The following is a 57,432-nucleotide window of genomic DNA, read 5'->3' as shown; positions in this document are numbered from 1 at the left end:
CACCGGCCGCCGAGGCCGCGCCCGAACATGGAGCCCCGGAGCCGGACGCACCCGCGCAGACTGAGGACCCCTGGCGCGACCAGGCCGCGGAGCAGGCGGCGACGCCGGAGCGCTCCGCGACTCCGGAGCATTCCGCGACGCCGGACCACTCCGCGAGTCCGCAGCATTCCGCGACGCCCCAGCAGCCCGCCGTCCAGCCGGAAACCGCCGCGCCGGCGGCATCCGCACCGGCAGCGTCCGCCCCCGGCATCGAGGCCGAGGACATCCGCCGCGCCTGGCCCGCGATCCGGGAGGCCGTGCGTAAGCGGACCCGCACTGTCGAGGTCATGCTCGCCGGGGCCACCGTCGCCGGTGTCGACGGCGGTGTGATCCATCTGGTGCACGACTACGCACCGCTGGCCAAGCGCCTCGCGCAGCCGCACAACGCCACCGCCATCACCGATTCGATCACGGAGGTCGTGGGCGGGCAGTGGAGCATCCGCTGCACCTCGGGCGGCGCGCCCGTCTCCGGTGGTGCACCCGCTCCCGCGGAGGGCGGGCCGGCCGCACCCGCTCCCGGTGCGCCCGCCGGGCAGGGCGGCGGACAGAGCGCGCCGCAGCAGGCCGAGCCGCGCGGCTGGGAGCGGCGCCTGCGCAACGCCGACGCCGGCCAGGGGCAGGGCGACCGCTCCGGCGGCGCCGGGGGAGGGGGTTACGACGACATCCCGCCCCCGCCCGAGGAGCCCGAGCCGGAACCGGGCGAACCCGACGCCCCGCCCCCTCCGCCGATCAGCGAAGACGAGATGGTCGACGAGGCCCGCAGCGGCCCCCAGAACCTCGACCACCGCACCGGCGAGGACATCGCGTTGGCCCTGCTCAAGGAGCACCTCGGGGCGCGCCCGCTCGAGCGCTGACCCACCCGGCCCGCCGCGCGGCGGGGCGCGGTGTCGGGGCGGACGGTTACGCTGGATGACGACCGACCGGGGCCGGCCCAGCAGGACAGGCACGCACCCCGTACACCGCCGAAAGGACCCCGCCATGCAGCCCGGACCCGACATGAACGCCCTGCTCCAGCAGGCCCAGCAGATGCAGGCCCAGCTCGCCCAGGCGCAGCAGGAGATCGCCGCGAGCACCGTCGACGGTCAGGCGGGCGGCGGGCTCGTCACCGTCTCCATGCGCGGCACCGGCGAGGTCACCGGCGTGACCATCGACCCCAAGGTCGTCGACCCGGAGGACGTCGAGACCCTGCAGGACCTGCTCGTCGGCGCCTTCGGTGACGCCCACACCAAGGTCCAGGACCTCGCCGAGTCCCGCCTCGGCCCCCTCGCCTCCGGTGGCGGCCTCGGCGACATGATGGGCGGCCTGGGCATGTGAGCCCGCGGGACCCGGCACACCCCGGGTCCCGCCCCACGGGCCCGGTACACCCGGGCCCGTCACCCCGCGGCGCAGTCGTCGTCGGGCCAGCAAGAGCACGGGAAAGCGCGATGTACGAGGGACCGGTCCAGAACCTGATCGACGAGTTCGGCAAGCTGCCGGGCATCGGGCCGAAGTCCGCGCAGCGCTTGGCCTTCCACCTGCTGCAGGCCGAGCCCGAGTCGGTCGAACGTCTGCGCTCCGCACTACAGGCCGTGGTGGAGGGTGTCACCTACTGCGAGGTCTGCGGCACCGTCGCGGCCGCGGAACGCTGCCGCATCTGCTCGGACCCGCGCCGGGACCCCACACTCATCTGCGTGGTCGAGGAACCCAAGGACATCGAGGCCATCGAACGCACCCGTGAGTTCCGCGGGCTGTACCACGTCCTCGGCGGCGCCCTCGACCCCATCAACGGGATCGGCCCCAACGAACTTCGCATCGCCGGCCTCATGCGGCGCGTCGGGGCGGAGGTCGAGGGGGAGGAGATCGCCGAGATCATCATCGCCACCGATCCCAACACCACCGGCGAGGCCACCAGCACCTACCTGGCCAGGCTCCTGCGGCCGTTCCCCGACCTCGTCGTCAGCCGACTGGCCTCGGGCCTGCCCATGGGAGCCGACCTCGAGTTCGCCGACGAGCTCACCCTCGGCAGTGCCCTGTCGGGGAGGCGCATCCTCTCCGGCGGTCCCGCGCAGGCCCCGCGTTCCGGCGGTGTCCTGCGGCCCGAACAGGTCGATCCCGCGCAGCCGGCCGTGCCCGCGCCCGCCGACACCACGCCGCACCGGGTGCCGGGGGCCGAACCGGCGGATCAGGACGCCGGGGCTCGTCACCACCAGCCGTACTGACGCCTCCGCGCCTCTCACGCAGGGCGACACGGCGCGGATCCGCGCCGGGGCGGGGCCCACACCGCCACGGCCCGTGCGAGATTGCCCGTTACCTCCCCATTCGCCCGGCGATGTTCGGATACTGCACACAGACGTGCAGCACGAGAGTTCCCCGATCTCACCGAGCCGTGGAGGCGACATGCCGGATCTGACCGAGTTCTACATCGACGGGCAGTGGGTGGATCCCGTTGAGCCCACCTTCATCGACGTCATCAACCCGGCCACGGAGGAGCCGTCCGGCACGGTGGCGATCGGCAGCGCCGCCGACGTCGATGCCGCGGTCGCCGCCGCGCGTCGGGCGTTCGCCACCTGGGGCAGCACGACCGTCGAGGAACGACTCGAGGTCCTCAACCGGGTCATCGCCGAGTACCAGAACCGGATGGGTGACCTCGCCGCCGCGGTGACCGAGGAGATGGGCGCACCGGCGGGACTGGCCAACGCCGTGCAGGTCCCCATCGGTCTCGGGCATCTGATGACCGCCGCCGCACAGCTTCCCGGGTACGCCTTCTCCGAGGATCGCGGCACGTCCCGCATCGTCAAGGAACCTATCGGTGTCTGCGGGTTCATCACCCCGTGGAACTGGCCGCTCAACCAGGTCATGTGCAAGGTGGCCCCCGCCCTGGCGACGGGGTGCACGATGATCCTCAAGCCGTCGGAACTCGCCCCCTACTCGGCGGCGATCGTCGCTGAGATCTTCGACGCCGCAGGCGTTCCCGCGGGCGTGTTCAACCTCGTCAACGGGGACGGCCCCGGCGTCGGCGCGGCGATGTCGGCGCACGACGGCATCGACATGATCTCGTTCACCGGATCCACCCGGGCCGGGATCGAGGTCGCCAAGAGCGCGGCACCCACCGTGAAGCGGGTCGCCCAGGAGCTCGGCGGGAAGAGCCCGAACATCATCCTCGACGACGAGGACTTCGCCGCGAACGTCGCGGGCGGTATCGCCACGATGATGATGAACTCGGGCCAGTCGTGCAACGCCCCCAGCCGGATGCTCGTCCCTTCCGGGCGCGAGTCCGAGATCGCCGAGATCGCGAAGGGGGTCGTGGCCGAACTGACGGTCGGAGATCCGACCACGGACGTGAAGCTCGGCCCGGTCGTCTCGAAGGCGCAGTTCGACAAGATACAGGGCTTGATCGAGCGCGCGCTGGCCGACGGCGCCACCGCGGTCGTCGGCGGGGCCGGACGCCCCGAGGGCCTCGAGACCGGTTATTACGTCAAGCCGACCGTGTTCACCGGCGTCACCAACGACATGGAGATCGCGCGCACGGAGGTGTTCGGTCCGGTGCTCGTGGTGATCGGGTACGACTCGATCGACGAGGCGATCGAGGTGGCCAACGACACCGAATACGGGCTGGCGGGATACGTCTCGGGCAAGGACACCGAGGAGGTCCGGCGACTCGGGTCACGGATCCGCGCCGGGTCGATCTCGCTCAACGGGGCTCAGCTCGACCCGAGCGCACCGTTCGGCGGTTACAAGAAGAGCGGCAACGGACGCGAGTGGAGCGACTACGCGTTCGACGAGTTCCTCGAGGTGAAGTCCCTCCTCGGCTTCGGAGCATGAGGTACGGGCCCGGACGGTGATCAGAGGCGGAAGAGCCGGGCGGCGTTTCCGTGCCACACCGCCCGGAGCCAGTCCTCGCCCAGCCCGAGCCCTGCCAGGGCCTCGAGCTGATGGGCGTACGGGTACGGGATGTTCGGGAAATCCGTCCCCAACAGCACCTTGTGGCCGAGATCGGCCAGCCGTCCGCGCTCGCCGGACGGGAACGGCGTGGACTCCTCGACGAAGTCGGTGAACGCCATCGTCGTGTCGAGGTAGACGTTCTCGTACCGCTCGGCCAGGTCGAGGAACTCCGAGTACTCGCCCATCCCCATATGCGCGACGATCAGCGGCAGGTCGGGGAAGCGTTCGAGCACGGCGGCGACCGGCTCGGGCCCGGTGAACTCGCCCGCCACCGGCCCGGACCCACAGTGGATGACCGTCGGCACCTGCGCCTCCGCGAGCGCACCCCACACCGGGTCGAGCAGCGGGTCCCGCGGGTCGTACTCGCCCACCTGGATGTGCGACTTGAACACCCGGGCCCCGGCGTCGACGGCGTCGCGGACGTACTCGCCCGCCGTCGGCTCGGGGAAGAACGTCGCCGTGTGCAGACAGTCGGGGTGGCGCGAGGCGAACTCCGCGGACCACGCGTTGAGCCAGGCGCCCATGTCGGGCTTGTGCGGGTACAACATCGACGAGAACGCCAGCACCCCGTAGGAGCGCAGCCGCTCGACGCGCTCGTCCTCGGCCTCCCGGTACGTGATGGGCCAGGGGCGGCCGATCTTCGGCCCGGCGGCGTCGAAGTAGTCCCACACCTTCGCCATCACCCGGGGCGGCATGAAATGCGTGTGCACGTCGATGATGCCCGGCAGCCCGAGCGGCTCCCACAGGCCGCGGACCTGCGCCGCCTCGACGGCGGGATCGGGAGGGGTCACGGACCCGGTGAGGGTGGCGGTGCCGTGGTGTTCACACATGCGTCTGAGGGTATGTCAGCGAACTCTGCCCGCCCGGGATTCGCGGCGCTGACTCTCGGGCCACCCCCGAGGCGCGAGCCTGCCGAGAGCCGGCGGACGTTGTCCACGGGCCGCGGCGCGTTCACTCAGACCAGCATCGCCACCTCAACCCGCAACGCTGCCCATCACATGCCGCTACGCCCAGCGGGCCCCATGGGTGGCGCGCAATCCGATAGGCGGCGCAAGCGCTCAGCGCCGGGCGGCGGCGATGCGCTCGCGGCGCAGCCGCTCCACCGCGGGCACCTCCACCGGCGGGAGCGAGTCCACGCCCAGCGCGCGGCACAGCAGCAGGTCCGCCAGCTCGGGATTGCGGGCCAGCACCGGGCCGTGCATGTAGGTGGCGACGATCGAGCCCTGGACCACGCCCTCGACCAGTCCGCCTGCCGGCACGGACTGGCCGGCCGGCACGCCGTTACCCACACCGGAGGTGACGCTGCCGAGGGGCGCGGCGTCCGGGCCCAGCACGGTGGCGCCCATGTGGTTCTCGAAACCGGTGAGCGGCTGCGTCAGCCCGGCGACCTGCGGCGCGACCACCAGTTCGCCGATCGACCGCGTGGCCTGCGGCGAGGTGGTGACGTCCAGCAGGCCGAGCCCGGGCGCGCGCGAGCCGTCCGAGACGACGAACCACTCGCCGAACACCTGCATCCCCGCGCAGATCGCCAGCACCGGCGCCCCGCGCCCGACCGCCCGCTGCAGCCCGGGCGACGCCGAGAGATGCCGGGAGGCGAGCTTCTGCGCCGCGTCCTCACCGCCGCCGACGGTGTAGAGATCACACGAGTCGGGGACCGCGTCCTCGAGGGTGATCCGCACGATCTCGGCGTCGTAGCCGCGCCACCGCAGCCGCTGGCGCAGGACCAGGGAGTTGCCGTCGTCGCCGTAGGTCCCCATGACGTCCGGCAGGACCAGGCCGATCCGGACCGTCGACTCGGTGGGGCGCGCCGAGTCGGGCGCGACCGTGTCGAGCGGGGACGCCGAGGCCCCCTCGCGCCGCGCGCCCGCGTCGCGGGGATCCGGGTTGCCCTCGCCGGTGTGCTGCTCGCTCATCGTCACTGCTCCTTCCGGGTGGCCGCGGAACCGGACGCCGTGTCGACGGGACGGTGCCCGGCGGCCGCGACCGCCCGCCCCAGGTCCCGGAACGCCGTGTAGTTGGCCAGCACCTCGACCCGCCCCGGGGGGCAGCGTCGGATCGCCGCGAGTGGATCGGGCTCGAGCTCGTGGCGGACTCCGGCGTAGGTCAGGCGCACCGACAGGTCGGCGGCCCGCTCGCCCGAGGCGTAGACCGTGACGCCCTCGAAGCTCTCGAACCGCACGTCCCACAGCCACGACAGGTCCACACCGTCGGCGACCTGCCCGTTCACCGCGATCACCAGGCCGTCGGCGGAGGTGTCGATCATGCCGAGCGCCTCCTGCCAGCCCGCCGGGTTCTTGGCCAGCAGCAGGTGCGCGGACCGCCCGTCCACGTCGACCGTCGAATAGCGGCCCGCCACGTCATCGACCTGCTCGACCGCCCGGACCGCGGCGGCGGGATCGGCGCCCATCGCGACCGCCGCGGCCACCGCCTGCGCCGCGTTGCCGCGATTGGCCCGGCCGGGGATCGCCAGAGACAGAGGGGCGGTGAACCCGTCGGGGCCGTGGATCGCCTCGTCGTCGACCCACCAGTCCGGCTCGGGGCGTGCGAACTCGCGACCGTCGGGCAGTACACCCTCCGAGCGCCACCGCACCGCGCCCGTGGAGTCGACCGACCGCGAGATCGGCTCGCCGGTCCGCGGGCAGCTCACCGAGTCACCCGCCCACGCCGACCCGGCGGCCACCCACACGACCCGCGGATTGTCGTAGGCCACCGAGGTGATCATCACGTCGTCGCAGTTCGCCACCACCGTCGCCTGCGGCTGCGCCGCCACGCCCGCGCGCAGCCGACGCTCGATCGCGTTGATCTCGCCGACCCGGTCCAGCTGGTCCCGACTGAGGTTGAGCAGCACGATCACCTCCGGGGAGGTGTTCTCCCCGACGGCCGGCGTGTGCAGCTCATCCACCTCGATGGCCGCCAACCCGGCCACACTGTCGGCCACGAGCGCGGACACGATCCCGGCGTCCATGTTGTCGCCACCGGTGTTCGAGGCGACCCGGCCCACCGTCGACAGCGCGGACGCGACCATCCTCGTCGTCGTCGACTTCCCGTTGGTCCCCGTCACCAGCACCGTCCGCCGGCCCGCCGCGAGCTGGCGCATGAGCCCCGGGTCGAGCTTCAGTGCCACCAGGCCACCGATCATCCCGCCCGATCCGCGACCCGACACCCGCGACGCCCAGGTCGCCAGTCGGGACACGGCCACGGCCACCCGGCCGCGGGGGGTGAGTGCGGTGATCGCGCGGGAGGTCATGCGACGAGTCTAGGCAGCGCCCCTCTCAGAACCGCGCCGCACCGCCGAGTGCCGACACCACGTCGTGGCCGAGGTCGGCCATCACCTCGTCGGGACCGGCGAACATGCCGGCCGCGGTGCCGATCACCGCGATCGCGTACCGGCCCGAGGCGGTGTTGACCACGGCGATGTCGTGCGACTCGGTATCGGTCTCGCCGGTCTTGTTGGCGACGGTCCCCGCGGGCAGACGGTCGGGCAGCTTCCACCGCCGCTCCTGCCGCAGCATGGTGTCCAGCACGGTGCGGGCCACGGCGGGCGAGGTCAGGGCCTCACCCCGGGGCGCCCGACCGTCGGCAGCCCGCACCAGTTCGGTGAGGTACCCGACGCTGCCGCGGGCGCTGACCCTGCTCCAGTCGCCGGTCCACTCGAAGCGGAACGCGCCGCCGGCGTGGAACTGCTCGGCCAGGCCCACCCTGTCGGCGATGGCGTTGAGGGCGGTCACCGGATCGTCGGTGGGCGGCGCGTCGGGACCGGTGACGGACAGGTCGTAGAGGACGTTGGCGGCGTCGTTGTCCGAGACGGTGACGGCCGCCTCGAGCAGGTCGCCGAGCCTGCCGTACGGGGTCCGCGCGTCGAGGTCGCCCTCCCACGCCTCGAGCGCGCCCACGGCGAAGGCCACCTTGATCACCGACGCGGCGTAGCGCGGTTGGTCGTCCCCGGCGCACACCACCCGTTCGTCGGGAGCGTCGATCGCCCGCACGCACGCCGCGAGCTCGTGCCCCTCGGCCGCGGCGTCGGCGACCGCACGGTCGAGCAGCGGGCGCACCTCGGCCCACCGCGCCGGGAGCGGGCGCTCCACGCGGCCCGGGTCCCCGACGCGGCCGTCCGCGGCGCGCGCCGCGGGTGGGGAGCCGGCGTCTCCGTCCGCGGCGTCCCGCGAGACCGCGGCGTGGGATTCGGCGCCGGGGTCGAGCCGCCCGCCGGTATCGGCCCCGGGGGCGGTGACGGCGAGCGCCACGACCACGGCGACCCCCAGCGCGAGGTACGACCCCGCCGCGATCCGGACCCGACGGCGGGCACGGCGGCGGGCGCGGACGGCCGCGTCACGCGACCTCGCCGCGGGGGTGTCGGACCGGTACCGCCGCACGGGACCTCCTCCGGTGTGCCGGACCGTCACATCCGGCGCGGATCGAATGGGGTAGACCCTAACGCGCCGGTCCGACATCGACGTGTCGGCGGTGTGAACGCCGTGACCGGCGGCAGTGGCGACCGGGATGTCGGAGGGGTCTGAGACCATGTGGGCATGTCGGGTTGGGTCGTGGTGGACGTCGAGACGTCGGGGATGACGCCGGCGGTCGACCGGGTGTTGTCGGTGGCCGCGGTGGTGATCGGGGACGACGGCGAGGTGGTCGAGGACTTCACGACCCTGCTCAACCCGGGGGTCGACCCCGGACCGGTCCACGTGCACGGGCTCACACCGGCCCTCCTCGCGGGCAAACCACGCTTCTCGGACGTGGCGGCGGAGTTGGGCCGGGTGCTCGACGGGAGGACCGTCGTCGCCCACAACGCGGCCTTCGACGCGTCGTTCCTCGCCGCGGAGGCCAGGCGGGCCGGGCTCGCGCCGCCGCTCGAGCGGTTCGTGTGCACCCTCGACTTCGCCGGTCGGCTCCACCTGTCGACCGCCGATCTCAAGCTCTCCACGCTCGCCGCGCACTTCGGGGTCCAGCAGCGGGCCGCGCACGACGCGCACGACGACGCCCTGGTGCTGGCCGGCGTCTTCGCCGGGCTGCTCGAGGTGGCCGCTGCCAAGGACGTGCGGCCCTCGGTGCGGGAGCTCGACGCCATGATCGCCCACCCGGAGACGGGCTACCTGGTGTCCACAGTGTGGGCGGAGGCCCTCGCCGCGCCCCGGCTGTGGCGACCGGCCGGGAGGCTGAAGCGCGGCGGCGGGCTGGTGCAGGGGATGGAGGTGGTCTTCACGCAGGACGTGGATCGCGACCCGGAGGAGATCGCCCCCCTGGTCGTCGACGCCGGTCTCTACGTGGCCGACCGCATCTCGTCCCGTACCTCCCTCGCGGTGTGCGACGCACCCTCCGCGGTGCGCGGGCGCACCGCGTTCGCGCGCAAGAAGGGGCTCGAACTGGTGCCGTTCGCCCGGTTCGAGCAGATGCTCGCCGACGTCGCGCCCGGGCGGCCGGTCGCCGGGGCGCAGGCCGTGGACAGTGCGCAGGAGGCGCTCTTCTAGCCCGGCGCACGGGGCGCGCGTCCGCCGGGGGCCTACGACGAGACCCGGTCCAGGGTCCCGATCGCCGGCGCCGGCTGACGCGAGCAGGCCGACAGCACCAGGAGAGCGAGGACGGCGACCATCACAGCGCCGACGTGCCGGGTCCGAGAAGTCATGTGGTCCACCTTTTCCGAGCAGGGGCGCGAGGAGGGGCGAGCGGGGCCACCGGGCGTGCCCGCACGGGCCCGCTCATGTCTATGTGATCGCACGACGGACCGCCCAGTGCAGCGCCCACAGGGCCACGCCCACCACCAGCAACACGCCCGCGATCCGGTAATCCTGACCCGCCCGCCCGGACAGCGGCGAGACCAGGAACGCGCAGCACAACGCGCCCAGGACCGGGATCACCGTGGGCGCCCGGAAGTGGCGGTGCTCGGCAGCGTCCCGCCGCAGCACCAGGACCGCCACATTGGTCACCGTGAACACCGCGAGCAGGAGCAGCGACGTGGTCCCGCCCAGAGTGGCGAGATCCGCGAACGCGATGAGCCCGAACGCGATCACCGTGGTGAACAGGATCGACACCCACGGGGTCCGGCGTTCGCGCAGCACGCGGCCGAGGGCCGGGGGCAACACCTGCTCATGCGCCATCCCGTACAACAGACGCGACGCCATGAGCATGTTGATCAGCGCCGAGTTGGCCACCGCGAACATGGTGATGAACGCGAAGATCCACACCGGGAAGGCCGGGGCGCCCGCCGCGACCACCTTGAGCAGCGGCGTCTCACCCTCCCCGAGCTCCTCCGGGGCGACCAGGGTCACCGAGGCGATCGCCACGAGGACGTAGATGACGCCGGTGATCACCAGTCCCGTGAGCATGATCTTCGGGAAGATCTTCACCGGGTCCCGGGTCTCCTCCGCCATGTTCACCGAGTCCTCGAACCCGACCAGGGCGAAGAACGCCAACGCGGTGGCGGCGGTGACCGCGCGGAACGGGCTCTCTCCCTCGCCGACGGCGAGCTGACCCGCGCGCGAGAAGTCACCCTGGCCCTGACTGATAGCCCACGCGCCGATCGCGATGATGATGAGCAGACCGGACAGCTCCACGCAGGTCAGCACCACGTTGAGGCGCACCGACTCGGCCACACCCCGGAGATTGACCACCGCCAGGGCGGTCATGAACAGCAGCGCGATGCCGACCAGCGGCCACGTCCCGGAGCCCAGCTCCAGGCCGAACGCCTCGTCGAGGTTCCCCGCGAACGCGATGGCCGCCGACGAGGCCGACGTGAGGCCCGAGGCCATCACCGCGAAGGTGATGAGGAAGGTGAGGAAATGGACCCGGAACGCGCGGTGCGTGTACACGGCCGCCCCGCCGGCCCGCGGGTACTTGGTGACCAGCTCGAGGTAGCTGGCCGCGGTGAGCATCGCCACGGCGAAGGCGACCAGGAACGGTAACCAGACCGCCCCGCCCACCTCGCCGGCCACCTTCCCGGTGAGGGCGTAGATGCCGGTGCCGAGGATGTCCCCGACGATGAAGAGGAGCAGGAGGCCCGGGCCGAGGACGCGCTTGAGCGGGGGCTGACCGGTGCTGCGCTCGGGGCCGGTGACCACCGGCACACCCGAGGGCGCCGCCCGCCGGGGCCGCGCGGACTCGGACGAGGTGCTCATGACGTGCCCCCTTCGCCTTGAAGTGCGATGCGCATCACGTGGAACTCGAGCATTCCACCGCGCGGGCCGGAGGGGAAGAGCGGAGGTGGGGCGACCGGGCACGACGCGCCCATTCCGCATCGTGGATCGCTCGTCCGGACGTCACCCGCGAAGCTGACATGATGGGCCGCGGACAACGCCGTCGACAACAGGAGTACGCCCCGTGCCCGCACCCCAGAACGCCGAAGCCCGTGAGGTCTACGAGAAGGAACGCGCCCACGTCCTGACCCCGTGGTCGGCGTGGGGCTCGGTCGACCCGATGGTCGTCACCGCCGCCGAGGGCTGCTACCTCACCGACGGCGACGGCAACCGGCTCCTCGACTTCACGTCCCAGTTGGTCAACACCAACATCGGCCACCAGCACCCCGTGGTGGTCAAGGCGATCCAGGACCAGGCCGCCGAGCTGTGCACCATCAACCCCGCGCACGCCAACGCCGCCCGCGCCGAGGCCGCACGCCTCGTCGCCGAGGTCGCACCCGCCGGGATGAACCGGGTCTTCTTCACCAACGCCGGCACCGAGGCCGTCGAGCACGCCGTCCGCATGGCCCGCCGCCACACCGGGCGCCACAAGACCCTGTCGGCGTTCCGCAGCTACCACGGCGCCACCACGACCGCGATGAACCTCACCGGCGACACCCGCCGCTGGGCCAACGACATGGGCAACACCGGGGCCGTCCACTTCCACGCCCCGTTCCTGTACCGCTCGCAGTTCTACGCCGAGAACGACAAGCAGGAATGCGACCGCGCGCTCGAGCACCTCGACTCGCTCATCGGCCTCGAGGGGCCCGACCACTTCGCGGCCCTCATCATCGAGTCCGTCCCGGGCACCGTCGGGATCATGGTGCCGCCCGCCGACTACCTGCGCGGAGTCCGCGAGATCTGCGACAAGTACGGCATCGTAATGATCTGTGACGAGGTCATGTCCGGCTTCGGCCGCACCGGCGAATGGCTCGCGCTGGACAACTTCCGGTCCGGCGACGGCGACTGGGCGCCCGACCTCATCACCTTCGCCAAGGGCTCCAACTCCGGGTACGTCCCGCTCGGCGGCGTGATCCTCCACGACCGGATCGCCGCGTCGTTCGAGACCACCCCGTACACCGGGGGGCTCACCTACGCCGGGCATCCCCTGGCGTGCGCGTCCGTCGTCGCGACCATCAACCTCATGCGGGACGAGAAGATCGTCGAGAACGCCAAGATGATCGGCGAGGACGTCATCGGCCCGCGTCTACGCGAGCTCGCCGAGAAGCACCCGTCGATCGGCGAGGTCCGCGGCCTCGGCGTGTTCTGGGCGGTGGAGATGGTGGCCGACCGCGAGACACGCGAGCCCCTGGCCCCCTACGGTGGATCCTCGGAGGCCATGGCCCGCACGTTCGCCACGGCGAAGCAGGACGGGCTGCTGCTGTTCATGAACTACAACCGTTTCCACGTGGTGCCGCCGTGCATCATCACCCCCGACGAGGCCAACGAGGGTCTCGACATCTTCGACCGCGCGCTCGACGTGGCCGATGAGTATGTGAGGAGCTGAGTTCTTCGATGGCGCTGGTACTGCGGCTGATCGTCAACGCCGTCGCCCTGTGGGTGGCGACGCTGATCGTGCCGGGGATCGCCCTGCACGACACCACCGGCATCTCCGCGCCCGTCGCCGGCGCCATCGAGAACGAGGTGAACGTTCCCACCATCACCGCACTGCTCATCGTCGCGGTGGTGTTCACGCTGGTCAACGCGGTCGTCAAGCCGATCGTGCAACTGCTGTCGCTGCCGCTGACCATCCTCACTCTGGGGCTGTTCCTGCTGGTGGTCAACGCCCTGATGCTCATGCTTACCGGCTGGATCACCACGACGTTCCAGCCGTTCGGCGCCGAGTACGTGGTCAGCGGGTTCTGGGCGGCGTTCTTCGGGGCGATCGTGATCGGACTCGTGAACTGGGTGCTCGGGATGCTCCTGCCCACCCGCGCGCACGACTGACCGGGCGCCGGGCGGCCGGCGTCGCGCCTGTGGCGCCGGGCACCGCGCACCGTGCGCGCGACCCGGTCGGGTGGCGCGCCCGGTGCGGGACCGACTCAGGAGCCGAAGGCCGCCGACGAGATCGCGGTGGGCGCCCAGCCCCTGGCCGCCTGGTCCCGGATGAACTGCATCTGCGGGTAGAAGGAGTTGCCCGGGCAGGCCGTGCCGCCCCAGTCGCGGTGGCCGGAGACGGCCATCATCGGCCGCGTCGCCCCGCCCTGCGGGTTGCGGTACGTGATCCCTGCGCGGGGGTTGATGCCCGTGGCGTTGCACAGGGCGCGGACGCAGTCGATGGTCGCGCCCACCGCGGCGGCGGTCGGCGGGGCGCCGGTGAAGTCGCCCAGCAGGCTGATGCCGATGTTGCCGTTGTTGAAGCCGCCCACGTGACCGGCGGTGACCACCGGGGGAGCGATGCCCGCGACCGGCGGGAATTGGAAGACCGGGTTCCCCACGGGCGTCCCGCCGCGGCCCTGGTAGATCCGGCCCTCCGGGTCGATGATGAGGTGGTAGCCGACGTCGCCCCAGCCCAGGGTGTTGGCGTGGTAGTTGTAGATCGCCCGTACGCTCGCGGCGCGGTCCGGACCGGGCACGACCGCGGTGTGGTGGATCGTGATCGACTGCGGCGGGAAGTAGGTCGGGGCCCAGCGGAAGCCCGCCACGTCACCGGCGCCCCATGCGGCGCGCGGGATGACCGGCAGGCCGGCCAGGCCGATGCTGCCGAGGCTGTAGTTGCGCGGCGCGCCGCGGCCGTCGTCGAACACCGTCGCCTCCGAGCCGGCGGGGGCGTCGACCTCGTAACCCACGGCCCCGTCGGGCGCGGCGACGAGCTCGGCGGCGGGCGTGCTCCCGGCGTCGGGGGCGGAGTCCATGGCCTCGAGCGGGAGCCAGTCGCCCACGGAGCCGTCGGGGAACGCGAAGCGGATGCGCCCGGCGATCTCCTCCGGGCTGGGGAAGGTGACGCCCACAAAGCCGAGGGGCCCGTTGGGCTGGATCATCCCGCTGCCGGTGGAGATCGACTGCATGAGGTCCTGGGCCACGCCGAGTGAGCCGGTGGTGAAGGGGTTGGCCCCGGCTACGGGGCCGCGGACGGAGGAGGCGACGGCGGCGCCCACGCCGACCGATGCGGCTGCGAGGAATCCACGGCGGGTCACGGACATAAGGGCTCCAGACTGAGGTGTGCGGAGGGCGGACGCCTTACCTATCGGCGCGGCCCGCCGCCACATTACGCGCTTGTCGTGACCGAATCGAGACCATCGTTGCAGAAGTGAAATATGTGAAGAATGAGGCTGTAGGGAAGCCGCTGCAACCGGGTTCAACGAAAAAGCGTTCCGCACACCCCCTCTCAGGGACGCACGGAACGCTTTCCCGATGCGGCTGTACCCGGCGACTCAGCCCGTCACGGCGCCCAGGTGCGCGCGCCCTCGACCGATCCGACCGCCTCGTTGCCCTCGGCCTCGTCCGCGTAGGCCCGGTTCACGGCGGACACCACGGCCCGCAGGGAGGCGGTGGTGATGGAACCGGCCCGGCCGACACCCCAGAAGACCCGGTTGCCGAACTGCACCTCCACGTACGCGGCCGCCGTCGCGTCATCCCCGGCGGTCATCGCGTGCTCGGTGTAGTCGAGGATGCGTACCTCGTCGTCGAACATCTCGTTCAGCGCGGCGACGAACGCGGCGAGGGGACCGTTCCCGGACCCCGTCAGCTCACGGGTCTCGCCCTTCCACTTGATGACGGCCTCGATCGAGTCCTCGCCGTCGTCGGTCTCGGCGGGCACCAGGTGCTGCGACATGCGCTCCATGGGGGAGACGCGGTCCAGGTACTCGAGCGAGAAGATGTCCCACATCGCCTTGGGCGTGACCTCGCCGCCCTCGGAGTCGGTGACGCTCTGGACGATCTGGGAGAACTCCATCTGCAGGCGCCGCGGCAGCTGCAGGCCGTAGTCGCTCTTCATGATGTACGCGACGCCGCCCTTGCCGGACTGCGAGTTCACGCGGATGACGGCCTCGTACGTGCGGCCCTCGTCCTTGGGGTCGACGGGCAGGTAGGGCACCTCCCACGTGATGTCGGTGATGTCCTCGCCGCGGGCGTCGGCCTCGGCCTGCAGGGCGTCGAAGCCCTTGTTGATGGCGTCCTGGTGGGAGCCGGAGAAGGCGGTGAAGACCAGGTCGCCGCCGTAGGGGTGACGCTCGGGCACCGGCAGCTGGTTGGCGTACTCGACCGTGCGGCGGATCTCGTCCATGTCGGAGAAGTTGATCTGCGGGTCCACGCCGCGGGTGAGCATGTTCATGCCCAGCGTCACCAGGCAGACGTTGCCGGTGCGCTCGCCGTTGCCGAACAGGCAGCCCTCGATGCGGTCGGCGCCGGCCTGGAACGCCAGCTCGGCGGCGGCCACACCGGTGCCGCGGTCGTTGTGCGGGTGCAGCGACAGGATCGTGGAGTCGCGGTGCGCCAGGTTGCGGTGCATCCATTCGATCTGGTCGGCGTAGACGTTGGGCGTGGCCATCTCGACGGTCGCCGGCAGGTTGATGATGATCGGGTTCTGCGGGGTGGCGCCCACGACCTCGGTGACGGCGTCGCAGACCTCCTTGGAGAACGCCAGCTCGGTGCCGGTGAACGACTCGGGCGAGTACTCCCAACGCCAGTTGGTGTCGGGGTAGTCCTTCGCGATGGCCGTGACGAGCTCGGCGGCGTCGGTGGCGATCTTCTTGATGGCGTCGCGGTCCTTACGGAACACGACCTTGCGCTGGAGGATCGACGTGGAGTTGTAGAAGTGCACGATCACGTCGGACGCGCCCTCGCACGCCTCGAAGGTGCGGCGGATCAGGTCCTCGCGGCACTGGACCAGGACCTGGATGGTGACGTCGTCGGGGATCGCGTCGTCCTCGATGATCTCGCGGACGAAGTCGTAGTCCGTCTGTGAGGCGGACGGGAAGCCCACCTCGATCTCCTTGTAGCCCATGCGCACCAGCAGGTCGAACATGCGGCGCTTGCGGGCGGGGCTCATGGGGTCGATGAGCGCCTGGTTTCCGTCGCGCAGGTCCACCGCGCACCACTGGGGGGCGTGGGTGATGACCTTGTCGGGCCAGGTGCGGTCGGGCAGGGAGACGTCCTCGACCTCTTCGGCGAACGGCCGGTAGCGGTGCCACGGCATGGAGGAGCCGCGCTGCTTGTTCCACGACGGCTGGTCGGGGCGGCCGGGCTTGGAGGGGGGAGTGAGGGTCGACGACGACGAGACGAAGGCGTCAGCGGGATTCATTGCAGGGGCTCAACTTCCGTGGAGTGCGATCTTCAGGGATCGGACCGGCGCGACGAGATCCCGCGACGGGGAGCCGGTCCGCCTCAGCGGGCCCCGCCGCGGCACCCAAGAAGGAGCACGCGCTGCATGCGGGCCACCATACACCTTCCCGCCGAGCGTCACGGAATCGGAATGACGAATGTGGTGGGCTCTGCGGTGATGTCCCGGGGGGTGTGGAGGGGCGAGTCGGGGCCGAGCGCCTCCACGTCGGTGTGGTGCATCGATCCCCACACGCGGCGGCACCCGGCCTCCTCCGCCACGGAGACGGCTTTCTCCACCAGGCGGTGCGCGATGCCCTGGTGCCGCAGGTCCTCGCGGACGCGGATGCCGTAGACGAAGAGGTCCGGGCTGGCGCCCAGGTGGCCGGTCTCCACGGCGACGAGCATCGCCACGGGTACCTCGTCGTGCAGGCCCAGCAGGAGCAGGTTGGAACCGCGGTCGAGGAAGTCCTGGGTCCACTCGGCGGTGGGCGGCGAGTCGAACAGGTCGGCTGCGGACAGCACGAGGTCCAGGTCTGCGCGCGAGGCGCGACGGATCACGAGCTCCGGCGTGGTCATTGGTCCAGTGTGGCAAATCGCGTGGCGGTTCGGCACTGTCACGTGGCTCGGCTCGGGGCGGCGGGTCGGTCGGCGCATCGTTCGGGGGTCACCGGTCGGCGGTCACCGGTGGGCGATCATCCAGTCGATCCAGCCGTTCTGGGCGGGGATCGATTCGTAGCGGGCGGGGTTGGTCCCGTCCGGCCGGCGGCGGTCGTGGTCGGAGCCGGAGTGGATACCGACCAGGCGGTCGCCGTGGAAGACGGGTCCGCCGGAGTCGCCGAGTCCGTAGCCGCCCTGGATGGTGTGGGAGCGGCCGATCCACGAGCCCGCGCGCGGTTCCATGCGCTCCAGGCGGGTGAGCCCGGTGCGCAGGTCGGCGGAGCGCAGGCCGCGGGGGGTCGTCTCGCCGAAGCCGTGGAACCGCAGGACGGTGCCCGGGGCGGGGTCGGCGCCGGCGCGCAGGACGGCGGGGGACGGGGCGGGGTGGCGGAGCTTGATGAGCATGACGTCCCCGGCGGGGGCCTTGTAGACGGCCTCGGGGGTGTGGCGGCCGAAGCTGCCGGTGTCGAGGGAGCCGAACGCGCCGACGACCTGCGGGGTGGCGAGCGAGGCGGTGGTGGCGAAGCCGCCCGGGACGGTGGCCCAGTTGCCGAATCCGAGGGTGTAGGCGTTGGGGTTGGTCGGGCCGCAGTGCGCGGCGGTGGCGACCCAGCGTGGGTGGATGACCACGCCGGAGCAGGGCGATCCGAGGACGTTGCCGAAGGTGGTGATCTGTACGGCCCACGGCGCGGGGCCGGAGGGGGTGCCGCCCACGACGGCGCCGGCGGTGGGGGTCGCGACGGCGAGGGTGGCGGCGACCGTGCCGACGGCCGCGCCGACCGCCGCGACGAGCCGGCCCATGTGACGTGTGAGGCGCATGTGACTCAGCTTAGGGGATCGGGCGGCGGTGCCGGGGCGCTCGGCGGGAGTGCTCATGGCAGTGAGATCGGGGCGGTCGGCGCCCGCGTTACCGCGAGGGTGGCTCCGCGCGCGTGTCGGGGGACGGGGGAGTCGCTGTCGCGGAAGGGGTGTCACCGGACGCCGCCGCCGGGTCCACCGCGTCCTCGCCCGGCCCCGAGTCGACCTCCTTGTGGGCGAGCCGGACCGTCGCCACGACCATGACTCCCAGCGTGGCGGCGAGGATCGCCAGTTCGGCGCCGTCGACCGCGAACCACTCGCCGAGCACGACCACGCCCAGCGCGAGCGAGACGACCGGGGTGGTGACGGTCGACGCGGGCACGGCCTGGTGGACGGCGCCCGCGGAGAAGGACATCTGCTGCAGGGTCAGCGCCACGACGGCGGCCGCGACCAGTCCGTAGACCTCGCCCGTGGTGGCCACGAGCAGCGGTCCGCCCTCGTAGAACCGGTCGGCGACGCCCTTGGTGAGCAGCGCGACGTAGGCGAACGCGGTGCCGCCGGCCACGCCCAGCAGGAGGGCACGGTTACCGCCGGAGCGGAGCGCGCGGGAGAGACGGAGGAGGACGACGACGACGAGGATCCCGGCCGCACAGGCCAGTGCCCACTGCCACCAGGGCGGATGTGTCTCGCCACCCGTGGGCCGGCCGTAGATCACCAGCACGACCACGCATCCGGCCAGGACGTGCCCCCAGAACAGTTCCGTCTTGGTGACCCGCCGCCCGGTGACCCAGGCGCCCAACGGGAGCGCGAAGGTGAGCGAGAGGACGGTGATGGTCTGGACCAGGATGAGCGATCCGTAGGCCAGTGCCAGTCCCTGGAACACGAATCCGGCGAGGCTGATGCCCATGCCGGTCCACCAGTACCGGCTGGTGAGGATATGGAAAGGCCCCTCGTGTCGGCCCTTCGCGCGGCGTGGGGAACGGTGCCGCATAACGGTTCCGAAGGCCTGGCTGAGGGCGGACGCGAGGGCGAGCAGTACCGCCACCCAGGTTTCCGTCATCCCTGACGAGTAAACACCTCCCGTAAAGTGGGTCTGCGTTAAGCCGATCAACACCGGAAGGGTGTGACCGCGTGGCACTCGTAGTGCAGAAGTACGGCGGCTCCTCCGTGGAGTCCGCAGAACGTATCCGTCGGGTGGCCGAACGGATCGTGGAGACCAAGAAGGCGGGCAACGACGTGGTGGTCGTCGCCTCGGCCATGGGCGACACGACCGACGAGCTGCTGGATCTGGCCGACCAGGTGTGCCCGTCTCCGCCGCAGCGCGAGATGGACATGCTCCTGACCTCCGGCGAGCGCATCTCCAACGCGCTGCTGGCGATGGCGATCAGTTCCTTCGGGATGGAGGCCTACTCCTTCACGGGGTCGCAGGCCGGGATCATCACCACGACCAGGCACGGCAACAGCCGCATCATCGACATCACCCCGGGGCGCGTCCGTGAGGCACTGGACGAGGGCAAGATCGCCCTCGTCGCGGGCTTCCAGGGCGTGTCGCGCGAGACCCGCGACGTCACGACCCTGGGTCGCGGCGGGTCCGACACCACGGCGGTCGCGATGGCCTCGGCCTTGGGTGCGGACGTGTGCGAGATCTACTCGGACGTGGACGGCATCTACACCGCCGACCCGCGGATCGTGTCCGATGCCCGCAAGCTCGACTCCATCTCGTACGAGGAGATGCTGGAGATGGCGGCGGTCGGGTCCAAGATCCTCAACCTGCGCAGTGTGGAGTTCGCCCGCCGCTACCACGTGCCGCTGCGCGTCCGCTCGTCGTATTCGAACAACCCGGGCACGCTCGTGGCCGGAAAAGTGGAGGACATCCCCGTGGAAGACGCAGTCCTGACCGGAGTCGCTCACGACGCCTCGGAGGCCAAGATCACGGTGGTCGGCATCCCCGACCAGCCGGGGTACGCGGCCAAGATCTTCCGCGTCGTCGCCGATGCCGAGATCAACATCGACATGGTCCTGCAGAACGTCTCCAAGGCGGAGGGCAAGACTGACATCACCTTCACCTGTCCCCGCGAGGTCGGCGCCAAGGCCGTCGAGGTGCTGTCCAAGGCCAAGGAGGACCTCGGGATCGACCAGGTGCTCTACGACGACAACGTCGGCAAGGTCTCCCTCGTCGGCGCGGGCATGAAGTCGCACCCGGGCGTCACGGCCACGTTCTGTGAGTCGCTCTCGGAGGCGGGCATCAACATCGAGCTCATCTCCACCTCGGAGATCCGCATCTCGGCCCTCGTGCGCGAGGAGGAGCTCCCGGAGAGCGTCCGCGCCCTGCACGCGGCGTTCGAGCTGGGCGGCGAGGAGGAGGCGCAGGTCTACGCCGGAACCGGCCGCTGACCCACCCGGCCCGAGCCCCGGCCCGCCCGGCCCGAGCCCCGGCCCGCCCGGCCCGCCCCACCCGGCCCCGCCCGAGCCCGCCCGGCCCGCCCCACCCATTCCGCGAGCCGTCGCTTGTGTACGTTTTCCTGCCAAACGTCTTGGGGAAACGCTGACGCAAGCGACGGCTCGCGGTGTGCCGGCGGCCGAGTAGCCGATATGGCAGCCGCCCTGTTCGGCCCGGGCCCGGCCCAAGCCCAAAGTCCGGGCCCGGCCCCAGCCCAGGCCCAGGGCCGAGCCCGGAAGCGGCGCGCGTGGCCGTCAAGCCCGATCACGGAACGCGAGGGTGATCTGGGTCGCGAGTTCCGCGGGAGTGCGGAAGAGCTGGCGCTTCGTCACGACGATCACTGTCCACCCGAGCGCTGCCAGTCGATTCCGCCTCTCGACGTCCCGCGTGTGCTGGTCCGAGAACCCGTGATGTTCCCCGTCATATTCGATCGCGATCCGGCGGGCCGGGTCGGCGAGATCCAGCCTGTACGGGGTGCCGGGAACCCGGTACTGGACAACCAGGTGGTCGAACCCGAGGTCGTGAGCGAAGAGCCGCAGACGGGTCTCCATCGGCGACTCGGAGAGCGGGGCGCAGAGCGCGGCGTGCCGCAGTGCGGTCGCCCGTCGGCTGGCCTCGGGATTGCGGTCGGCCATCGCGGGCACCGAAGCGCGGGCGTCGATCCCGAGGCGGCCAGCACCGTCCAGTGCGACGACGGCCTGGTCGCGGGGCAGATAGCGCGCGAGGTCGAACAGCGCGCGGTCGAGCGTGGCGACGTGGATCGGGTGCCCGTGGGGGCCCAGGAATTCCTCGTACTGCGACTCGGGGATCGTGAACTGCCTGGACAACACCCGGGGACGCCGAACCCGCCGGCTGCCGGTGGCGACCTCGAGGGCGGGATCGGGCGGTGGCCACGGGTGGCCGTGAAACGCCGCGGCGGTCCACCCGGTTGCGACGGCGTCCGGCCGGACGACGGTCAACGCCTCGAGTTGGAGGGCCACGGACTCCCGTGAGTCGTTCGGGACCCAGACGCCGCGCTGCACTCTTCGTCGTCCGTTGGTCGCGCGCCGGCGTCCGCGGGTCCGCGAGAGTTCGCTGAACGTGAGGGGCTCTGGCGATCTGCTCATGGTCTCGAGGTTCGTCAACGGCTCGGCCCCCATCCCCGCGATCTCGGGCCCGGTCGTGCCCGTCTGTGGACACGGGCGGGATCTGTGGAGGCCACGACGTCGTGGTCGCCGGTGCAGCGCCCGGCAGAACGGACGATCATCACCGCCGGACGCCGAGGAGCAGCTGGCCGGTTGGCGGCCTCGCGCCCGCCCTCTTCCATCAGCCGTCACTTCGGTCAGCGTTTCCCCAGGGCGGGATCGGCCAAAGCGTGCATATGCGACGGCTAGCTGCGGATCGATGCCCCCGCCCGCCGCGCAGGCCCACGCGAGGCTGGGTGGGCCGCCCGCCGAGCAACCCCCGCGGGAGGGCGGGATACTGCGGCGGCGGGACGGGCCGACTGCGGCGGCTGGGCCGCGTGTGACGTGGGCCGCTGACCATCGCCGCCGGTCTCGGTAGACTGGGCCGACACACCGGTCGGTCGAGCGCAGGGCGGAGAACCCGTCCGCGGCGGGCCGGGTCGCCACGACTTCCAGGAGTTGACCTCACAGATGACCACTGTCGCCGTAGTCGGAGCCACGGGCCAGGTGGGGCGCGTCATGCGTGCCCTGCTGGAGGAGCGGGACTTCCCGGCCGACAAGGTCCGTTTCTTCGCGTCCGCCCGCTCAGCCGGGACCACGCTGCAGTTCCGTGGCGAGGACATCGTCGTGGAGGACACCGCCGCCACCACCGACGAGGAGCTCAAGGGCATCGATATCGCCCTCTTCTCCGCGGGGGGCACGATGTCCAAGGAGCAGGCGCCCAGGTTCGCGGCCGCGGGCGCCGTCGTCGTCGACAACTCCAGCGCGTGGCGCAAGGACCCCGACGTCCCCCTCGTGGTCTCCGAGGTCAATCCCGACGCGGCGAAGAACCCGCCCAAGGGCATCATCGCCAACCCCAACTGCACCACGATGGCCGCCATGCCGGTCCTCAAGGTCCTCCACGACGCGGCCGGCCTCAAGCGGCTCGTCGTCTCCACCTATCAGGCGGTCTCCGGATCCGGCCTGGCCGGCGTGGACACCCTCAACGACCAGATCACCGGCAACGTCGGCGCGGGCCACGAGCTGGTGCACGACGGCTCGGCCCTCAAGGTCGACGAGACGGGGCCGTACGTCGCGCCGATCGCGTTCAACGTGCTGCCGATGGCGGGCGCGCTGGTCGACGACGGGTCCGAGGAGACGGACGAGGAGCAGAAGCTGCGCAACGAGTCGCGCAAGATCCTCGGCCTGCCCGAGCTGCGCGTGGCCGGCACCTGCGTGCGCGTGCCCGTGTTCACCGGCCACACGCTGAGCATCAACGCCGAGTTCGAGAAGGACATCACCCCGGACCGGGCCCGCGAGCTGCTGGGCGTGGCGGCCGGCGTCAGGGTCGTCGACGTGCCGACCCCGCTCGAGGCCGCGGGTATCGACGAGTCGCTGGTGGGCCGCATCCGCCAGGACCAGTCGATCGAGGGCAACAAGGGCCTCAACCTCATGGTGGCGGGCGACAACCTGCGCAAGGGCGCGGCGCTCAACACCATCCAGATCGCGGAGCTGCTGGTCAAGTAGCGCGCCTGCTGGTCAGGTGGGCGGCCGCGGGGTACGCCGTCGGGAGTACGACGACGACGAGGTCCGCAGTCGCGCCACGAGATCCGCCGCTCGGTGTTCGCGCCGGGCGGCAACTCTCGTCGTCCCGGGAGTCCGTGCGGACCACACCCATATCGGTCCCACCTCACACCGGTCGTGCCGGAGCCTGCCCGGTGCCATAGTGGGAGCCGGAACGGCCATTGTGTCCGGAACCACAGTCGGGCAGATGGCGACACCGCACGACCGTGCAGGTCACGGGCCTGCACCGACGAGAGGATCGCAGATGGCTATCAACGACGACGACATGACCACTTCCGCGGGCCAGGGCGAGGGGATCGCCGACGGCGGTTCGAACCCGGGCGGTCACGACGGCGGCGCGGACGGCTCCGCCCACCACACCAAGGGCGAGGGTGAGGGCCTGGCTGATGGCGGTTCGAACCCGGGTGGTCACGACGGCGGGGCCGACGGGTCCGCCGACGCCGGGGAGGGGCCCGCTGACGGGGGCTCGAACCCGGACGGCGCCGACGGTGGCGCTGACGGCACCCAGTAATCACCGGTGCTCGAACGGTGCGTCGCATGCGGGCGGGATGAGTTCGCGTCGCGTTTCTGGGGCCGGCGGCCCCTGCTGAGCCGGGCCGCGCAGCTGCCGCGCGACTTCTCGGACCTGCTCGGACCCGGGATGGTCGACGAGATCATCACCGAACGCGGGGTGCGTACGCCCTTCGTGCGGATGGCGCGGGAGGGCACGCTCGTCGACCGGGCGTGCTTCACCCGTGCCGCGGGCTTCGGTGCGCAGATCACCGATCAGATCGACCCCGACGGCGTCCTCACGCAGTTCGCCGCCGGGGCGACGATCGTGTTGCAGGGGCTGCACCGCTTCTGGCCGCCGATCATCGACTTCGTGCGGGGCATGGTGGCGGAGGTCGGCCATCCGGCGCAGACCAACGCCTACATCACGCCGCCCGCGAACCGGGGGTTCGATCCGCACTACGACGTGCACGACGTGTTCGTCCTGCAGGTGTCCGGCACCAAGCGGTGGCGCGTGCACGAGCCGGTTCACCACCACCCGCTCGCCGATCAGCCGTGGACCGATCACCGTCGGGCGATCGCCGCCCGCGCGGCGGACGAGCCGGTGATCGACGAGGTGCTCGAGCCGGGGGACTGCCTCTACCTACCGCGTGGGTGGGTCCACTCGGCGGAGGCGCAGGGCGAGACCTCCATCCACCTGACCGTGGGTGTGGCTCCGCTGACCGGGCATGACGTGGCCAAAGCTCTGCTCGAGGCCCTGGCCGCCGACGAGCGGGTGCGCGAGTCCCTGCCTCTCGGCCTCGCCCCGGTGGACGCCGCGCGGGCCGGGGAGCCCACGCAGGAGATGGTCGAACACATCGCCCGGTTGGTGACCGAAAAGCAGGACGAGCTCGCCGGGAAGGCCGCCGGCGAGCTCGCCGAGAGGTACCTGGACCTCACCCGCCCGGCCGCGGTCCGGCCCCTCGCCACGTTGGACGCCATGGACTCGCTCGACGCGGACACCCCGGTGCGGTGGCGCGACGGCCTGCACGGTTCGCTCGGCCCCGCGTCCGCGTCCGGCAAGGTCGCTCTGCGCCTGCCCACCAAGACGATCACCTTCCCGGCGGAGTGCGAACCCGCGCTGCGGGAGATGCTCGGAGGCGACCCGGTCAGCGCCGGCGCGCTCCCGGGACTCGATGCGGCGGACGGTGTGGTGGTGCTGCGACGACTGCTCCGCGAGGGCGTGGTGGTGGCGCGGTGAGCAGGCCCGCGGACTGGGAGCCGTGCAGCGACTCGTCACTGCGCCGCGGCGATCCCCTGGAGGGGTCGGGTTCGCGGGGCTTGAGGTGGTTGATGGTCGAGCTGTCCGGGCCGTGGGGGTACTCGGCGTTGCTCGACTCACCGGCCCTCCTCCCGCCCGAGCTGGGCCGCGAGATCGCCGGACGAGCCCAGGAGGCCGATGTGAGGGTGGCCGCGATCCGCAGGCCGGGTCGTCGTCGTCATGCCGGCGGGCAACGCTGGCGGTGGGCGCTGGCCGACGCCCGCCCCGGGCACGAGGCGCTGCGCTGGGGCGAGGTGGACGGACCGGTCGGGTACGCGGAGATCCCCCTCGACGGCACCGCCGGTGTGCCGACGGACGAGCCGCTGGTCGCGGTGTGCGCGCACGGCAAGCACGATCAGTGCTGCGCGGTGCGGGGGCGCGCGGCGGCCGCGCGGATCGCCGAGCGGTACCCGGAGGAGACCTGGGAGTGTTCCCACCTGGGCGGGGACCGCTTCGCCGCGACGATGCTCGTCCTGCCGCACGGGCTCTTCTACGGGCGCGTGGACCAGGCCGAGGACCCGGCCGACATCGTCACCCGCTACACCGACGGCCGCGTCGACGAGCGCTACCTGCGCGGGCGAAGCAGCCACTCGGCGGTCGTGCAGAGCGCCCAGCACTACGCCAGGGCGGTGGTGCTCGACGACCGGATCGACGCCTTTGCCCCCGTGAGCGTGGTCGAGCGCGACGAGCACGTCGAGGTGACGCTCGCCGGCCCGCGCGGTCCGGTCGAGGTGTGGCTGCGGGAGACCTACTCCGAGCCGATCTTCACGATGTGCCGGGCCCACGCCCCCGGGCCGGTGAGGCAGTGGGAGCTCGTGGAGATCAGGGCGGGTGGCTAAGGCCGGACGGCATGGTGAGGTGGAGCGAGGATGGTCGAACCACGTGGTGCTACGCGGAGGCGCACCCGACCGCGGCTTCTCGCCGGCACGCCACGTGAGAGGGAAGGGGCGTCGATGCGGCCGTTGATCCGCGCTGCGAGCCTGCGCGGGTTCGGGGCGCTCGTCACCGAACTCGGCGGGGATCCGGATCGGCTGCTCGCGCGGTTCGGCATCGAGCCCGAGACGTTGGCGGACGAGGACGGGCTGCTGTCGATCACCGACCACGACCGGATGCTCGATGTGGCGGCAGCCCACCTGCGCTGCCCGGACCTCGGTCTGCGGCTGGCCGAACGGCAGGACGTGACGATTCTCGGCCCCATCGCGCGGGCGATCGGATCGTCGCAGACCCCCGCGGAGGCACTGGAGTGCGCGGCTCGGTTCATGTTCGTGCACAGCCCCGCGCTGAGGATCGAGGTCGCCGACGACCCGTGGGGCCGGCGCGGCGTGATCGCCCTGATTTACCGCAAGGAGTTGACCGAGTCGCCGTACTCGCCGCAGGCCGCCGAGCTGGGGCTGGGGGTGTTCTACCGGGTGGCCGTGCATCTGGTCGGGCAGTCCACCGGGTTGCGGTCGGTGGAGGTGCCGCACGGACCACTCTCGCCGGTCGGCCGGTATCTGGGCTTCTTCGGCGTCGACGTGAAGTTCGACCGGCCCGCGGCCGCGCTGTGCGTCGACCGTCGGATGTTGGATGCCACGTTCGCCTCCGCGGATGAGGATCTCCGTCGCGCGGCCCTCGATCACCTGACGGGCTCGTACTCCGACCCGTCGGACTCGGTGGCTCACCAGGTGCGCCGCCTCGTGGGGGAGCGCCTTCCCGGTCGTGTCCCCACGCTCGCCGAGGTGGCCGGGGCGCTCCTGCTCCACCCGCGGACGCTGCAACGTCGCCTCGCCGCCGTCGACACCACCTACGGCCGGGTCGTCGACGACCTGCGTCGGGATCGCGCGCACCGGTTCATCACGACCAGCGACCTGTCCTTCACCCAGATCGCCGACCTGGTCGGTTTCGCCGAGCAGGCCACGCTCAGCCACGCGGCGCGCCGGTGGTTCGGTATGTCCCCCGGGGAGCTGAGGCGGACCACCAACCTGTCGCCCTGACACAAGTTTCCCGCCGCTGGACACCGGATGCTGGTGTCGACCGCGGGAACGACCGGCGCCCCCCGGGCGGCCACCCCATCGGCGAGGAGGAGCGAACGATGCTGCGCGAAGATCCACCGCGTTCGGACCAGGTGTCCGGACCCATGCTCGAGCAGATCGGCGCGCGGCCGATCCCCGAATTCGACGGCGTCCACGACGTGTGGCCGCGGGGCGAGCGGCTGAGGGCGGTGCGCTCGGCGGCCGCCGAGTACAAGAAGCGGTTCGTGCAGCAGGGGCAGGTGCGGGCGGTGCGGTCAGTCGACGTGGCCGGGGCGCCGTACCCGGTCAAGTACGCCTTCGACAACGCGGTGTCGGTGCCCAGCCTGCCGTTGGTCACCATGATCAACCGCATGGTGGTGGTCCAGTACGACGACTGGAACGGTCGGCCCCGCACCCTGGTGTTCGAGCCGACCGTCCCCGCCGGTTCCGCCAAGGCGCCGTTCTACGCCAATCTGGAGAGGCTGGTCGACGCCGTCCCCGGCGGCCGCCTGGCCAGCAAGGCGATCCTCAAGTACTTCAACGAGCCCGGCGAGGCCCTGGCCAAGGTGGGGCTGCGGTCGGAGGACGTGGACTTCCTCACGTTCGACCACCTGCACGTGCAGGACCCCCGGATGATTCTCGGCTCGAGCGAGGTGATCGCGGGCGAGCCGACGCCGCGCACCGCCCTGTTCGGCGACGCGCAGCTGCTCGTGCACCGCCGCGAACTGGCCACCCTGGAGGACCTGCACCCCATGCAATGGGCCTGGTACGTCGAGGACGGACTCGACGGCGTCCACCGGGACAGGTTCGCCGTGTTCGACGGCGACATCGAGCTCGGCCCCGGCATCGCCCTGCTGTGGACGCCCGGCCACACGGACGGCAACCACTCGCTGGTCATCAACACCCCGGACGGCGTGTGGGTGTCCTCCGAGAACGGCATCTCCCTGGACAACTGGCAGCCGGAGCTGTCGAAGATCCCCGGCGTGCGCCGCTACCACCGCGAGTACGGCCGTGAGATCTGCCCCAACGCCAACACCCTCGAGGACGCGCTGGACCAGTACGACTCCATGATCAAGGAGAAGACCCTCGCCGACCCGTGCCCTGCCGACCCGCGCTGGCTGCAGATCCTGCCCTCCACCGAACTGGCGCCGTGGAAGCGTTTCTGGCCTGTGGTGCCGACGTACTGCCACGGTGGGATCTCCTACGGCGAGATCCGCGCCGGACTGAGGGACGGGAAGTGACGACGACGACGAGGATCCGCAGCGCGCTCGTGACCGGGGCCGGTCGCGGCCTGGGCCGAGATATCGCGGGCCTGCTGGCCGACCGCGGGTATCGCGTCATGATCACCGATCTGGACGAGCAGTCGTCCCGGACGGCGGCCGCGGAGATCGGGCGGGGTGCGCTCTGGGCCGCTGTCGACGTCCGCGATCGGAGGCAGGTCGACGAGGCCCGGGACCGGCTGGTCGCGGAGACCGGGGGCGTGGACGTGTGGGTCAACAACGCCGGTGTCCTGCTCACCGGCCCGGCGTGGGAGCAGACCGACGACCAGCGGCGGCTCATGCTGGACGTCAACGCGCTGGGGACGATCAACGGCACGGTCGCCGCGATCGAGGCCATGCGCGCCCGCAGCGCTGGTATCCCGGGCACCGGCGCGACCGGCAGTGGCGGGCACATCGTCAACATCGTCTCGCTGGCGGGGATCTCCGCGGTCCCGGGTGAGGCCGTCTACGCGGCGTCCAAACACGCGGTGATGGGCTTCAGTTCCAGCACGGCCGCCGACCTGCGGCTGGCCGGGGTGGACGATATCGACATCTCGTGCATCTGCCCGGACGGCATCTGGACCCCGATGCTCTTCGACAAACTCGAGGACCCGCAGGCGGCGCTGTCGTTCTCGGGTGTCCTCCTGCAGTCGGAGGACGTGGTGCGCGCGGTGGGCAGGGTGCTGGAGTCGCGGCGCCCGGTTACGGCCGTCCCGGCTAGGCGCGGGGCGCTGGCCAGGCTGGGTGCCGCGTTCCCCCGCCTGGCGTCCGCCCTCCTGCCGCTGATGGCCGCCAAGGGTCGCCGGAAGCAGCGCACTCTCCTACGAACGCAAGGATCGTCCCGCTCTTGACCACTCGGACAGACCCCTCCGTGACCATCCATCGTGAGGTCGACCTCCAGTCCCGGTTGCTCTACTGGGCCGGGCGGGCGACGCTCCGTCAGGTGTACCGCTTCTGGCCCATGACCGGCGCCGGGATCCGGGGGCTGGCCGCAGTCGAGCGCGGGTTCTCGCGACTGGCGGGCCCCGCCGGGGTGCGTGTGGAACGGACCGTGCTCGGCGGCACCGCGGCCGAGACGTCGACCCCCGATTCCGTCGGCCCGGACGCACTGGCCGACGTGACCGTGCTCTACCTCCACGGCGGCGCGTTCGTCTTCTGCGGCCCCGGCACCCACCGTGGGCTCTGCGGCCGGCTGGCGATGGACCTCGGCGTGACCGTGCACTCGCTGGACTACCGGATGCTGCCGGAGGTCGACCTGGCGACCGTGGTCGCGGATGCTTACGCCGGGTATCGCGCTCTGTCCGAGCAACTGCCCGCGGATCACCGGATCGTGGTGGCCGGGGACTCGGCGGGCGGGTACCTGGCCGCCGCGATTTGCGAGTTGGCCGCCCGCGACGGCGTCCCCCAGCCCGCCGCGATGGTGGGTTACTCGCCCCTGCTCGACGTCGATGGCGAGGTGCGTGAGGGGCCGTGGGCCACGCGCGACTCCTACCAACCGGCCGTCACGGTGCAGCGGTTCCAGAGGCTGTGGCAGCACCACGCCGACGGGCTGGAGAGCAGCCGCTCGATGCTCACCTGCGATCCGGAGGTGTTCCCGCCGACGCTGATCACCCTGGCTGCGGGCGAACTCGTGGAACCGGCCGCGCTCCAGCTGACCGAACGCCTCCACGCGGCCGGGCGGCCCGTCGAGACCCATCGGTGGTATTCGGCAGTCCACGCGTTCCCGGTGCTCGCCGGCCTGACCCCGCACAGCCGCCACGCCGGCGGGATCACGGCCGAGTTCTTGCGCCGGACGATGACGGCACCGGTCTCACAGCACCCTCTCTCAAGACATGCACGAGATGGGTCTTGACCGTGCCTTCGGACAGGTGCAGCGACTCGGCGGGCTGCCGGTTGCTCGAGCCCCCTCGGTCACGGAGCGAAGGACCTCGGACTCCCGGTCCGTGAGCACCGGCCGAGGACCACGCATCCGGCTCAGTAGCCGGGCGGCGACCGCTTCGCCGCGACGATGCTCGTCCTGCCGCACGGCCTCTTCTACGGCCGCGTCGACCAGGCGGAGGACCCGGCAGACATCGCCACGGCCTACACCGAGGAGCGGGTCGACGAGCGGTACCTGCGTGGACGCAGTAGCCACTCGGCGGCCGTGCAGAGCGCCCAGCACCATGCCCGCGCGGTGGTGGGAGCTGATCGAGGTCAGGGGCGCGTAGGAAGCGTCAGTGCGTCAGACGGTCTCCACCACGGGCTCGGACAGGGAGTCGGCGACGGCCTCGGCGGCGGGCTCCTCGAGCGGGATGGTGCAGGCCAGGGGCTCGCTGCCGGACCAGTCGTGGCCCCAGTAGCTGTCGGCGGTGATGTTCTGCGGCAGGTACTGGTCCTCGTCCACCATGAGGCCGTCGTAGCCGTACTCGATGTCCCAGCCGCCGGGGGCGCGCAGGTAGTAGGACACCATCTTGTCGTTGGTGTGGCGGCCGAGGGTGGAGGAGATGCCGAAGCCGTGCTCGGTGGTGCGCTCCATGGCCTGGGCGACCATGTCCATCTCGGCCACCTCGAGCATGATGTGGACGATCCCGGGGCCCATGTGCGGGGCGGGCATCACGGCGAAGCTGTGGTGGCGGGGGTTGACGCCCATGAACTGGATCCGCAGCGGCGGCATGCCGGGCGCGGAGGGGAAGGGGAACGCGCCGCGGGTGTGGAAGCCCAGCACGTCGCGGTAGAAGCCGATGGTGGCGTCGTAGTCGGTGGTGGGGACCACGAGGTGGCCCAGGCCCAGCTCGTCGGTGACGAACTCGGTGCGGTACTTGGTGGAGACCTTGGAGTGGTCGAGCTCGGCGCCGTGGAAGATCTCCAGGCGCTGGCCGCAGGGGTCCTCGAGGGTGATGGCGCCGTCGACCTTGATGGCCTGCGCCTCGTCGTGGGTGAGGTCGCGGTAGGCGATGCCGTGCTCGGTGAGGGTGGCGCGGACGCGGTCGAGGGCGATCTCGTCGCGCACCTCCCAGCCCACGGCGTCGAGGTTGTCCTTCTCGGCGCGGCGCAGGGTGATGCGGCGGGCGCGCTCGTCGAGGCGCAGGTGGAGGGTGTCGTCGTCGCCGCCGGCGCCCACGCCCAGGTCGAGGACGTCGTGGGCGAGGGTGCGCCAGCGGTCGAGGTCGGTGGTGTCGATTCTGAGGTAGCCGAGGGCCCGGATGTCGCCCATGGAGTGTCCTTTCGCCAGTGAGGGTCCCGGCGTGCCGGGAGTGCCGCCGCGTCGCGTCGCGCGCGCCCGGGGGCGGGATGGGACCACTCTGGTCGCGCTGTGGCGTGCATCACCGGTCGATTCCGCTGGGCGGGAAAGGTGCAGGTGGGAAGGTGGGTGTCAGGGCGACGACGACGACGAGGGCCGCGGTCCCGGACGGTGGGCGGGCGCCGCCGCGGCCCTCGGGCCTCAGCCCACCCGGCGGTGGATCGACTTGTAGGCGACGTACTGGGACAGCCCCTCGATGCCGTACTCGACGCCGAGGCCGGAGTCGTGGCGTCCGCCGAAGGGCGCGTTGTGGTTGGAGCCGAAGAAGTTGATGCCCACCGAGCCGGTGTCCATGCGCTCGGCGGTGGCCAGGCCCGCGGTCTCGTCGGCGGTGAACACCACCCCGCCGAGCCCGAACTCGGTGTTGTTGACGATTCCCACGGCCTCGTCGACGGTCTCGTAGCGCAGGATCGACACCACCGGACCGAAGACCTCCTCGCGCGCGATCCGCATGTCGGGGGTGACGTCGGCGAAGACGGTGGGCTGGATGAACCAGCCGGGGCCGTCGACGCGCGCGCCGCCGGTGGTGGCGCGGGCGCCCTCGGCGTGGGCGGAGTCGAGGAACTCTCCGACGCTGCGGAACTGCGCCTCGGACGCGACGGGGCCGAACACGGTGGCCTCGTCGAACGGGTCGCCCTGCGGCGCGGCGGCGACGGTGCGGGTGACCGTGTCGACCACCTCGTCGTAGCGCTGCGAGGGGGCGAGGATCCGGGTGGCGATGTAGCAGGTCTGACCGGTGTTGCGCATGCAGGTGCGGACCAGGCGCTGCGACATGAGGTCGAGGTCGGCGTCGGGCAGCACCAGCGCGGAGGACTTGCCGCCGAGTTCGAGGGTCACGGGTCGCAGCAGCTCGCCGCAGGCCGCGCCGATCCGCCGGCCCACGGGCGTGGAGCCGGTGAACGCCACCTTGGCGGCGAGCGGGTGCCGGACCAGGCGGTCGCCGACCTCCCCGTCGCCGGTCACCATGTTGACCACGCCGTCGGGCACGCCGGCGGCCCGGCACGCCTCGACGATGAACCGGATGGACAGCGAGGTGCCCGGGGCCGGCTTGAGCACGACGGTGCAGCCGGCGAGCAGGGCCGGCGCGAGCTTGATCACCATGAGGTTGATGGGGAAGTTCCACGGCGCGATCAGCACACACGGCCCGACGGGGTCCTTGCGCACCACCGATTCGGCGCCACCGGCGGGGAAGGGGCGCACGTCGTCGTCGTCGAGCCACCACGCCAGGGACGCGACGTGCCGCAGGATCCCCGCGGCGTTAGCCGCCGCGCCGGCCGTCTCCGCGACGGGGGAGCCGTTCTCCATGGTGTTGGTGGTGGACAGGTCGGCCGCGCGGGCCTCGACCTCGTCGGCGATCCGCTCGAGCAGGGCGGCCCGCTCGGCCACGGAGGTCGCGGGCCACGGCCCGGTGCGGAACGCGCGGTCGGCGGCGGACATGGCCGCGTCGACGTCCTCGGCCGAGCAGTCCGGCACCGAGCCCCACCGCTCCCCGGTGGCGGGGAAGTGCAGGCCGATCGTGCGCGAGGAGGTGGACGTGCGCCAGGTGCCGTCGACGAAGTAGTCGGTCTCGTGGGTCCACGGCAGGGTGCGGGCCGGGGTGATCGACGGGGTCATCGCAGGACCTCCGTCTTGAGCAGCGCGCGGGAGCGCTCGAGGTCGGCGCGCGCGATCTCCACGGCGGCGGAGGTGATGAGCTCGGGGATGATCTCGGTCTCGAGCCGGTCGGTGTAGTGCGCCGGGTCCATGGAGAACCAGCCCGAGGCCAGGGCGATGCCGGCGTGGTCGAAGCGCCACAGGCGGTCGGCGTCGCGGACCAGGGCGTCCTCGAGGGAGTGGGCGACGGGCCGGGTGTCGTGGCCGTCGATGATCGCGCACACGGCCTCGACGAACTCCGGCGGGTAGCCCTCGGCGGGCAGGACCTCGCGGGCGACGTTGCAACCCTGGACCTCGTGCTCGAAACGGATGCGGGATTTGCGCCAGTCGCCCCGGAAGCCCTCGGAGATGATGCGCTCGGTGTCGACGCGGGCCCAGCCGGTGTCGTGGAGCTGGATCGCGACGCGCACGAGCAGGCGGTCGGCCTCGGGGTGGGCGTCGCACAGCCGCTCGGCGTAGGCCAGGGAGATCGGCAGGTGGATGTCGTTGCCGCGGGCGCGGCTCTCGGGGACGACCCGGGACCAGACGGGGTCGAGGTCGGTGCCCGCGGCGGGGGTGAGGGTGATGGGCGAGGTGTCGACCGGGCCGTTCGACGGGATGGGCCGCTCCGCGGGCAGCGCGGCGGTCAGCGAGGTGGTCATGGGGGCTCCTCAGACGGTGATCGACTTGAGGCGGACGGCGGGGTCGGCGGCCTCGTCGAAGGGGATGTGGGCTCCGGTGGCGAGGGCGTTGCGCACGGCCATGAAGTCCAGCGGGTGGTTGATGCAGTCGGCGGCGATGACGCGGTCCCCGCGGTAGTACAGGACCGAGCGTTTGCCGCGCTCGGGCTCGGCGCGCACGAGGGTGCGGTCGTGGCCGGCGGACAGGCCGGCGATCTGCAGCTTGATCGCGCCCTGGTTGGACCAGAACCACGGGATGCCGGCGTAGTCCTCGCGGCGGCCCATGATCGCGTACGCGGCGACCTTGGCCTGCTCGATCGCGTTGTTGACGCTCTCGAACCGGACGCGGTCGCCCTCGGGCGAACCGGGCACGGGGTTGGGCAGGTTGGCGCAGTCGCCCACGGCCACGGTGACCCCGTCGGAGGCGATCGCGGTGGCGTCGACGCGCACCCCGTCGGAGCACTCGAGGCCGATCGACTCGGCGAGCTCGGTGTTGGGGATGACGCCCACGCCCACCAGGACGAGGTCGGCGTCGATGGTGCGGCCGTCGGCCAGTTCCACCCCGGCCACCCGGTCGCCGCGGGCGAGGATCCGGGAGACGGTGGTGCCGAGCTCGATGTGGATCCCCTGGGACCGGTGGTGGTCGAGGAGGTGGGCGGAGGTGTCCTCGCCGACGGCGCGGGGGACCAGGCGCGGCGCGGCCTCGACGAGGGTCACCGTCTTGCCCATGGTGTGGAGCGATGCGGCGGCCTCGAGGCCGATGAACCCCCCGCCGACGACGACGACGCGCTCGACGTCCGGGACACGGGCCTTGAGCTCGAGCGCGTCATCGGCGTTGCGGAGGTAGAGCACCCCCGGCAGGTCGACGCCCTCGAGGAGGAGCCGACGGGGCCGGGCCCCCACGGCGAGGGCGAGCCGGTCGAAGTGGAACTCGGCGCCCGACATGGAGTGCGCGACGCCGGAGCCGTCGTCGTTCTTGGCGATGCGGATGATCCGCTCGTTCTTCACGACGTCGATTCGGTGCTCGTCCCAGTAGTCGGCGGAGCGGAACATGAGCGAGTCGTTGGTGATCTCGCCCTGCAGCCACTCCTTGGACAGGGCCGGGCGCTGGTAGGGGCGGTGGTTCTCGTCGCCGAGCATGGTGATGGGCTCGTCGTACCCCAGGGCCCGCAGCGAGGTGGCCAGGGAGACGCCCGCCTGGGACGAGCCGATGATGAGCAGTCCGTGGTTCATCGTCATCACGTCTGGGTGGCCGGGGTGGTGACGTGCAGGTCGGTGCCCTCGGCGAGCTTGATCTGGCACGACAAGCGGGAGTTGTCCCGGCGGTCCTCGGTGGTGCCGTAGAGCATCTCGTCCTCCATCTCGTCCATCTCGGGGAGGGAGTCGAGCTGGGCCTCGTCGACGTAGACGTGACAGGTGGCGCACGAGAGGGAGCCGCCGCACTCGCCGACGATCCCGGGGACGCCGTTGCGGACGGCGGTCTCCATGACGGAGTCGCCGGTGGTTCCCTCCACGACGCGGCTCTCGCCGGTGTGGTCGGTGTAGGTGACCTTGGGCATGGTCTCTCCTTGGTCGGTGTGGCTGCTGGGGCCAGCAGCGTGGTGGTCAGATGAACTGGCGGCCGCCGTCGACGACGAGGGTCTGCCCCGTCACGAAGCCGCTGTCCGGGCCGGCGAGGTACATCGCCGCGCCGACGATGTCCTCGGGTTGGCTCGCGCGGCGCAGGGCCCCGCGGTCGACTCCGTACGATTCGGCGTCGTCCATGAGCCCACGGCTGGCCTCGGTGAGCGTGAATCCGGGCGCGATCGCGTTGACGGTGATCTCGCGACGACCGAGCTCCTTGGCCATGACGCGGGTGAGGGCGATGACCCCGCCCTTGGAGGCGACGTAGTGGGCCCACTGCTCGGAGCCGCTGTACACGGTCGCCGAGGACAGGTTCACGATCCGGCCGCCGGCGCCCATGTGCGGGCTGACGGCGCGGGTCATGAGCCACGGGCCCTTGAGGTTGACGGCCATGACGAGGTCCCACTCGGCGGGGTCGATCTCCTCGAGCGGGGAGCGGGTGACGGTGCCGTAGACGGCCGCGTTGTTGACGAGCACGTCGATGCGCCCGCCGCCGAACTCCGCGACCCCGGCCGCGCACCGCTCGGTCGAGGCGGGGTCGGTGACGTCGACCGGGCCGTGCCAGGCCTCGCCCCCTGCCTCGGTGACGAGGCGGGCGGTCTCGGCGGCACCGTCGGTGTCCCGGTCGGCCACCGCGACCCGGTCACCGGCGGCGGCGAAGCCGAGCGCGAACGCGCGGCCGAGGCCGCCCGCCGCACCGGTCACCAGCACGGTGCGGCGGGTGGTCGGGGAGTCGGAGGACGAGGTCACGGCTCAGTCCTCCAGGATCTCGACGCGGCCGGTGTTGCCGTTGACGCGGATGCGCTGGCCGGTGCGGATGGTGGTGGAGGCGGTGCCGGTGCCGGTCACGGCGGGCAGCTTGTACTCGCGGCACACGATCGCGGCGTGGCTCATCATGCCGCCGATGTCGGTGACGGTGGCCCGGATCTTGCCGAACACCGGCCCCCACGACGGGGCGGTGATGGTGGCCACGAGGATCTCGCCCTCCTGCACCTCGCCCAGCTGGTCGGCCGAGTGGACGACCCGGGCGATGCCCTCGACGTCGCCGGAGGAGGCGGCCATGCCGGTGATGACACCGTCCTCGCCACCGCCGTCGCTGCCGTCGAGCCACTGCTGGACCTGCTCGTCGGTGATGCCGTAGAGCATCATCGTGAACGGTTCGGTGATGTGCTCGGGCGGGGTGTTGAGCGCCGGCTGCGGCCGCTGCGTGGACAGCGCGTCGATGATCGCGCGGCGCCGCTCGATCTCCGTGGGCCAGTAGGTCGGGCCGGCGCCCGGCGCGCCCACGGCCCAGCCGGTGACGAGGTCGAAGATCGCGTCGCGGACCTCGTTGCGGTTGAGGTAGAGCAGGTCGCCGACGTCGTGCCAGAACCCGGCCTCGACGAACACCGCGGACAGCTCGCGCACCTTGCGCCAGAACACGCCCATGGTCCAGTGCTCGATGTAGAAGTTGTGGTTCTCCACGTACGGGTAGGCCGTGGCGGCCAGTCCCCGCTTGGCGTCGAACTGCTCGCGGGCCTCGTCGTCGAGCAGGTCGCGGTACTCGGCCACGACGCGCTCCTTCTCCGCCATCAGCTCCTCGACCGGGCGCATGATTTCCTGACCCTCGTCGACGCGGCGGATGTAGTCGGCGATGAAGCCGAGCGGGATCTCCTGGTGGTCCTTCCAGTACTTGTCGTGACCGTAGAAGCCGTTGCCGGTGGTGAAGTTGAACCACGGGTCCTGCGCGGCCTCGTACTGGGCGATCCAGGACTCGCCGCCGGCCTCGCGGACCGCGCGCAGGGTGCCCTCGACGTCGTCGGTGTTGCCGAACGCGGACTGCAGGCCGTCCTCGACCGCCTTGATGGCGAGCTTCTTGAGCTCGTCGTCGGGCCGGAACAGCTCCATGTCCACGCCCTGGACCATCTTGGCGATCGCCTGGTCGGGGATGGACGGGAAGACCTGCTTGCAGAACCCGAAGAAGTCCAGGTAGGCGAGGTACCCCAGGTTGAGGAACTCGAAGTGGTACTGCCAGTTGCGGTACAGCAGCGAGATGAGCTTGTCGTAGTTGTCGAGCAGCTCCTGGGAGCCGTCCATCGCCACGCCCTGCACGATGTCGTCGAAGGGGACGGCGTCGGGCAGCGTGCGGAACTCGAGCTCCTCCATCTCGCGGATGGTGCCCTGGACCTTCTCGTACCAGGACTCCAACAGGGTGTCCCAGTTCTGGAAGTAGTGGCCCGCGCGCCGCTCGAACTCGGGGACGCGGTCGGCCATCTGATCCTCGGGCACGCCCACCGGGCTCATGTAGAGGTAGCCGAGGTGGATCTTGAACTCGATGCCGTTGGCCGGCGGGATGAGCAGGTGCCGGGTGTTGTACTGGCCCAGGCACTTGACGGCGAACTCGCCGCCGATCGTCTCGAACGGCTTGAACACGGTCGGCCAGTGCTGGCTGTCGCAGAACCAGAACTTGTCGTCCACGTCAGGGGAGTTCGAGAACGCGAGGTTGTACGGGTACAGCTCCTCCCAGCCCTCGGCGCCCTCGGGGACGGTGAGCTCGGACGGCTTGGGGAACGACTTCATGGATCGCTGCTGCTCGATGGTCATCGCGAAGATCCTTTGGTGGTGAGTGACGAGGTGATCCCGGACATGAAGCCGCCGGCGGCGGGCGTGGTCGCGGGAGCGGGGTCGGGGGTGGTCTGGGAGTGGACGGTCTCGGGGCGGGACTGCAGCATGAGCAGGTTCTGCCCGTCGGGCAGGTCGGCGTCGATCGCCCACTCGACGTCCTGCGGGCTGCCGTAGTGCTTCTCGGCGCGCTTGGCCATGGCGGCGACGGCCTGCAGTTCGTCGTCGGTGAGCGACCGGATGGCGCGACGGTCTCCGGGCACCTCCCGCTCGACCAGCGCCCCGGCGTCGGCGTCCGGCACGAGCTCGGCGTGCTTGTCGCCGATCGTCTCGCGGACGACGGTCAGCATGACCTTGTCGAGCAGGATGTTGTCCGGCGTGACGAGCCCGGAGACCACCATCTCGCCGACGCCCCAGGAGGAGTCGATGACGATCTTCGAGCGGTCGCCGTTGGCCGGGTCCAGGGTCATGGCCACCCCGGCACTGCGGGCGTTGACCATCTTCTGGACCGCGATCGCCATCGACAGGTCCGTCTCCGGGATGTCGTTGCGCAGGCGGTAGAGGATGGCGCGGCTGGTGTACAGCGACGCCCAGCACTGGCGGGCGTGCTTCTGGACCTCCTCGTAGCCCCGCAGCCACAGGTAGGTGTCCTGCTGGCCGGCGAAGCTGGCGTCGGGCAGGTCCTCGGCGGTGGCCGAGGAGCGCACCGCGAGCGGCACCTCCTCGCTGAACCTGCTCATCAGCGAGTCGTAGGCCCGGCGCAGCACGTTCTGCAGCGAGGCGGGGACGTCGCGGGAGCAGATCGCCTCGCGGATCTCGGCGGAGATCCGCTCGACGCTGTCCACGTCGTCCGGGTCGACCCCGGAGAGCTTCTCGGCGACCTCGGCGCGCAGGCCGGTGCCGTCGATGAAGTCGTCGAACGCCGCCGTGGTCAGGGCGAAGCCGGGCGGCACGGGCATGCCGGCCGCGGTCATCGACACGAGCGAGGCGCACTTTCCGCCCAGTTCGTCGAGCCGGGGTTCGCGGTCCGAATCGAAGAAGACCACGTAGTCGTCGTACCCGTGGGCCGGACCGTCACCGGCGGCACCTCCGCCGCCCGCGTCACCACGCTCGGCGTCTCCGGCGTCGCCCCCGGCGGCGCCGCGCGCCTCGTCCCACGAGACCGGCACCACGACCGGGGCGCGGAAGGAGAGGTTGTCGCCGAACCGGATCGTCTCCGGCTCGACCAGCCGAAGGTCCGGCGCCAGGCGCGTGACCTCCTCCAGCACGATCTTCGCCTGCAGCTTGGCCAGCAGGTTGCCCAGACAGTGGTGGATGCCGTAGCCGAAGGACAGGTGCTCGCGGGCGTTGGGCCGGGTCACGTCGAAGGTGTCCGGCTCGTCGAAGCGGTCCTCGTCGCGGTTGGCCGAGCCCATGAGCAGGAGCAGTTCGGCGCCGGCGGGGACCTCCACCCCGCCCACCACCGCGTCGGCGAGGGCCTTGCGGCGCCAGCCGACGATCGACGGGCTGAAGCGGAGGGTCTCGTCGACGGCCGAGGAGATCGTGGACGGGTCGTCGAGGACCTTCTGCCACTGGTCACGGTGGGTGAGCAGCTCGCGCAGCACGTTGGAGATGAGGGTCGTGGTGGTCTCGTGGCCGGCGAACAGCAGCGAGTAGCACAGGGACGCGATCTCGTGATCGGTGATCTCGGCGCCCTCGGCCTGCATCCGGACCAGATCGCCGACGAGGCTGTCGCGCTCGGTCTCGTGGGCCTCGGCGACCAGGCGGCGGCACTCGGCCCAGTACGCCACGAGGTTGTGGGCGTGGGGGATCTGCTCCTCGTCGGTGAGGTCGCCCCACGTCATGGCGGAGCGGGAGTCGGACCACGTCTTGAACTGGTCGATCTGTGAGACGTCGGCGCCGATGAGGGTGAGGATCGTGATGGTGGGGACGTCGTAGGCGAGGTCGCGGACCAGGTCGCCGCGCTTCTCGGGGCGCGAGAGCATCTGCTCGAGCAGCCGGACGACGTTGGCGCGGATGTCCGGCTCGAGGACCTTGAAGCGGCGGGGCGTGAACGCCTTGGCCGCGATCTTGCGGATGCGGGTGTGGTCCGGCGGGATCCGGGCCGACAGGCCGGAGTAGGCGGTGAAGCCGCCCTCCTCCATGATCTTCTTCGCCTGCGGGCCGCGCTCGCGCACGGGCGCCTGGGCGTTCTCGGAGGAGAAGGTCTCCCAGTCGGAGAAGACGGCCTTGATGTCGTCGTACCGGCTGACCACCCAGTAGCCGACCCGCTCGTCGTACATCACGGGCTCGTTCTCGCGGAGCGCCGCGTAGGAGGGGAAGGGGTCGTTCTGGGCGAACGGCTCGTAACCGTGGTGGACCGGGCAGCCGCCGGCCGGTGCCGCTGGGCTCGTGGGCGTGGACATCAGCGCCTCCTGTCGTCGGTGATGTGGTCATCGTCGGGTGACATGACTCATAGTGATGCGCACCACAGGTTCGGGGCCATGTGGAGCTTCCATCTGATGGAAGTGGTGTTCCCGGCCCGCTCGGGGACGGGGAGCGAGAGGGTCCCCCGGGGGCGCGGACGGGTGCCGGCGGGCGCCGATGCGCCCACCGCGGTTCAGGGGCGCGGGCGGATCAGGGTCGTCTGCGGGTGACTCGCCGCGGCCTCGATGCGCCGGGCGACGCCCCGCAACGCCGGCAGGTGGCGTTGCATCGACTCCGCGCGCGCCGAGGACATGACCAGGCCGATCGCGGCCGGGTGTGGCTCGAGCGCCACGGGCACCGCGATCGAGGCCGATCCCTGGCGCACCTCCTCGTGCGTGGTGGCGAAGCCCTGGGCGCGGATGCGCTGCAGCTCGTCGGCGAGGCGGCCGGGATGGACGTGGGTGTGCCGGGTGGGCGCGGCGAGATCCTGGGAGAGGAACGCCTCGCGGACCCACTCCTCCTCGAAGGCCAGCAGGACCTTGCCCACGGCGGTGGCGTGCAGCGGGAGGCGGCCGCCGACGGGGGAGGCCTGCGGTATGCGGGTGGAGCCGTAGACGCGGTCGATGTAGAGCGCCTCGTAGCCCTCGCGGATCGCGAGGTGAGCCGTCTCGCGGGTGAGCGAGTACAGGTCCTGGAGATGCGGGCGCGCGGCGTCGCGGAGCTGGCGGCCCGCGCTCTGGGTGACCTCCCACAGGCGCAGGCCCACGCGGTAGCGGCCCTGGTCATCGCGCTCGAGCGCGCCCCACTCGACGAGCTCGCCCACCAGCCGGTGGGCTGTGGGCAGGGGGACGCCGGCGTGCGCGGCGAGGTCGGTGAGAGTGATGGCGTTGGCGCGGCCCTCGAACGCACTGAGCAGCGCGAGGACCTTGGCGGTCACTGAGCGGCGGTCGTCACCCATGGCACCCCTCGTCGGACGGGCGGCCCCTCCGGCCCGCTCGGTCGTGTCGCCGGCGCCCGGGCGGGGCCCGCTCGGCCCGCCCGCACGCCGTGTCGTTGGTGGCCATGGTGCACCGGATCGCCCGCGGCGGAAGGGATTCGAGCGAGAGGGGGCCACCGCGGCAGGTGGGGCCCGGGTCAGTACCGGGAGAACCTCGGGGTTAGCAACGGCCCGGGGCGGCCGCCGCGCCTCAGCCCAGCACGGTCCGCTGCGGCACCGAGTCGATGACCGCCACCGCCGCGTAGGCGCGGGCCATGGTGCGGGCGGCGTCGGTGAACAGGTGGTCGTGGACTCGGCTGCCGATGAGCACGTGGGCCTGAGGTCGCGTGAGGCCGAACCAGTCCATGACCGTGTCGATCCCGTGCGGGGTGAGCCGCCACAGCTTGTCGGAGTCCTTCACGAGGGCGTCGTTCAGGCTCAGGGCCTCGCGGCGGGAGTCGTGGCCGTCGACGATCGTGGTGATCTGATCGATCCGCTCGTCGGGGAACCCCAGGTCCCGCAGGATCCCCTCGGCGATGCGTGCGCCCTCCTTCTCGTGCCGGATCACCGACTCCGGGTTACTGCCGGTCGGGCTGATGGCGGCGAGCACGTCCTGGGGCGGCAGCATGGACCACCCGGTGTCGTGCAGGATCATCGCGGGCAGCACCACGTCCCGGTCGGCCTCGGGATGCAGGTCGCACAGGGCCGAGGCGATGCCGTAGGAGTAGGCGGTGTGGACGTCGTTGCTGCGGACATGCAGGTGTTCGACGGCGGCCTCCCACACCGGGAGGTCCTGCTCGCGGAAGCCGGCCACGCCCACCACGTCGCGGGCCGCGGGCAGGTGGTCGGTGACGTCGCGGCCGTAGTGATTGGTGGTCGGGTTCTGACGGGGCAGGGTCATCGCTACTTCCTCCCCGGCCAGCCGGTGTAGCCCTCGGCGAGGTAGGTCGATCCCGCGAGGGACTGGGTCACCGAGGCGAGCTCGCCCTCCTGGCGGCGGATGTCGAACGGGGTCGCGTCGGGCAGCGTGTGGAGCATGGTGGTCATCCAATAGGAGAAGTGCTGCGCCTTCCACACCCGGCTCAGGGCGCGCTCGCTGTAGGTCGCCAGCGGTGCCGGGTCCTTGGCGCGGATCGCGCGCTCGAGTTCCTCCGCGAGGACCCGGACGTCGGCCAGGGCCAGGTTGAGCCCCTTGGCGCCGGTCGGCGGGACCGTGTGCGCGGCGTCGCCGGCGAGCGCCAGGTGCCCGTGGTTCATGGGTTCCTGGACGAAGCTGCGGAACGGCAGGACGGTCTTGGACACGATGGGCCCCTCGGCGAGCGCGTGACCGTTGGCGCCGACGCGCGCCTGGAGCTCGGCCCAGATCCGGTCGTCGGACCACGCGTCCACGTCCTCGGTGGGGTCGCACTGGAAGTACATGCGCTGGAGGGACTCGGTGCGCTGGCTGATGAGGGCGAAGCCGCGTGAGGAGTGGCTGTAGATGAGCTCGGGGGAACTCATGGGTGCCTCGGCGAGGATGCCGAACCAGGCGAAGGGGTATTCGCGGAAGTACTGGGTCCGCAGGCTCTCGGGGACCTCGTACCGGCAGATGCTGCGCGAGCCGTCCGAGCCCACGAGGAAGTCCGCGGCGATCTCCCGGCGGGTGCCGTCCGCGTCGGTGAACCGGACGATCGGCTCGGTGGTGGCCGACTCCAGGCTGACGGCGCTCACCCCGAAGTGGACCTCGCCGCCGTCTCGGGCGCGCGCGTCGGCCAGGTCGATGAACACGTCGGTCTGCGGGTACAGCTGGGTGCTGGCGCCGACGAGGGCCGAGAAGTCGATGCGGTGCGACCCGCCACCAAAGGCGAGGTCGATGCCGTCGTGGCGGTAGCCGTCGCGGTGAACGCGGTCGGAGACGCCGGTGTCGACGAGCAGGTCCACCGATCCCTGCTCGAGGATGCCGGCCCGGTGGGTGTGCTCGATCTCCTCGCGGCTGCGCAGGTCGATGGCGATCGAGTCGATCCCGGCTAGCGCGAGCAGGTGGGTGAGCATCAATCCGGCGGGCCCGGCGCCGACGACGGCGACCTGGGTCCGACTGCGGGTGGGGGACGGTGGATGAGCGGCCATGCGTCCGAGTGTGCGACGCGCGGGTGACGTGGGCCACGTTCTGCTTCCGTCTGGTGGAAGTCGAACGGTGGGCCGGCCGCCGGTGTGTGCGGGCCCGGCCCCGGAGTGCCGGCGTGCGGGGGCTGGGGTGGGGTGTCGCCGCGTCGGCGGGGACCGGTTCCACGTGGTGACGTGGGAGTATGACGACGACGAGGTGCCCGATCGCCCGGCCGATCTCCTCAACCTGGTGGTGCAGTACATCGGCAGGGTGAGCGCCGAACGCGGCGAGCCGGCCGGGGCCCTTCACTACGCCGGGTGCGGCACAGATGAGCGCGGTCGATGATCACCCCTACGGCCCTCGTTGCCCGCGGCAATCACGAGGAGCTGGCAATGCACTTGCACGCGGGACGCACCAACGGGCCGAGCCGAGTTGCAACTACAGCCCGGCGGCCTTTGCGGTGTGCCCGACATCAATACCGCCGCCAGGACCTCGAAGCAGGCGCGGGAGGGTGAGAGGTTAGCTCGCACTCTTGAACGCGTCGAAGCGGGCAGATAGACGGTCCCGGTCAGGTTTGTCCCGGCTGCGCGACGGCAGCCACAGGGCGCGCTTATGCATCCGCTGAAGACCGTGGTCCAGCATGGGACCGTCCTTCTCGTGAAGAACGTCCGCATTGATATGAACTTCGTAGTCTGGAGAAATGCCGAGGATGTTCTCGTCGTACGCGGCGTGGTGGATCTTGCATAGTGCTAGCCCATTTGTTACTACGGGTTTGCCGCCCTCGTGCGCATCGGCAGTGATATGAGCAGCATCCAGCAACGGGATCTTTTTTAGAACGCAGACAGCACATCGTTCGGCGTATGCGGTGAGCACCTTGGCACGAAACTCCGGCTGGTGTAGCCGCTGCCGAACGATTCGCTCTGCGTATCGTCGTTGGTCTTCACTCAGATGTGCAGGGTCGGGCAAAAAACGCAGGCTTTCGTCAATGGCGAGCAAGAAGCGTTGATGCTCAGGTTCATCTTTCACGACGTACACAGGCATGATGGGTACGTATTGTCCGGTCGCTACTTTGCGCAGCATGACAATGGGAAGGCCTAACCTCATGGCCTCTCGTAGCTTGCTGTTGGAACCGCCCTTTGGGTCCTGGCCAACAGGCCGTCTTTCGTAGGAATACCGATAGAGCGAATCGCCGTGGTCGCCATCGTCGTACTCACTGTCCGGGTCGCTCACAATCGTGAGGGTCGCTGCGTAGGACTTTGGATTCCATATGCCCTTGGAAGAGTCGATGATCCGTTCCGGGCCCCAGCCGAAATCCACCTGTGTTAGCCATTGTCGGGAGAGGACTGGGTTGCTCGCGAACTCTGTAGCCAGAGCGTGCATAAGGGAAGTCCGCCTGTTGAGCTCGGATGAGAGGTCTGCCACTGGATCATCATGGCATTAAGCGCTATGGCGGGCTGCCGAAAGGAATGGTTTGAAGGACGGCTACTGCAGGCAGATCAGGAGCGGCCCAGTCCAATGACGCCAGAGAGTGGCGGGGCAGCCAGCGCAGTTCATCGTGGTCGGAGCTGCGGGCGGGCGCCTCTGCAGACGTGACGAGGTAGCAAGCCAAATCGATGTCGAGGTCGCCTACCGGTGTAACAGTTCTATCGACTAGAGCGCCAACCGAGACCGAGATTCCAAGCTCTTCTCGAACCTCGCGAACTAAGGCGGCCTCAGGTGTCTCGTTGTCGTCGATCTTCCCGCCCGGGAACTCCCACTTTCCGGGTGCGGATTTGCCCGGCGCCCGTCTGCACGCGAGCACCTCGCCACCCCGTACGAACACTGCCGCTACTACTTCAATACGCGGCAATGGGGCTCCCTTGTCAGCAGACTTCACATGCGCGAGTAGATCGTATCCGCTACGTCGGAAGTAATTCCGACATATCGCCCCGCCCCGCGAACCCCGACGAGACGAGCTGATCGCGGGGTGGCGGATGCCGCTGGCGTGGTCGAGCTACATATCCGGCCAGCCCAGCTGCTTGATCTGCCCGTCAACGAACGCCCGACGTCCGCGGGCGGCCACGCCATGTGGGAACCGCAAGCTCGTCGTCGTCCTACTTCAACCCCGACCGCACGAACCCGTCGATCACGTGCCGCTGGAGCAGCGCGTAGAGCAGCACCACTGGGATGCAGGCGATCGAGCTGGCGGCCATGAGCGTGCCCCAGTCGTTGCCCTCGGCGGTGAGGAAGCTGCGGATGCCGACCTGCACCACGGAGGTGTCCTGCTGCATGACGAGAACTGGCCAGAGGTACTCGTTCCACGCGGAGATGAAGGTGACGACGGTGAGTGAGGCGATGGCCGGGGTGACGTTGGGGACCACCACCGTCCAGAGCGTGGACCACGAGGTCCGGCCATCAATCGCGGCGGACTCGAGCAGCTCCTTGGGCAGCGCCGACATGTGCTGCACCAGCATGAGCACCGCGAACGCCGAGCACAGATTGGGCACGATGATCCCGAGGACCGTGTTGAGCAGCCCGAGGTTGGCGATGAGCACGTAGTTGGGGATCATCGTCACCTGGAACGGCACCAGCCAGGAGCCGACGAACAGCAGGTACAGCAGCTTCTTCCCGGGAAACGTGAACATCGCGAACCCGTAGGCGGCGAGGATCGCCACCAGCACTTGGGCCAGTGCGATGGTCACTGACATCACCAGCGAGTTGACCATCATCGAGCCCAGATCGATGGTGCCCCACGCGGCCGCGTAGTTGCCCAGCGAGGTGCCGGGGCCCAGGATCTCGCCGGCGGCGATCCGGTCCGGGGATGTGAGGGAGGTGGCCACCATCCACACGATCGGGAACAGGGCGAACGCGGTCAGGGCGATCATCACCGCGTGGGCGAGGACGGCGGGCCTGGGCCGGTCACGGCGGGCAGCCCGACCGGGTCCGGTGGCCGAGCCGCGCACGGCCGGTGAGGTGGAACCGCCGCGACCGGGGGACTGTGCCGGGGCGGCCTGGGGCGCCGGTGCGGGGGCGTCGAGAACGAAGGTCATCGTCTTGTCCTAGTCGTCGAAGAAGCTGAGTCGCTGGCTGAGTTCCACGAACGCCCAGGCGATGAGGCCAAAGACGACGAAGAACAGCGTGCCGGCGGCAGCGGCGAGCCCGGAGTCGAAGCTGCGGAACCCGACGTCGTACAGCAGGTAGTAGATGTTGGTGGAGGTACCCGACGGCCCACCCTGGGTGAGCAGATCGATGAGCGGGAACGACCACTGCGCCACCAGCAGGACCGCCATCAGGCCCAGGAACACCAGCGTCGGCGAGAGCAGGGGGAGGATCACCCTGCCGATGATCTGGCGGCTGTTGGCACCGTCCATCGCGGCCGCGTCGGCGTACTCCGGCCCGATGGAGGTGTAGCCGGCGGTCACCATGAGCACGCCGAAGCCGAACATCTGCCAGCCCAGGATGATCACGATCGCCCACAGCGCGGTGTCCTGGTCGCGGAACACGGTGCCCAGGTCCACGCCCACGGCCGCGGCGGCGCTGGTGATGGCCCCGGTCTCGTCGGCGAAGAGCCACCGCCACACCGCGCCCACCGCGACCGGCGGGATGAGATACGGCAGGAAGAGCGCCCCCTTGTAGAGGTTCCCGGCGCGGGACGAGATGCTGCGGGTGGCCAGGACGATCCCGGTGGGGACGACGACGAGGAAGACCATCGCGGCCAGGATGTACAGCCCGGTGTTCGCGACCGCCTGTCGGATCTCGGGCAACTCCAGGACGCGGGCGTACTTCTCCAGGCCCACGTAGGTCTTGGGGCTCGTGGGCATGAGATTCCAGTCGTAGAACGACAGGTTCACCGCGTCCACCAGCGGCTTGTACACCCAGATCGCGAGGAGTGCGACGCCGGGCAGGACGTAGGCCAGCGGTGTGAGTGCGCGGGCGACGCGGGGCGGGCTGAATCCGGATCCGCCATGGTCAGGCGTCCGCCGGCCCGGCCGCGTCGCGGGAGCCGCGGGAGGCGCCGAATCGGTCAGCGCGGGGACGAACATCAGCTGCTCAGCAGGTCGACGGCGGACACGGCGTCCGGGTCCAGCATGGCGGTGAGCTGCTCGGCCGACACGGCGTAGACGGTGTCGAACTCGGTGAGCGGCATGTGGGCGTGCACGACCCGATCGGGGTAGACGTCCACCAGTGCGAAGCCCTGCCCACCGTTCTGGGCCCGTGAGTCACCGGGAGCCACCAGCAGGTCCTGGCTGTAGCAGGTCGCCGAGACCACCGAGACGGGGATGCCGGCGAACGTGCTGGACACCGAATAGTGGAAGTGCCCGGCGAGGATTCCGCGCACGTCGCTGCCGGCGAGAACCGACTCCAGGACGTGAGCGTCCCGCAGCTCGACTGCGCGGAGCAGTCCCAGGTGTGTGGGCACCGGCGGATGATGCAACGCCAGGAGGGTGCCGTTCGGGGCGGGCGTGGCGAGCTCCGCGGATAGCCATTCCAGCTGGTCGGGGGTGATCTCACCGTGGTGCACGCCGGGCACGGTGGAGTCCAGGGCGATGATCCGCAGCCCGTCGACCATGGTGACGTGGTCCACCGGGCCGCCCTCGCCGGTGACGTCGTCCCGCAGGATCCGGCGGAAGGCCCGGCGGTCGTCGTGGTTCCCCATGACCCACACGATCGGACAGTTGTACTCGGTGGCCACCGGATCGAGCGCCGAGCGCAGGCGCAGGTAGGCGTCCTCGGCGCCACGATCAGCGAGGTCACCGGTGAGCACGATCGCATCGGGCCGGATCTCGGAGGAATGCAGACGCTCGACGAGGGTCGCCAGCTGCGCGTCGCAGTCGATCGCCCCGTAGAGGGGCCGCCGAGCGTTGACGAAATGGGTGTCGCTGAGGTGCAGGATCCGGTGGGTCGGATCGGGGTACTGGGTGGGAAACGCGGTCACGGTGCGCCTTTCTCTGACGGGGTGACGGGTCGGCTGGCGGCAGCCGGAAAGGGGGAGGGGCTGAGCAGGAAGCGGTCGCGCAGGGCGGTCAGCTCCTCGGCGGCGAGGCCGTGGGCGAGCAGATACGCGGCGGCATCGCCCCAGGGGGCCAGGACATGGGCGGCGAACGCGGTGGCCAGCACCTCTGCTGGGCTCCCCGCGAGAATCTGGAGCAGGCGCTCGTCGATCCTCATCCCCGCCGCGGTGAGGGCGGCCACCATCGAGTCCGTCCACGGGCCGGCGAGGAGGGACTCGGTCATCGCGTAGTCGTCGACGATCGTGTCCATCGGCGCCCCCAGGACGCTGAGGATGAGGGCGACGGTGAGTCCGGTCCGGTCCTTACCGGCGGTGCAGTGGACCAGCACCCCGCCCCGTGGGGCCCGGGCGACGGCGCGTACCGCCCGCATCAGGCCGTCGGCACGCTCGACGAGCATGCGGCTGTAGAGCGCGTCCAGGGTGAGCTCGGTGCGGTGGGATTCCGCGGCGCCCATCAGCTCCAGGGGGACATGGACCAATTCCACCTGGGGAGCGGGGAAGACCGACGGCCGTGCCGCCGTCTCCACCTCGGATCTCAGATCGATGACGGTGCGGATCCCCAGGCGACGGATGTGGTCCACTCCGGCTGCCGGCATCTCGTGTGGCGACGCGGACCGGAACAGCCGGCCGGGGGCGATCAGGGGAACGACCCCGGCCGGGCGGGCGACATCACGGAAGTTCGCGGTGGCGAGCTGCGCCGGGGGAGGCGACGTCAGAGACGGGACGGTCACCGGTCGGCCAGATCCTGGGCACGGGACGCCGCCCCGGTGAGGGCCGCCTGCGGGTCGGCGCCCTGATAGACGGACTCGTTGACGGCGTCCATCAGCAACGACCCGATCTGGACGTAGCTCTCACCCGGGTAGGCGACCCACGGCTCGATCGACTCGAGCTGCTCGAGGTTGGGGGCCAGGAGGCGGTTGCCGGCGGCCCACTCGGCCAGCGCGTTGCCCTCCTCGATCAGGCCGGTCCGCAGCGGGAGGTAGCCGAGCGGGGCGATGGCCTCGTAGGCGGTCTCACCGGTCATGAACTTGAGCAGCTCGAACGCGGCGGCCTGCTTGTCCGCATCCTGCGAGAAGACCATCAGGGCCGAGCCGGAGCTGGTCGGGACGACGGGGGAGCCGTCGAAGGCCGGGATGCCGGCGGCCTCGATCGTCCACCCGCCGGCGGATGCGCCCTGCTCGAAGCTCGCCTGCATGGACGCCGAGTTGACGTGCATGAGCACCTCGCCGGCGGCGAAGCTCTCGCTCTGGGTGGTGAAGTCGGCGTTCTCCAGGACTCCGTCCTCGTACAGGTCCTGCATCAGAGAGATGACCTCGACGGTCTCGTCGGAGCCGAACTCGATGGTGGACCGGTCCTCGCTGAGGACCCGGCCTCCGTTGGAGCGGATCATCGACTGCAGACACCACTCGCCGACAGGATCCAGGCAGGACACGCTCAGAGACGGCTTGCCGGTCTTCTCGGTGACGGCGCGCGCCGCCTCCGCGACCGAGTCCCAGGTCGAGAAGTCGGGCGCAGCGACCCCGGCCTCCGCCAGGCCGGTCGCGTTGTAGAAGAACATCGGCGTGGACAGCACGTACGGCACGCCGTAGATGTGCTCGCCCAGGACGCCGAAGTCGCGGACGTTCTCGTGCATGGGGATGCCGTCCTCGAAGTGGGCGTCCACGGCGTCCCGGCCGTAGAGCACGTCGAGTGGCTGTGCCGAGAGGTTCTCCACCGCGTAGTCCAGGGTGTCGAAGGTCATCTGGACCACGTCCGGTGGGTTACCGGCCAGGACCTGGCGCTGGACGCTTCCGGCGGTGCCACCGGCGGCAGTGGAATCCGCGCCGAGGGCCTGCGGGATCACGTCGACGTTGGGGTGCTGCTCCTCGAACTCCTCGATCAACCCCAGGATGGTGGGTTCCCAGGTGGCGTTGCCGAGGTTGTAGCTCTCGAACACGATCTCGTACTGCCTGTCCGGGTCGAATGCGGCGGCGGCGCTGGCGGTGGTGGCCCCGCCCTGGTCGTCGGAGGATCCCGCGGCCCCGCCCGAGCAGGCGGAGAGCGTGAGTCCGCCCACCGTGAGGAGGGCGGCCACACCGAGAGCACGGCTGGAAAGCGTCATCTGTCGTCCTTCGAAGAAGTGGGTGGTGGGTGCGCCGGGGAAGGGCCCCGGCGCGCGAGGTGGATCAGGGGGACCCGGCCGGGCGGGCTCAGGCGGAGTGGGTGAGCGTCGCGGTTCTGGGCAGCGCGTGCGACTCCCACCGCAGACGGCCGCCGGTCTCCGGGCTGAAGAAGTGGAGGTGCTCGACGCGGGCGGAGAGCACCACCGGGTCGCCGGCCGCCAGCGGGCAGTCCGCAGGGGCGCGGGAGACCAGAGCGCCCACCGCGGTCTCGGCGTGCAGGAGTGTCTCGTGCCCCAGCTTCTCGGCGGTGGTGACCAGCCCGTCGATCCGCAGGTCCGAGGGACCTCCGGCACCCTCGGCGAGGGTGAGGTGATCGGGCCGGATGCCGAGGGTCACCCGCATCGGCGGGGTCTGGCCGGGCCAGAGGGGGAAGGCGTGGTCACCGAGGTGGACGCGGACGGACGCGCCGTCGTCGTCGAGCGGGGCCTCGACCAGGTTCATCGGGGGGCTCCCGATGAACCCGGCGACGAACGTGTTGGCCGGCTCGCGGTAGATCTGCTCGGGCGTGCCGATCTGCTGGACGCGGCCGTCGCGCAGGACCACGATGCGAGTGGCCATCGTCATGGCCTCGACCTGGTCGTGGGTGACGTAGACGAACGTGGAACCGAGGGCGCGGTGAAGCTCGACCAGCTCGTGGCGGGTCGCCGAGCGCAGGGTCGCGTCCAGGTTGGACAGCGGCTCGTCCATGAGGAAGGCGCGCGGCTCACGGACCATGGCCCGGCCCACGGCGACGCGCTGACGCTGGCCACCGGAGAGCTCCTTGGGCCGACGGTCCAGCAGGTGGGCGATCTCCAGGCGCTCCGCGATGGACTCGACGCGAGCGGCCACCTCGGCGGACCCCAGCCTGCGCAGGCGCAGTGGGAACGCCAGGTTCTTGAACACCGTGAGATGCGGGTAGAGGGCGTAGTTCTGGAAGACCATCGCCAGGTCGCGCTTGCGGGAGGGCACGTCGGTGACGTCCTGCCCGTCGATGCGGATGGTGCCGCCGGTCGCGGGGATGAGCCCGGCGATCATGCGCAGCAGCGTGGACTTGCCGCAGCCACTCGGGCCGAGCAGGACCAGGAACTCGCCGTCGGCGATTCTCAGGTCGACTCCGTCGACCGCGGTCGTGTCTCCGAAGCGTCTACTCAGACCCTCGAGTTCGATCGAGCTCATGCACCAACTCCGCTACGCAATCGGATTTCACGGCAAGAAATCCTGTTGCACGAAGACTGGTCCGGTCAGGTGAACGGACGGGAGCATCGGGATTGCCGATCGGTGGGATCCGGCGGAACAGTCAGTGATTCTCCGGCCGATCGGGCGCGAGGCTGGTGAAGATCTCCGCCTCCACCACCGCGCGGGGGGCCGGCCCGAGGCCGCGACGGTCCGCCACCAACTCCTGCAGGGCTCCCAACACGAGGGCCTGGACGAGGCCGCCCACGGTGGAGATGGAGTTCCACACCCCCGGCGACTGCACCACCAGGCTGATGTCCGCCTCCGCGGCGACGGCGGTCCGCCCGTGACCCGTGATCGACACGATCCCCGCGCCCGCCTTCCGCGCGGCGCGGACAGCGTCGACGGTGTTGCGATTCATTCCCGAGTCGCTCATCGCGAGGCACACGTCCTCCGTGCCCAGGAGGCGACACACGACGATCTGGGCGGCCGGATCGGTGGGGGCCTCCAGGGGGATGCCGGCGCTGCTGAACCGGAGGACGCCCCACTGCACCAACGACGCAGACGTCCCCGAGCCCACGAGCACGATCCGTCGCGCCCCCGCGAGCATCTCCGCGGCCGCGTGTAGCTGCTCGCGGTCCACCGTGTGGGACGCCCGCACGAGCGCCTGGTGCATCTCCTCGAGCAGTCGATCCAGAGGCCCGGGGGCCGACTCCGCCGACGGGGCCGCCGCGGCGGCGGCCGCCCCCGCGTCGCGGACCAGGAGCATCCGCAGATGCTGGAAACCCTGGAACCCGAGCGACTTGCACGCGCGGACCACCGTGGCGGCCGAGGTGTTGCAGCGCTGACCGAGGTCGGCCGCGCTGAGGTCCGCGACCTCGCCCGGCCGGGCCAGGATCTCCTCCGCCACCCTGCGTTCTCCGGGGTGGAGCCCGCCCAGCCCGAGGCGGATCGTGTCGATCGTCGCGCCGACGTCCGGGGAGCCCATGGCCGACATCGTAGAGCGATGGCGGGTCCGGCCCGGTCGGACGCCCGAAGCGCGGCCACCCGGGACCGCTCGAGTGCCCGGGCTCGCAGGCCTCGTCGTCGTCGTCGCCACCTACCCCTCCCGGATCCGTGATCCGTCACCGATCCCCGCGCGTCGGTAGCCTCGACGCACGAGCCGCGGATGTTCGCGGCGGTCACGGTGAGCTACGAAAAGGTGCGTTGTGTCGGTCCCCCTGAGCATTCTCGACCTGGTCTCCATCTCCGAGGGGGCCACCGCGCGCGAGGGTATCGCCGCGTCGATGGAGTCCGCCCGCCTCGCCGACCGGCTGGGCTACTCGCGCCTGTGGTTCGCCGAGCACCACAACACCCCCAACCTCGCCTCCAGCGCCACCTCGCTGCTCATCTCCCAGGCGGCATCGGTGACCGAGCGGATCCGCGTGGGCTCAGGTGGCGTCATGCTGCCCAACCACGCGCCGCTCATGGTGGCCGAGCAGTACGGCACCCTGGCCAACATCCACGGCGACCGGATCGACCTCGGCCTGGGCCGCGCCCCCGGCACCGACGGCATGACCGCGCAGGCCCTGAGCCGCTCGTCGGCCGAACCGCAGGCCTTCGCCCGCCACATCTACGACCTCCAGGGCTGGTTCGGCGAGTCCGGCACCGCCCACAGCGTTCCCATCTTCTCCGCGGTCTCGCAGCGGACGGAGGTGCCGATCTGGGTGCTGGGCTCCACCGTCAACGGCGCCTCGATCGCCGGGCAGCTCGGCCTGCCGTTCTCCCTGGCCTCGCACTTCGCGCCCGACCAGATCGACGACGCCATCCGCGTGTACCGCGAGACCTTCAGCACCGAGGCGCCCACCGCCCGCATCGAGAAGCCGCAGGTGATGGCCGGGATCAACGTGGTCGTCGCCGACACCGACGAGGCCGCGCAGCGCGAGTTCACCACGCTGCAGCAGATGTTCCTCGACCTCCGCGCCGGCCGCAGCCGCAAGATCCAGCCGCCCGTCGACCCCGCCCAGTTCGCCGGAGCGACCAACCCGATGCTCGACATCAGCGCCGTCGGCTCGCCCGACACCGTCAAGGCGCAGCTGCAGGAGTTCGTCGAGCGCACCGGCGCCGACGAGCTCATCACCGTCACCTACGCCTACGACCCCGCCGTGCGGAACCGCTCGATCGAGCTGCTCGCCGACCTCTGGTTCTGACCGCCGCCACCACCCGGACCCACCACCCGGACCACCCGCATCCGGCCCTCGCGGCGCGCTCCCCACGGGCGCGCGGGAGGATAGGCCCATGCTGACCCGTCACCTCGCCTCCCGCACGGTCTGAGAAGAACCGTGGAGTTCCTCACCGTCCTCTTCCTCATCGGCATCACCGCGGAGGCGATGACCGGTGCGCTGGCCGCCGGTCGCGAGCGCATGGACCTGTTCGGAGTGGTGATCGTCGCGTGCGTCACCGCCATCGGCGGCGGCTCGATCCGCGACGTGCTGCTGGGCCACTACCCGCTCATCTGGGTGAAGCACCCCTCCTACCTCGCGCTGGTCGCGCTGGCCGCGGTCCTCACCGTGGTCGTGGCCCCGATCATGCGGCACTTCAGAGTCCTCTTCCTGGGGCTCGACGCACTCGGACTGACGGTCTTCGCGATCATCGGCGCCCGGATCGCGCTCGAGATGGGCCACGGTGTCCTCATCGCCGTTGCCGCCGCGGTCATCACCGGCGTGTTCGGTGGAGTCATGCGTGACCTGCTGTGCGACCGGGTGCCGCTGGTGTTCCGGCAGGAGCTGTACGCCAGCATCGCCATCCTGGCCGCGCTCGTCTTTGTGGGCCTCACGGCCGTCGGCGTCCCGGAGAACTGGAGCGCGGCGATCACCCTGGTCGTGGGGTTCAGCCTCCGGGTGGCCGCGATCCGCTTCAAGCTCGGCCTTCCTGTGTTCGACTACTACCAGGAGCGCGAGCAGCCCGGGCGCCGTCCGCGGGAGCGTCGGCGGCACCGCTGGAGTCTGCGGGGCTGGTCCAAGGACCTGGACTGACAGATCGGGCGGGCGGTCGGTCGTGGCGCGGACGGGCTCACCGATTCTCTAGTTCTGAGTCTGATGGTCTCCGGCGCGGGATTGCGCGCGGGCGGGGGTAGGTCACTTTCGTCTGACGCCGGTTGAGTGCAATGGTGGCGCCGACAATGTCACTCAAGAGGGCCTACAGTGACATTGTGAACCTGGAAATGTTCGTCAACGACTCGACGGGCGCGCTCGTAGATATCGTCGGCACCGACCCGCGCGTCGGCGACTGGCGCCATAAGGCGTTCGTCCCCGCGCGGCTCCCCGAGGGGATGCCAGAACTCACGATGCCTACCGTCCTGGCGGTGGGGAACGCCCGCGCGGCGTTGGCCTCCTTGGACAGCACCGCGCGACGCTTACCGGATCCGACCCTCCTCCGCGTCCCTACCCTTCGCCGTGAGGCGCACTCGACCTCCGCTCTGGAGGGCACGTACGCGCCCCTGTCCGAGGTCCTGGGGGCGGACGTGGAAGAACCTGGGTCGCCGGATCTCCGTGAGATCCTCAACTTCGAAGTAATGGCGCGCCTCGGGTTCGCATGGGCAGCGGACGGACGCCCGCTGTCAACGACGATGTTGTACGACCTCCAAGGCGTACTCATGAGGGGTGGGCCCCTTGAGGGAGTCTCAGGTCGGCTACGCGATACCCAGGTTGTCGTCGGCTTGAGATCGGACGTGGACCCGCGCGGTCCGGCGATCATGCGAGCTCGCTTTGTTCCGGCGCCCCCCGGCCCGCTCCTCGAGGCGGGGCTGTCCGACCTCGTCGACTGGATGCGGACTGACCACAGTTCAACGCTCGACCCCGTGGTCGCCGCGGCTATGTCGCACTACCAGTTCGAGACATTGCACCCGTTCCGCGACGGGAACGGTCGCCTCGGGAGATTTCTTATCGTTCTACACCTCCTCTCGATGGACGTCCTAGGGGAGCCGACTCTTACCGTGTCGCCATGGTTCGAGGCTCGACGTGCCGAGTACTACGACGCCCTTCTCGGTGTGAGTACGCGGGGAGACTGGGACACCTACGTGGCGTTTTTCGCACGGGGACTCGAAGCTGCCGCGCGCACCACGCACACGCAGATGATCGAACTCGTCGGCGTGCAAGCCGAACTCAAGGAAATCGTCCGCGGGTCCCATTTGCGTTCCGCAACGCCGATCTCGGTAATCGACCTCGCGGTTGCCCATCCGACTTTCACGGTTCGCCACGTCGAACAGGCGCTGGGCGTCTCTTATGGTCGAGCCAACAAGGTTGTCGGACAGTTGGTGGAGCTCGGTGTTCTGGCCTTCATCGATCCTGAGGCCTACAAGCGAAGGGTGTACGCCCCTCGTGTTCACGACGTGATTCTCGGGAGGGGATAGTCAATCGAACTGCTCGCCGACCTCTGGTTCTGACGCCCGGGCCACGCGAGTTCTGTCTCGCGCACCGGAAGCCGGCATGCGATAGCGCTGGTAGAACGGGGTATGGCCATCGACGCACTCGAACCCCACCCCCTCGTCCGGCTGCTCGGTAAGCCCACGGACGAGTTCACCGCAGGCGACCTCGTGCGCGCGGTCGCGGAGCTGGGGCTGAGCCAGGTCAACCTGCGCTACGTCGGCGGCGACGGTCGCCTCAAGACCGTCGCGTTCCCCGTCAACTCCCGCGAGCACCTCGCCGAGGTGCTCACCCGCGGCGAGCGCGTGGACGGCTCGAGCGTCTTCCCCGGCACCGACACCGACGCCAGCGACGTCTACATCGTCCCCCGGCACCGCACCGCGTTCCTCAACCCCTTCGGCGAACGCCGCTCGCTCGACGTGCTGTGCGCGTTCTACGCGCCCGACGGGACCCCGCTGCCCTACGCGCGCGAGCAGGTGGTGCGCCGCGCCGCCGAGGCCCTGACGCGACAGACCGGCATGACGCTCGAGGCCTTCGGCGAGCTCGAGTACTACCTCGTCGACGCGCCCGAGGCGATCTACCCGGTCGAGGAGGAACGCGGCTACCAGGAGTCGGCGCCGTTCTCCAAGCACGAGCGGGTCCGCGAGCAGGTGCTGGGCCACCTGGCCGCCATGGGGATACCGCTGAAGTACGCCCACGGCGAGGTCGGCAACATCCGCACCGCCGACCGGCAGATGGTCCAGCACGAGATCGAGCTCCAGCCCCTGCCCCTCGAGCAGGCGGCCGACGCCCTCGTGCTGACCAAATGGGTGGTGCGCGAGGTCGCCTACTCCCACGGCCTCGAGGCGACCTTCGCCCCGCTGGTGAGCGGTCAGGGCGCCGGCAACGGCCTGCACATCCACAGTCGCCTGGTGCGCGACGGCGTCAACGTGATCGCGGGTGGGGGCGACGACGATGACGACGACGACGAGCTCAGCGACACCGGGCGTCGGCTCATCGCCGGGTACCTCTCGGCGGCCCGGGCTCTGACCGCGTTCGGTAACACGGTCCCCACCTCCTACCTGCGTTTCTCCGACGGCGAGGAGTCCCCCGAGGACATCTGTTGGGGCATGCGGGACCGCACGGGCCTCGTCCGGGTCCCCCTCGCCTGGGGCGGAGACGTGCTCGCGGGCATGGTCGCCCACGCCAACCCCGGCACCACCGAGCCGATCCCCGAACCCGCCGTGCATCCGCAGACCGTGGAACTGCGGCTCGGCGACGGCTCGGCCGACGTGCACCTGCTGCTGGCCGGCATGGCCGTCGCGGCCGCGCGCGGGCTGCGCGATGATGACAGCCTGCAGCTGGCCGAGCGGCTCAGAGTCGACGCCCACGACGAGTTCGAGCAGCTCCC

51 protein-coding genes and 4 pseudogenes (2 of these 55 only partly in view) are annotated in these 57,432 nt (G+C 70.8%); 22 read left to right on the top strand and 33 right to left on the bottom strand.

Annotated elements, in window-relative coordinates:
* From RWK90_RS10140 to RWK90_RS10125, 4 genes and pseudogenes are all read left to right on the top strand, one after another.
* Positions 1-893: the 3' portion of a DNA polymerase III subunit gamma and tau gene (locus RWK90_RS10140; protein ID WP_314037408.1), read on the top strand. Its footprint begins 1,807 nt before the window's first position; only the last 893 of its 2,700 coding nucleotides appear in the window; its start codon lies beyond the left edge, outside the window; it ends in the stop codon at positions 891-893.
* 124 nt (positions 894-1,017) lie between these two features.
* Complete coding sequence (locus tag RWK90_RS10135; RefSeq protein ID WP_314037407.1) at positions 1,018-1,353, top strand: YbaB/EbfC family nucleoid-associated protein; 336 nt, start codon at positions 1,018-1,020, stop codon at positions 1,351-1,353.
* A 110-nt stretch (positions 1,354-1,463) separates the two neighbouring features.
* Positions 1,464-2,069 (top strand): annotated as a pseudogene (gene recR, locus RWK90_RS10130) (recombination mediator RecR); the annotation flags it as partial.
* A gap of 346 nt (positions 2,070-2,415) precedes the next feature.
* On the top strand, positions 2,416-3,840 hold the full coding sequence (locus tag RWK90_RS10125) for an aldehyde dehydrogenase family protein (protein WP_314037405.1): 1,425 nt from the start codon (positions 2,416-2,418) through the stop codon (positions 3,838-3,840).
* A gap of 20 nt (positions 3,841-3,860) precedes the next feature.
* Here the strand turns inward: RWK90_RS10125 and RWK90_RS10120 are convergent, their stop codons facing one another.
* The 4 genes from RWK90_RS10120 to RWK90_RS10105 form a co-directional block, all read right to left on the bottom strand.
* On the bottom strand, positions 3,861-4,790 hold the full coding sequence (locus RWK90_RS10120; RefSeq protein WP_314037403.1) for an amidohydrolase family protein: 930 nt from the start codon (positions 4,788-4,790) through the stop codon (positions 3,861-3,863).
* 228 nt (positions 4,791-5,018) lie between these two features.
* A complete protein-coding gene (locus RWK90_RS10115; RefSeq protein ID WP_314037401.1) occupies positions 5,019-5,873 on the bottom strand; it encodes a glutamine amidotransferase in 855 nt (284 codons plus the stop codon).
* A gap of 2 nt (positions 5,874-5,875) precedes the next feature.
* On the bottom strand, positions 5,876-7,207 hold the full coding sequence (locus tag RWK90_RS10110; RefSeq protein WP_314037399.1) for a MurT ligase domain-containing protein: 1,332 nt from the start codon (positions 7,205-7,207) through the stop codon (positions 5,876-5,878).
* Between the two features lie 25 nt (positions 7,208-7,232).
* Positions 7,233-8,333, bottom strand: a complete 1,101-nt coding sequence (locus tag RWK90_RS10105) for a serine hydrolase (RefSeq protein ID WP_314037397.1) — start codon at positions 8,331-8,333, stop codon at positions 7,233-7,235.
* 156 nt (positions 8,334-8,489) lie between these two features.
* Here RWK90_RS10105 and RWK90_RS10100 point away from each other — a divergent pair, with 156 nt between their 5' ends.
* Positions 8,490-9,431 (top strand): exonuclease domain-containing protein, encoded by a 942-nt coding sequence (locus tag RWK90_RS10100; RefSeq protein WP_314037395.1) that lies wholly within the window; start codon positions 8,490-8,492, stop codon positions 9,429-9,431.
* Between the two features lie 32 nt (positions 9,432-9,463).
* Here RWK90_RS10100 and RWK90_RS10095 read toward each other — a convergent pair whose 3' ends face one another.
* Positions 9,464-9,586 carry a hypothetical protein gene (locus RWK90_RS10095; RefSeq protein WP_314037394.1) on the bottom strand — a complete coding sequence of 41 codons (123 nt, stop codon included), beginning with the start codon at positions 9,584-9,586 and terminating at the stop codon, positions 9,464-9,466.
* Positions 9,587-9,665: 79 nt separating this feature from the next.
* Positions 9,666-11,075, bottom strand: a complete 1,410-nt coding sequence (locus RWK90_RS10090) for an APC family permease (protein ID WP_314037392.1) — start codon at positions 11,073-11,075, stop codon at positions 9,666-9,668.
* A 202-nt stretch (positions 11,076-11,277) separates the two neighbouring features.
* Here RWK90_RS10090 and RWK90_RS10085 point away from each other — a divergent pair, with 202 nt between their 5' ends.
* Positions 11,278-12,639, top strand: a complete 1,362-nt coding sequence (locus tag RWK90_RS10085) for an aspartate aminotransferase family protein (protein WP_314037390.1) — start codon at positions 11,278-11,280, stop codon at positions 12,637-12,639.
* An 8-nt stretch (positions 12,640-12,647) separates the two neighbouring features.
* Positions 12,648-13,079, top strand: a complete 432-nt coding sequence (locus RWK90_RS10080) for a phage holin family protein (RefSeq protein WP_314037388.1) — start codon at positions 12,648-12,650, stop codon at positions 13,077-13,079.
* Between the two features lie 95 nt (positions 13,080-13,174).
* Here RWK90_RS10080 and RWK90_RS10075 read toward each other — a convergent pair whose 3' ends face one another.
* From RWK90_RS10075 to RWK90_RS10055, 5 genes are all read right to left on the bottom strand, one after another.
* Positions 13,175-14,275, bottom strand: coding sequence for a peptidoglycan recognition family protein (locus tag RWK90_RS10075; RefSeq protein WP_314037386.1), 1,101 nt, complete (start codon positions 14,273-14,275; stop codon positions 13,175-13,177).
* A gap of 239 nt (positions 14,276-14,514) precedes the next feature.
* Positions 14,515-16,374, bottom strand: a complete 1,860-nt coding sequence (gene leuA, locus RWK90_RS10070) for a 2-isopropylmalate synthase (protein WP_314037384.1) — start codon at positions 16,372-16,374, stop codon at positions 14,515-14,517.
* Positions 16,375-16,532: 158 nt separating this feature from the next.
* Positions 16,533-16,970 (bottom strand): GNAT family N-acetyltransferase, encoded by a 438-nt coding sequence (locus RWK90_RS10065; RefSeq protein ID WP_314037382.1) that lies wholly within the window; start codon positions 16,968-16,970, stop codon positions 16,533-16,535.
* Between the two features lie 102 nt (positions 16,971-17,072).
* A complete protein-coding gene (locus tag RWK90_RS10060; RefSeq protein ID WP_314037380.1) occupies positions 17,073-17,870 on the bottom strand; it encodes a trypsin-like serine protease in 798 nt (265 codons plus the stop codon).
* 88 nt (positions 17,871-17,958) lie between these two features.
* Positions 17,959-18,909, bottom strand: a complete 951-nt coding sequence (locus RWK90_RS10055) for a DMT family transporter (RefSeq protein ID WP_314037378.1) — start codon at positions 18,907-18,909, stop codon at positions 17,959-17,961.
* 71 nt (positions 18,910-18,980) lie between these two features.
* Between RWK90_RS10055 and RWK90_RS10050 the strand changes: the two genes are divergently transcribed.
* Positions 18,981-20,243, top strand: a complete 1,263-nt coding sequence (locus RWK90_RS10050; RefSeq protein WP_314037376.1) for an aspartate kinase — start codon at positions 18,981-18,983, stop codon at positions 20,241-20,243.
* 300 nt (positions 20,244-20,543) lie between these two features.
* Here the strand turns inward: RWK90_RS10050 and RWK90_RS10045 are convergent, their stop codons facing one another.
* On the bottom strand, positions 20,544-21,395 hold the full coding sequence (locus tag RWK90_RS10045) for a DUF559 domain-containing protein (RefSeq protein WP_314037374.1): 852 nt from the start codon (positions 21,393-21,395) through the stop codon (positions 20,544-20,546).
* A gap of 528 nt (positions 21,396-21,923) precedes the next feature.
* On the opposite strand from RWK90_RS10045, the gene RWK90_RS10040 reads away from it, so the two are divergent.
* From RWK90_RS10040 to RWK90_RS10000, 9 genes and pseudogenes are all read left to right on the top strand, one after another.
* Positions 21,924-22,958, top strand: coding sequence for an aspartate-semialdehyde dehydrogenase (locus RWK90_RS10040; RefSeq protein WP_314037372.1), 1,035 nt, complete (start codon positions 21,924-21,926; stop codon positions 22,956-22,958).
* A gap of 301 nt (positions 22,959-23,259) precedes the next feature.
* Positions 23,260-23,526 carry a BatC protein gene (locus RWK90_RS10035; RefSeq protein ID WP_314037370.1) on the top strand — a complete coding sequence of 89 codons (267 nt, stop codon included), beginning with the start codon at positions 23,260-23,262 and terminating at the stop codon, positions 23,524-23,526.
* A 6-nt stretch (positions 23,527-23,532) separates the two neighbouring features.
* Complete coding sequence (locus RWK90_RS10030; RefSeq protein WP_314037368.1) at positions 23,533-24,744, top strand: JmjC domain-containing protein; 1,212 nt, start codon at positions 23,533-23,535, stop codon at positions 24,742-24,744.
* Positions 24,745-24,836: 92 nt separating this feature from the next.
* Positions 24,837-25,643, top strand: coding sequence for a sucrase ferredoxin (locus RWK90_RS10025; RefSeq protein WP_314037719.1), 807 nt, complete (start codon positions 24,837-24,839; stop codon positions 25,641-25,643).
* Positions 25,644-25,757: 114 nt separating this feature from the next.
* Complete coding sequence (locus tag RWK90_RS10020; RefSeq protein ID WP_314037366.1) at positions 25,758-26,777, top strand: AraC family transcriptional regulator; 1,020 nt, start codon at positions 25,758-25,760, stop codon at positions 26,775-26,777.
* Positions 26,778-26,875: 98 nt separating this feature from the next.
* Positions 26,876-28,036 (top strand): hypothetical protein, encoded by a 1,161-nt coding sequence (locus RWK90_RS10015; RefSeq protein ID WP_314037364.1) that lies wholly within the window; start codon positions 26,876-26,878, stop codon positions 28,034-28,036.
* Entirely contained in the window at positions 28,033-28,905 is an 873-nt protein-coding gene (locus RWK90_RS10010) for an SDR family oxidoreductase (RefSeq protein ID WP_314037362.1), read from the top strand. The genes RWK90_RS10015 and RWK90_RS10010 overlap by 4 nt, the downstream gene beginning before the upstream one ends.
* Positions 28,902-29,906: an alpha/beta hydrolase gene (locus tag RWK90_RS10005; protein ID WP_314037360.1), complete on the top strand. Its 1,005-nt coding sequence runs from the start codon at positions 28,902-28,904 to the stop codon at positions 29,904-29,906. The genes RWK90_RS10010 and RWK90_RS10005 overlap by 4 nt, the downstream gene beginning before the upstream one ends.
* 132 nt (positions 29,907-30,038) lie before the next feature.
* Positions 30,039-30,245, top strand: a pseudogene (locus RWK90_RS10000) (sucrase ferredoxin); the annotation flags it as partial.
* 30 nt (positions 30,246-30,275) lie between these two features.
* Here RWK90_RS10000 and RWK90_RS09995 read toward each other — a convergent pair.
* From RWK90_RS09995 to RWK90_RS09940, 12 genes and pseudogenes are all read right to left on the bottom strand, one after another.
* Positions 30,276-31,247 (bottom strand): VOC family protein, encoded by a 972-nt coding sequence (locus RWK90_RS09995; RefSeq protein WP_314037358.1) that lies wholly within the window; start codon positions 31,245-31,247, stop codon positions 30,276-30,278.
* A gap of 228 nt (positions 31,248-31,475) precedes the next feature.
* Entirely contained in the window at positions 31,476-32,948 is a 1,473-nt protein-coding gene (locus RWK90_RS09990; protein WP_314037356.1) for an aldehyde dehydrogenase family protein, read from the bottom strand.
* The gene (locus tag RWK90_RS09985; protein ID WP_314037354.1) at positions 32,945-33,628 is read right to left on the bottom strand and encodes an HD domain-containing protein; all 684 of its coding nucleotides are present in this window, start codon (positions 33,626-33,628) and stop codon (positions 32,945-32,947) included. Before RWK90_RS09985 ends, RWK90_RS09990 begins: the two co-directional genes overlap by 4 nt.
* Before the next feature lie 9 nt (positions 33,629-33,637).
* Positions 33,638-34,885 (bottom strand): FAD-dependent oxidoreductase, encoded by a 1,248-nt coding sequence (locus tag RWK90_RS09980; RefSeq protein ID WP_314037352.1) that lies wholly within the window; start codon positions 34,883-34,885, stop codon positions 33,638-33,640.
* The gene (locus tag RWK90_RS09975) at positions 34,885-35,205 is read right to left on the bottom strand and encodes a 2Fe-2S iron-sulfur cluster-binding protein (protein ID WP_314037350.1); all 321 of its coding nucleotides are present in this window, start codon (positions 35,203-35,205) and stop codon (positions 34,885-34,887) included. The genes RWK90_RS09980 and RWK90_RS09975 overlap by 1 nt, the downstream gene beginning before the upstream one ends.
* 46 nt (positions 35,206-35,251) lie before the next feature.
* Complete coding sequence (locus tag RWK90_RS09970) at positions 35,252-36,019, bottom strand: SDR family oxidoreductase (protein WP_314037348.1); 768 nt, start codon at positions 36,017-36,019, stop codon at positions 35,252-35,254.
* A 3-nt stretch (positions 36,020-36,022) separates the two neighbouring features.
* Positions 36,023-37,852: a PEP-utilizing enzyme gene (locus RWK90_RS09965; RefSeq protein WP_314037346.1), complete on the bottom strand. Its 1,830-nt coding sequence runs from the start codon at positions 37,850-37,852 to the stop codon at positions 36,023-36,025.
* A pseudogene (locus RWK90_RS09960) lies at positions 37,849-38,865 on the bottom strand (PEP/pyruvate-binding domain-containing protein); the annotation flags it as partial. The gene RWK90_RS09965 and the pseudogene RWK90_RS09960, both read right to left, overlap by 4 nt.
* A 156-nt stretch (positions 38,866-39,021) precedes the next feature.
* Positions 39,022-40,275: pseudogene (locus tag RWK90_RS09955) on the bottom strand (cytochrome P450); the annotation flags it as partial.
* Between the two features lie 194 nt (positions 40,276-40,469).
* On the bottom strand, positions 40,470-41,234 hold the full coding sequence (locus tag RWK90_RS09950; RefSeq protein ID WP_314037344.1) for an IclR family transcriptional regulator: 765 nt from the start codon (positions 41,232-41,234) through the stop codon (positions 40,470-40,472).
* Positions 41,235-41,463: 229 nt separating this feature from the next.
* Entirely contained in the window at positions 41,464-42,153 is a 690-nt protein-coding gene (locus tag RWK90_RS09945) for an HD domain-containing protein (RefSeq protein WP_314037342.1), read from the bottom strand.
* A 2-nt stretch (positions 42,154-42,155) separates the two neighbouring features.
* Positions 42,156-43,358, bottom strand: coding sequence for a 4-hydroxybenzoate 3-monooxygenase (locus RWK90_RS09940; RefSeq protein WP_314037340.1), 1,203 nt, complete (start codon positions 43,356-43,358; stop codon positions 42,156-42,158).
* A 166-nt stretch (positions 43,359-43,524) separates the two neighbouring features.
* Between RWK90_RS09940 and RWK90_RS09935 the strand changes: the two genes are divergently transcribed.
* The gene (locus RWK90_RS09935; protein ID WP_314037338.1) at positions 43,525-43,680 is read left to right on the top strand and encodes a hypothetical protein; all 156 of its coding nucleotides are present in this window, start codon (positions 43,525-43,527) and stop codon (positions 43,678-43,680) included.
* 174 nt (positions 43,681-43,854) lie between these two features.
* On the opposite strand, the gene RWK90_RS09930 is transcribed toward RWK90_RS09935, so the two are convergent.
* The 9 genes from RWK90_RS09930 to RWK90_RS09890 form a co-directional block, all read right to left on the bottom strand.
* Positions 43,855-44,757, bottom strand: coding sequence for an HNH endonuclease (locus RWK90_RS09930; RefSeq protein WP_314037337.1), 903 nt, complete (start codon positions 44,755-44,757; stop codon positions 43,855-43,857).
* A 22-nt stretch (positions 44,758-44,779) separates the two neighbouring features.
* Positions 44,780-45,211: a (deoxy)nucleoside triphosphate pyrophosphohydrolase gene (locus RWK90_RS09925; protein ID WP_314037334.1), complete on the bottom strand. Its 432-nt coding sequence runs from the start codon at positions 45,209-45,211 to the stop codon at positions 44,780-44,782.
* A gap of 217 nt (positions 45,212-45,428) precedes the next feature.
* Positions 45,429-46,364, bottom strand: a complete 936-nt coding sequence (locus RWK90_RS09920) for a carbohydrate ABC transporter permease (protein WP_314037332.1) — start codon at positions 46,362-46,364, stop codon at positions 45,429-45,431.
* A 9-nt stretch (positions 46,365-46,373) separates the two neighbouring features.
* A complete protein-coding gene (locus tag RWK90_RS09915; protein ID WP_314037330.1) occupies positions 46,374-47,357 on the bottom strand; it encodes a sugar ABC transporter permease in 984 nt (327 codons plus the stop codon).
* Positions 47,357-48,250, bottom strand: coding sequence for a phosphodiesterase (locus tag RWK90_RS09910; RefSeq protein ID WP_314037328.1), 894 nt, complete (start codon positions 48,248-48,250; stop codon positions 47,357-47,359). Before RWK90_RS09910 ends, RWK90_RS09915 begins: the two co-directional genes overlap by 1 nt.
* A complete protein-coding gene (locus RWK90_RS09905; protein ID WP_314037326.1) occupies positions 48,247-49,056 on the bottom strand; it encodes a tyrosine-protein phosphatase in 810 nt (269 codons plus the stop codon). The genes RWK90_RS09910 and RWK90_RS09905 overlap by 4 nt, the downstream gene beginning before the upstream one ends.
* Positions 49,053-50,426: an extracellular solute-binding protein gene (locus RWK90_RS09900; protein ID WP_314037324.1), complete on the bottom strand. Its 1,374-nt coding sequence runs from the start codon at positions 50,424-50,426 to the stop codon at positions 49,053-49,055. Before RWK90_RS09900 ends, RWK90_RS09905 begins: the two co-directional genes overlap by 4 nt.
* Before the next feature lie 88 nt (positions 50,427-50,514).
* The gene (locus RWK90_RS09895) at positions 50,515-51,642 is read right to left on the bottom strand and encodes an ABC transporter ATP-binding protein (protein ID WP_314037322.1); all 1,128 of its coding nucleotides are present in this window, start codon (positions 51,640-51,642) and stop codon (positions 50,515-50,517) included.
* Positions 51,643-51,763: 121 nt separating this feature from the next.
* Entirely contained in the window at positions 51,764-52,627 is an 864-nt protein-coding gene (locus RWK90_RS09890) for a MurR/RpiR family transcriptional regulator (protein ID WP_314037320.1), read from the bottom strand.
* A 220-nt stretch (positions 52,628-52,847) separates the two neighbouring features.
* Between RWK90_RS09890 and RWK90_RS09885 the strand changes: the two genes are divergently transcribed.
* The 4 genes from RWK90_RS09885 to RWK90_RS09870 all read left to right on the top strand — a co-directional run.
* A complete protein-coding gene (locus RWK90_RS09885; RefSeq protein ID WP_314037318.1) occupies positions 52,848-53,828 on the top strand; it encodes an LLM class flavin-dependent oxidoreductase in 981 nt (326 codons plus the stop codon).
* 180 nt (positions 53,829-54,008) lie between these two features.
* Positions 54,009-54,653, top strand: a complete 645-nt coding sequence (locus RWK90_RS09880; protein ID WP_396230320.1) for a trimeric intracellular cation channel family protein — start codon at positions 54,009-54,011, stop codon at positions 54,651-54,653.
* 176 nt (positions 54,654-54,829) lie between these two features.
* The gene (locus RWK90_RS09875; RefSeq protein ID WP_314037314.1) at positions 54,830-56,029 is read left to right on the top strand and encodes a Fic family protein; all 1,200 of its coding nucleotides are present in this window, start codon (positions 54,830-54,832) and stop codon (positions 56,027-56,029) included.
* A gap of 102 nt (positions 56,030-56,131) precedes the next feature.
* A protein-coding gene (locus tag RWK90_RS09870; RefSeq protein WP_314037312.1) for a glutamine synthetase family protein crosses the window boundary here: on the top strand, positions 56,132-57,432 show its 5' portion. Its footprint extends 181 nt past the window's final position; the window shows 1,301 of its 1,482 coding nt (coding positions 1-1,301); it begins with the start codon at positions 56,132-56,134; its stop codon lies beyond the right edge, outside the window.

The sequence above is a fragment of the Dietzia sp. CH92 genome, from assembly GCF_032248695.1.
Classification (GTDB): domain Bacteria; phylum Actinomycetota; class Actinomycetes; order Mycobacteriales; family Mycobacteriaceae; genus Dietzia.
Note: the sequence above shows the minus strand (reverse complement) of the source record. Positions and strands in the feature narration are given on the sequence as shown.

Bases quoted from the DNA above. Each gene is read 5' to 3' on its own strand.
- RWK90_RS10135 (WP_314037407.1), top strand. From the start codon at position 1,018: ATGCAGCCCGGACCCGACATGAACGCCCTGCTCCAGCAGGCCCAGCAG.
- RWK90_RS10125 (WP_314037405.1), top strand. From the start codon at position 2,416: ATGCCGGATCTGACCGAGTTCTACATCGACGGGCAGTGGGTGGATCCC.
- RWK90_RS10120 (WP_314037403.1), bottom strand. From the start codon at position 4,790: ATGTGTGAACACCACGGCACCGCCACCCTCACCGGGTCCGTGACCCCT.
- RWK90_RS10115 (WP_314037401.1), bottom strand. From the start codon at position 5,873: ATGAGCGAGCAGCACACCGGCGAGGGCAACCCGGATCCCCGCGACGCG.
- RWK90_RS10110 (WP_314037399.1), bottom strand. From the start codon at position 7,207: ATGACCTCCCGCGCGATCACCGCACTCACCCCCCGCGGCCGGGTGGCC.
- RWK90_RS10100 (WP_314037395.1), top strand. From the start codon at position 8,490: ATGTCGGGTTGGGTCGTGGTGGACGTCGAGACGTCGGGGATGACGCCG.
- RWK90_RS10095 (WP_314037394.1), bottom strand. From the start codon at position 9,586: ATGACTTCTCGGACCCGGCACGTCGGCGCTGTGATGGTCGCCGTCCTC.
- RWK90_RS10090 (WP_314037392.1), bottom strand. From the start codon at position 11,075: ATGAGCACCTCGTCCGAGTCCGCGCGGCCCCGGCGGGCGGCGCCCTCG.
- RWK90_RS10080 (WP_314037388.1), top strand. From the start codon at position 12,648: ATGGCGCTGGTACTGCGGCTGATCGTCAACGCCGTCGCCCTGTGGGTG.
- RWK90_RS10075 (WP_314037386.1), bottom strand. From the start codon at position 14,275: ATGTCCGTGACCCGCCGTGGATTCCTCGCAGCCGCATCGGTCGGCGTG.
- leuA (WP_314037384.1), bottom strand. From the start codon at position 16,374: ATGAATCCCGCTGACGCCTTCGTCTCGTCGTCGTCGACCCTCACTCCC.
- RWK90_RS10065 (WP_314037382.1), bottom strand. From the start codon at position 16,970: ATGACCACGCCGGAGCTCGTGATCCGTCGCGCCTCGCGCGCAGACCTG.
- RWK90_RS10060 (WP_314037380.1), bottom strand. From the start codon at position 17,870: ATGCGCCTCACACGTCACATGGGCCGGCTCGTCGCGGCGGTCGGCGCG.
- RWK90_RS10055 (WP_314037378.1), bottom strand. From the start codon at position 18,909: ATGACGGAAACCTGGGTGGCGGTACTGCTCGCCCTCGCGTCCGCCCTC.
- RWK90_RS10045 (WP_314037374.1), bottom strand. From the start codon at position 21,395: ATGAGCAGATCGCCAGAGCCCCTCACGTTCAGCGAACTCTCGCGGACC.
- RWK90_RS10040 (WP_314037372.1), top strand. From the start codon at position 21,924: ATGACCACTGTCGCCGTAGTCGGAGCCACGGGCCAGGTGGGGCGCGTC.
- RWK90_RS10035 (WP_314037370.1), top strand. From the start codon at position 23,260: ATGGCTATCAACGACGACGACATGACCACTTCCGCGGGCCAGGGCGAG.
- RWK90_RS10025 (WP_314037719.1), top strand. From the start codon at position 24,837: ATGGTCGAGCTGTCCGGGCCGTGGGGGTACTCGGCGTTGCTCGACTCA.
- RWK90_RS10020 (WP_314037366.1), top strand. From the start codon at position 25,758: ATGCGGCCGTTGATCCGCGCTGCGAGCCTGCGCGGGTTCGGGGCGCTC.
- RWK90_RS10015 (WP_314037364.1), top strand. From the start codon at position 26,876: ATGCTGCGCGAAGATCCACCGCGTTCGGACCAGGTGTCCGGACCCATG.
- RWK90_RS09995 (WP_314037358.1), bottom strand. From the start codon at position 31,247: ATGGGCGACATCCGGGCCCTCGGCTACCTCAGAATCGACACCACCGAC.
- RWK90_RS09990 (WP_314037356.1), bottom strand. From the start codon at position 32,948: ATGACCCCGTCGATCACCCCGGCCCGCACCCTGCCGTGGACCCACGAG.
- RWK90_RS09985 (WP_314037354.1), bottom strand. From the start codon at position 33,628: ATGACCACCTCGCTGACCGCCGCGCTGCCCGCGGAGCGGCCCATCCCG.
- RWK90_RS09980 (WP_314037352.1), bottom strand. From the start codon at position 34,885: ATGACGATGAACCACGGACTGCTCATCATCGGCTCGTCCCAGGCGGGC.
- RWK90_RS09975 (WP_314037350.1), bottom strand. From the start codon at position 35,205: ATGCCCAAGGTCACCTACACCGACCACACCGGCGAGAGCCGCGTCGTG.
- RWK90_RS09965 (WP_314037346.1), bottom strand. From the start codon at position 37,852: ATGACCATCGAGCAGCAGCGATCCATGAAGTCGTTCCCCAAGCCGTCC.
- RWK90_RS09950 (WP_314037344.1), bottom strand. From the start codon at position 41,234: ATGGGTGACGACCGCCGCTCAGTGACCGCCAAGGTCCTCGCGCTGCTC.
- RWK90_RS09945 (WP_314037342.1), bottom strand. From the start codon at position 42,153: ATGACCCTGCCCCGTCAGAACCCGACCACCAATCACTACGGCCGCGAC.
- RWK90_RS09940 (WP_314037340.1), bottom strand. From the start codon at position 43,358: ATGGCCGCTCATCCACCGTCCCCCACCCGCAGTCGGACCCAGGTCGCC.
- RWK90_RS09920 (WP_314037332.1), bottom strand. From the start codon at position 46,364: ATGACCTTCGTTCTCGACGCCCCCGCACCGGCGCCCCAGGCCGCCCCG.
- RWK90_RS09915 (WP_314037330.1), bottom strand. From the start codon at position 47,357: ATGTTCGTCCCCGCGCTGACCGATTCGGCGCCTCCCGCGGCTCCCGCG.
- RWK90_RS09900 (WP_314037324.1), bottom strand. From the start codon at position 50,426: ATGACGCTTTCCAGCCGTGCTCTCGGTGTGGCCGCCCTCCTCACGGTG.
- RWK90_RS09895 (WP_314037322.1), bottom strand. From the start codon at position 51,642: ATGAGCTCGATCGAACTCGAGGGTCTGAGTAGACGCTTCGGAGACACG.
- RWK90_RS09890 (WP_314037320.1), bottom strand. From the start codon at position 52,627: ATGGGCTCCCCGGACGTCGGCGCGACGATCGACACGATCCGCCTCGGG.
- RWK90_RS09880 (WP_396230320.1), top strand. From the start codon at position 54,009: ATGACCGGTGCGCTGGCCGCCGGTCGCGAGCGCATGGACCTGTTCGGA.